Source organism: Vibrio sp. Isolate23 (genome assembly GCF_022398095.1).
Classification (GTDB): Bacteria; Pseudomonadota; Gammaproteobacteria; order Enterobacterales; family Vibrionaceae; genus Vibrio; species Vibrio coralliilyticus_A.
In genome coordinates, this window is sequence record NZ_JAKEUV010000001.1 from 806,966 (window position 1) to 864,636 (window position 57,671).

General features: G+C 45.0%; 55 protein-coding genes (2 of these 55 running past the window's edge). 40 read left to right on the forward strand and 15 right to left on the reverse strand.

Going from position 1 to position 57,671, the window contains the following annotated elements:
• Positions 1-127: the 5' portion of a LysR family transcriptional regulator gene (locus L1D31_RS03600; RefSeq protein ID WP_239835694.1), read on the reverse strand. Its footprint begins 794 nt before the window's first position; only the first 127 of its 921 coding nucleotides appear in the window; its start codon is at positions 125-127; its stop codon lies beyond the left edge, outside the window.
• A 109-nt stretch (positions 128-236) separates the two neighbouring features.
• Between L1D31_RS03600 and L1D31_RS03605 the strand changes: the two genes are divergently transcribed.
• From L1D31_RS03605 to L1D31_RS03630, 6 genes are all read left to right on the forward strand, one after another.
• The gene (locus tag L1D31_RS03605; protein ID WP_239835695.1) at positions 237-1,676 is read left to right on the forward strand and encodes an AbgT family transporter; all 1,440 of its coding nucleotides are present in this window, start codon (positions 237-239) and stop codon (positions 1,674-1,676) included.
• Between the two features lie 9 nt (positions 1,677-1,685).
• Positions 1,686-3,500 (forward strand): CocE/NonD family hydrolase, encoded by a 1,815-nt coding sequence (locus tag L1D31_RS03610; RefSeq protein WP_239835696.1) that lies wholly within the window; start codon positions 1,686-1,688, stop codon positions 3,498-3,500.
• A gap of 311 nt (positions 3,501-3,811) precedes the next feature.
• Positions 3,812-4,108, forward strand: a complete 297-nt coding sequence (locus tag L1D31_RS03615) for a cytochrome c (protein WP_239835697.1) — start codon at positions 3,812-3,814, stop codon at positions 4,106-4,108.
• Positions 4,109-4,112: 4 nt separating this feature from the next.
• Entirely contained in the window at positions 4,113-5,339 is a 1,227-nt protein-coding gene (locus L1D31_RS03620; protein ID WP_239835698.1) for a molybdopterin-dependent oxidoreductase, read from the forward strand.
• The gene (locus tag L1D31_RS03625) at positions 5,339-5,752 is read left to right on the forward strand and encodes a cytochrome C (protein ID WP_239835699.1); all 414 of its coding nucleotides are present in this window, start codon (positions 5,339-5,341) and stop codon (positions 5,750-5,752) included. The genes L1D31_RS03620 and L1D31_RS03625 overlap by 1 nt, the downstream gene beginning before the upstream one ends.
• On the forward strand, positions 5,749-6,219 hold the full coding sequence (locus L1D31_RS03630; RefSeq protein WP_239835700.1) for a cytochrome c: 471 nt from the start codon (positions 5,749-5,751) through the stop codon (positions 6,217-6,219). The genes L1D31_RS03625 and L1D31_RS03630 overlap by 4 nt, the downstream gene beginning before the upstream one ends.
• 69 nt (positions 6,220-6,288) lie before the next feature.
• Here L1D31_RS03630 and L1D31_RS03635 read toward each other — a convergent pair whose 3' ends face one another.
• Positions 6,289-6,771 carry a MarR family transcriptional regulator gene (locus tag L1D31_RS03635; RefSeq protein WP_239835701.1) on the reverse strand — a complete coding sequence of 161 codons (483 nt, stop codon included), beginning with the start codon at positions 6,769-6,771 and terminating at the stop codon, positions 6,289-6,291.
• A 119-nt stretch (positions 6,772-6,890) separates the two neighbouring features.
• Between L1D31_RS03635 and L1D31_RS03640 the strand changes: the two genes are divergently transcribed.
• On the forward strand, positions 6,891-7,790 hold the full coding sequence (locus L1D31_RS03640; RefSeq protein ID WP_239835702.1) for a DMT family transporter: 900 nt from the start codon (positions 6,891-6,893) through the stop codon (positions 7,788-7,790).
• 81 nt (positions 7,791-7,871) lie between these two features.
• Here the strand turns inward: L1D31_RS03640 and L1D31_RS03645 are convergent, their stop codons facing one another.
• Positions 7,872-8,603, reverse strand: a complete 732-nt coding sequence (locus L1D31_RS03645) for an SDR family oxidoreductase (protein ID WP_239835703.1) — start codon at positions 8,601-8,603, stop codon at positions 7,872-7,874.
• A gap of 38 nt (positions 8,604-8,641) precedes the next feature.
• The gene (locus L1D31_RS03650; RefSeq protein ID WP_239835704.1) at positions 8,642-9,547 is read right to left on the reverse strand and encodes a LysR family transcriptional regulator; all 906 of its coding nucleotides are present in this window, start codon (positions 9,545-9,547) and stop codon (positions 8,642-8,644) included.
• A gap of 83 nt (positions 9,548-9,630) precedes the next feature.
• On the opposite strand from L1D31_RS03650, the gene L1D31_RS03655 reads away from it, so the two are divergent.
• A complete protein-coding gene (locus L1D31_RS03655) occupies positions 9,631-9,867 on the forward strand; it encodes a DUF2798 domain-containing protein (protein ID WP_239835705.1) in 237 nt (78 codons plus the stop codon).
• A gap of 60 nt (positions 9,868-9,927) precedes the next feature.
• Here the strand turns inward: L1D31_RS03655 and L1D31_RS03660 are convergent, their stop codons facing one another.
• The 4 genes from L1D31_RS03660 to L1D31_RS03675 all read right to left on the reverse strand — a co-directional run bounded on the left by L1D31_RS03660 (position 9,928) and on the right by L1D31_RS03675 (position 12,663).
• Positions 9,928-11,157 carry a lysozyme inhibitor LprI family protein gene (locus L1D31_RS03660; protein WP_239835706.1) on the reverse strand — a complete coding sequence of 410 codons (1,230 nt, stop codon included), beginning with the start codon at positions 11,155-11,157 and terminating at the stop codon, positions 9,928-9,930.
• A 131-nt stretch (positions 11,158-11,288) separates the two neighbouring features.
• Entirely contained in the window at positions 11,289-12,005 is a 717-nt protein-coding gene (locus tag L1D31_RS03665) for a YebC/PmpR family DNA-binding transcriptional regulator (protein ID WP_008074122.1), read from the reverse strand.
• Between the two features lie 88 nt (positions 12,006-12,093).
• A complete protein-coding gene (locus L1D31_RS03670; protein WP_239835707.1) occupies positions 12,094-12,303 on the reverse strand; it encodes a DUF3283 family protein in 210 nt (69 codons plus the stop codon).
• A gap of 162 nt (positions 12,304-12,465) precedes the next feature.
• Positions 12,466-12,663 carry a hypothetical protein gene (locus L1D31_RS03675; protein WP_239835708.1) on the reverse strand — a complete coding sequence of 66 codons (198 nt, stop codon included), beginning with the start codon at positions 12,661-12,663 and terminating at the stop codon, positions 12,466-12,468.
• A gap of 440 nt (positions 12,664-13,103) precedes the next feature.
• Between L1D31_RS03675 and L1D31_RS03680 the strand changes: the two genes are divergently transcribed.
• On the forward strand, positions 13,104-13,580 hold the full coding sequence (locus L1D31_RS03680) for a transcriptional regulator (RefSeq protein WP_239835709.1): 477 nt from the start codon (positions 13,104-13,106) through the stop codon (positions 13,578-13,580).
• A 67-nt stretch (positions 13,581-13,647) separates the two neighbouring features.
• On the opposite strand, the gene L1D31_RS03685 is transcribed toward L1D31_RS03680, so the two are convergent.
• A complete protein-coding gene (locus L1D31_RS03685; protein WP_239835710.1) occupies positions 13,648-15,204 on the reverse strand; it encodes an alpha/beta fold hydrolase in 1,557 nt (518 codons plus the stop codon).
• A gap of 473 nt (positions 15,205-15,677) precedes the next feature.
• Positions 15,678-17,648: a replication initiator protein RctB domain-containing protein gene (locus L1D31_RS03690; RefSeq protein WP_239835711.1), complete on the reverse strand. Its 1,971-nt coding sequence runs from the start codon at positions 17,646-17,648 to the stop codon at positions 15,678-15,680.
• Positions 17,649-18,908: 1,260 nt separating this feature from the next.
• On the opposite strand from L1D31_RS03690, the gene L1D31_RS03695 reads away from it, so the two are divergent.
• The 16 genes from L1D31_RS03695 (at position 18,909) to L1D31_RS03770 (ending at position 37,492) form a co-directional block, all read left to right on the forward strand.
• Positions 18,909-20,126, forward strand: a complete 1,218-nt coding sequence (locus L1D31_RS03695; protein ID WP_239835712.1) for a ParA family protein — start codon at positions 18,909-18,911, stop codon at positions 20,124-20,126.
• A gap of 7 nt (positions 20,127-20,133) precedes the next feature.
• Positions 20,134-21,105 (forward strand): ParB/RepB/Spo0J family partition protein, encoded by a 972-nt coding sequence (locus L1D31_RS03700; protein ID WP_239835713.1) that lies wholly within the window; start codon positions 20,134-20,136, stop codon positions 21,103-21,105.
• 105 nt (positions 21,106-21,210) lie between these two features.
• Positions 21,211-23,205 carry a GNAT family N-acetyltransferase gene (locus L1D31_RS03705; protein ID WP_239835714.1) on the forward strand — a complete coding sequence of 665 codons (1,995 nt, stop codon included), beginning with the start codon at positions 21,211-21,213 and terminating at the stop codon, positions 23,203-23,205.
• 446 nt (positions 23,206-23,651) lie between these two features.
• Positions 23,652-23,945 carry an STAS domain-containing protein gene (locus tag L1D31_RS03710; protein WP_239835715.1) on the forward strand — a complete coding sequence of 98 codons (294 nt, stop codon included), beginning with the start codon at positions 23,652-23,654 and terminating at the stop codon, positions 23,943-23,945.
• On the forward strand, positions 23,938-24,297 hold the full coding sequence (locus tag L1D31_RS03715; protein ID WP_239835716.1) for a response regulator: 360 nt from the start codon (positions 23,938-23,940) through the stop codon (positions 24,295-24,297). Before L1D31_RS03710 ends, L1D31_RS03715 begins: the two co-directional genes overlap by 8 nt.
• Before the next feature lie 52 nt (positions 24,298-24,349).
• Positions 24,350-26,422, forward strand: coding sequence for a chemotaxis protein CheA (locus L1D31_RS03720; protein ID WP_239835717.1), 2,073 nt, complete (start codon positions 24,350-24,352; stop codon positions 26,420-26,422).
• A 9-nt stretch (positions 26,423-26,431) separates the two neighbouring features.
• The gene (locus L1D31_RS03725; RefSeq protein ID WP_239835718.1) at positions 26,432-26,983 is read left to right on the forward strand and encodes a chemotaxis protein CheW; all 552 of its coding nucleotides are present in this window, start codon (positions 26,432-26,434) and stop codon (positions 26,981-26,983) included.
• Positions 26,980-27,450, forward strand: coding sequence for a chemotaxis protein CheW (locus L1D31_RS03730; protein ID WP_239835719.1), 471 nt, complete (start codon positions 26,980-26,982; stop codon positions 27,448-27,450). Before L1D31_RS03725 ends, L1D31_RS03730 begins: the two co-directional genes overlap by 4 nt.
• A 34-nt stretch (positions 27,451-27,484) precedes the next feature.
• The gene (gene aer2, locus L1D31_RS03735) at positions 27,485-29,887 is read left to right on the forward strand and encodes an aerotaxis transducer Aer2 (protein WP_239835720.1); all 2,403 of its coding nucleotides are present in this window, start codon (positions 27,485-27,487) and stop codon (positions 29,885-29,887) included.
• Complete coding sequence (locus L1D31_RS03740) at positions 29,872-30,726, forward strand: protein-glutamate O-methyltransferase CheR (RefSeq protein ID WP_239835721.1); 855 nt, start codon at positions 29,872-29,874, stop codon at positions 30,724-30,726. Before aer2 ends, L1D31_RS03740 begins: the two co-directional genes overlap by 16 nt.
• 8 nt (positions 30,727-30,734) lie before the next feature.
• Positions 30,735-31,382, forward strand: a complete 648-nt coding sequence (locus L1D31_RS03745) for a chemotaxis protein CheD (RefSeq protein ID WP_239835722.1) — start codon at positions 30,735-30,737, stop codon at positions 31,380-31,382.
• Positions 31,379-32,425, forward strand: a complete 1,047-nt coding sequence (locus L1D31_RS03750) for a chemotaxis response regulator protein-glutamate methylesterase (protein ID WP_239835723.1) — start codon at positions 31,379-31,381, stop codon at positions 32,423-32,425. The genes L1D31_RS03745 and L1D31_RS03750 overlap by 4 nt, the downstream gene beginning before the upstream one ends.
• Before the next feature lie 25 nt (positions 32,426-32,450).
• The gene (locus tag L1D31_RS03755; RefSeq protein WP_239835724.1) at positions 32,451-33,620 is read left to right on the forward strand and encodes a methyl-accepting chemotaxis protein; all 1,170 of its coding nucleotides are present in this window, start codon (positions 32,451-32,453) and stop codon (positions 33,618-33,620) included.
• Between the two features lie 59 nt (positions 33,621-33,679).
• Positions 33,680-33,979 (forward strand): STAS domain-containing protein, encoded by a 300-nt coding sequence (locus tag L1D31_RS03760; protein ID WP_239835725.1) that lies wholly within the window; start codon positions 33,680-33,682, stop codon positions 33,977-33,979.
• Positions 33,980-33,996: 17 nt separating this feature from the next.
• Positions 33,997-35,694, forward strand: coding sequence for a fused response regulator/phosphatase (locus tag L1D31_RS03765; RefSeq protein ID WP_239835726.1), 1,698 nt, complete (start codon positions 33,997-33,999; stop codon positions 35,692-35,694).
• Between the two features lie 124 nt (positions 35,695-35,818).
• Positions 35,819-37,492, forward strand: coding sequence for a FapA family protein (locus L1D31_RS03770; protein WP_239835727.1), 1,674 nt, complete (start codon positions 35,819-35,821; stop codon positions 37,490-37,492).
• An 84-nt stretch (positions 37,493-37,576) separates the two neighbouring features.
• Here the strand turns inward: L1D31_RS03770 and L1D31_RS03775 are convergent, their stop codons facing one another.
• Together L1D31_RS03775 and L1D31_RS03780 are read right to left on the reverse strand one after the other, a co-directional pair.
• Positions 37,577-38,779, reverse strand: coding sequence for a multidrug effflux MFS transporter (locus L1D31_RS03775; RefSeq protein ID WP_239835728.1), 1,203 nt, complete (start codon positions 38,777-38,779; stop codon positions 37,577-37,579).
• Positions 38,772-39,419 (reverse strand): recombinase family protein, encoded by a 648-nt coding sequence (locus L1D31_RS03780; RefSeq protein ID WP_239835729.1) that lies wholly within the window; start codon positions 39,417-39,419, stop codon positions 38,772-38,774. The genes L1D31_RS03775 and L1D31_RS03780 overlap by 8 nt, the downstream gene beginning before the upstream one ends.
• 214 nt (positions 39,420-39,633) lie before the next feature.
• Between L1D31_RS03780 and L1D31_RS03785 the strand changes: the two genes are divergently transcribed.
• The 8 genes from L1D31_RS03785 to ugpC all read left to right on the forward strand — a co-directional run bounded on the left by L1D31_RS03785 (position 39,634) and on the right by ugpC (position 47,520).
• Positions 39,634-39,978, forward strand: a complete 345-nt coding sequence (locus tag L1D31_RS03785; RefSeq protein WP_171747429.1) for a multidrug efflux SMR transporter — start codon at positions 39,634-39,636, stop codon at positions 39,976-39,978.
• A gap of 74 nt (positions 39,979-40,052) precedes the next feature.
• Positions 40,053-40,937, forward strand: a complete 885-nt coding sequence (locus L1D31_RS03790; protein ID WP_239835730.1) for a LysR substrate-binding domain-containing protein — start codon at positions 40,053-40,055, stop codon at positions 40,935-40,937.
• A 106-nt stretch (positions 40,938-41,043) separates the two neighbouring features.
• Complete coding sequence (locus tag L1D31_RS03795; RefSeq protein WP_239835731.1) at positions 41,044-41,928, forward strand: sugar ABC transporter permease; 885 nt, start codon at positions 41,044-41,046, stop codon at positions 41,926-41,928.
• 10 nt (positions 41,929-41,938) lie between these two features.
• Positions 41,939-42,886, forward strand: a complete 948-nt coding sequence (locus L1D31_RS03800; protein WP_239835732.1) for a carbohydrate ABC transporter permease — start codon at positions 41,939-41,941, stop codon at positions 42,884-42,886.
• A gap of 6 nt (positions 42,887-42,892) precedes the next feature.
• Positions 42,893-44,173, forward strand: a complete 1,281-nt coding sequence (locus L1D31_RS03805) for an extracellular solute-binding protein (RefSeq protein WP_239835733.1) — start codon at positions 42,893-42,895, stop codon at positions 44,171-44,173.
• Between the two features lie 64 nt (positions 44,174-44,237).
• Positions 44,238-45,659 carry a CehA/McbA family metallohydrolase gene (locus tag L1D31_RS03810; protein ID WP_239835734.1) on the forward strand — a complete coding sequence of 474 codons (1,422 nt, stop codon included), beginning with the start codon at positions 44,238-44,240 and terminating at the stop codon, positions 45,657-45,659.
• Complete coding sequence (locus tag L1D31_RS03815) at positions 45,649-46,383, forward strand: HAD family hydrolase (protein WP_239836368.1); 735 nt, start codon at positions 45,649-45,651, stop codon at positions 46,381-46,383. The genes L1D31_RS03810 and L1D31_RS03815 overlap by 11 nt, the downstream gene beginning before the upstream one ends.
• Before the next feature lie 9 nt (positions 46,384-46,392).
• The gene (ugpC, locus tag L1D31_RS03820) at positions 46,393-47,520 is read left to right on the forward strand and encodes a sn-glycerol-3-phosphate ABC transporter ATP-binding protein UgpC (RefSeq protein WP_239835735.1); all 1,128 of its coding nucleotides are present in this window, start codon (positions 46,393-46,395) and stop codon (positions 47,518-47,520) included.
• Positions 47,521-47,582: 62 nt separating this feature from the next.
• On the opposite strand, the gene L1D31_RS03825 is transcribed toward ugpC, so the two are convergent.
• Positions 47,583-48,008 carry a universal stress protein gene (locus L1D31_RS03825; RefSeq protein ID WP_239835736.1) on the reverse strand — a complete coding sequence of 142 codons (426 nt, stop codon included), beginning with the start codon at positions 48,006-48,008 and terminating at the stop codon, positions 47,583-47,585.
• Positions 48,009-48,220: 212 nt separating this feature from the next.
• Here L1D31_RS03825 and ascB point away from each other — a divergent pair, with 212 nt between their 5' ends.
• The 6 genes from ascB (at position 48,221) to L1D31_RS03855 (ending at position 55,316) form a co-directional block, all read left to right on the forward strand.
• Complete coding sequence (gene ascB, locus L1D31_RS03830) at positions 48,221-49,612, forward strand: 6-phospho-beta-glucosidase (protein ID WP_239836369.1); 1,392 nt, start codon at positions 48,221-48,223, stop codon at positions 49,610-49,612.
• Between the two features lie 180 nt (positions 49,613-49,792).
• On the forward strand, positions 49,793-50,527 hold the full coding sequence (locus tag L1D31_RS03835) for an IclR family transcriptional regulator (RefSeq protein ID WP_239835737.1): 735 nt from the start codon (positions 49,793-49,795) through the stop codon (positions 50,525-50,527).
• Between the two features lie 7 nt (positions 50,528-50,534).
• A complete protein-coding gene (locus L1D31_RS03840; RefSeq protein WP_239835738.1) occupies positions 50,535-51,362 on the forward strand; it encodes an arginase family protein in 828 nt (275 codons plus the stop codon).
• 637 nt (positions 51,363-51,999) lie between these two features.
• Positions 52,000-53,877: a PhoX family phosphatase gene (locus L1D31_RS03845; protein ID WP_239835739.1), complete on the forward strand. Its 1,878-nt coding sequence runs from the start codon at positions 52,000-52,002 to the stop codon at positions 53,875-53,877.
• Between the two features lie 396 nt (positions 53,878-54,273).
• Positions 54,274-54,432, forward strand: coding sequence for a hypothetical protein (locus tag L1D31_RS03850; protein WP_239836401.1), 159 nt, complete (start codon positions 54,274-54,276; stop codon positions 54,430-54,432).
• 365 nt (positions 54,433-54,797) lie between these two features.
• Entirely contained in the window at positions 54,798-55,316 is a 519-nt protein-coding gene (locus L1D31_RS03855) for a VCBS domain-containing protein (RefSeq protein ID WP_239835740.1), read from the forward strand.
• On the opposite strand, the gene L1D31_RS03860 is transcribed toward L1D31_RS03855, so the two are convergent.
• Together L1D31_RS03860 and L1D31_RS03865 are read right to left on the reverse strand one after the other, a co-directional pair.
• A complete protein-coding gene (locus L1D31_RS03860; protein WP_239835741.1) occupies positions 55,313-56,206 on the reverse strand; it encodes a LysR family transcriptional regulator in 894 nt (297 codons plus the stop codon). The two genes, L1D31_RS03855 and L1D31_RS03860, sit on opposite strands and share 4 nt — an antisense overlap.
• A 105-nt stretch (positions 56,207-56,311) precedes the next feature.
• Positions 56,312-57,142, reverse strand: a complete 831-nt coding sequence (locus L1D31_RS03865; protein WP_239835742.1) for an HDOD domain-containing protein — start codon at positions 57,140-57,142, stop codon at positions 56,312-56,314.
• 215 nt (positions 57,143-57,357) lie between these two features.
• Here L1D31_RS03865 and L1D31_RS03870 point away from each other — a divergent pair, with 215 nt between their 5' ends.
• Positions 57,358-57,671, forward strand: partial view of a lactoylglutathione lyase family protein gene (locus tag L1D31_RS03870; RefSeq protein ID WP_239835743.1) — the 5' portion only. It continues 190 nt past the right edge of the window; only the first 314 of its 504 coding nucleotides appear in the window; its start codon is at positions 57,358-57,360; its stop codon lies beyond the right edge, outside the window.

Here is a 57,671-nt window from a genome sequence, read left to right on the forward strand (position 1 = left end):
TTTCCAGCTGAGCCAACATTCGACTCACACCAGATTGAGATAAGTTCAACTGCTCTGCCGCCAGACTGGTTGTCCCAGCTTGGCTGATGGCTTTAAGCGCCCGAAGTTGTTTCGCCGTTATATTCATCTGGTTCCATTTAAACAAGTCACTTTAGTCATACACATATGACCATTTGTCATTGAATTGAAAACCCTAACACAAAAAAATATGTTGCAGAAATGTTGTAGGATAGAATGTGACGAAATGGAGATTTAAAGTGAGTGAAGCGATATCACCAGCTCAACAAAATGTTACTGAACAACCAAAGAAGAAAGGTAACTTAAACCCTGTAATCATCCTGCTGTCTGTCGTTGTGGTAGCAGTACTGATGACCTATTTTTTCGATTCCGGACAGTTTGAACGTAACGGCAAACTGATCATTCCCGGCACCTACCAAGTGCTGGAAAAAGACGTCTCCCCACTCAACCTGATTGGTATTTACCCTCAAGAAGGCGAAGCTCAAGCCGTCAGTTTGCTTGATGCGTTAGTCAGTATTCCTCAAGCCATTACCAAACAAGCAGGTATGATTTTCATGGTGCTGTTTATCGGCGGCATGTTTGGCGTACTCGACAAAGTGGGCGCCATTGAAACAGGCCTTGAGCGCACGCTGTCTGCCACCCGCGGTAACGTCTACTTATTGGTGCCCATCCTAATGGTGGTATTTTCCATGGGCAGTACCTTCATGGGTATGGCGAAGGAGTTCTTGCTCGTGATACCTATGGTCGTCGCCATGGCAACAAGACTGGGGCTGTCAAAAATTATCGGTCTGGCGATTGTCACCATTCCGGTTAAAGTCGGTTACTTAGCATCGATCACTAACCCTTATGCCCTATCCGTCGCTCAGCCACTGGTTGATGTGCCGATATTCAGCGGTATGGGGATGCGTATTTTCGTTTACGTGGTACTGATGATCATCGGTGTGGCGTACGTGCTGCATAGTATTCGCAAAGAAGCGCGCACAACGGAAATCGTCGCACAATGGGACAACAAACCTCTGCCAATTCGCCATACGCTTGTACTAACGGTTCTTGGACTGGGCATCGCCTTTCTGGTCTATGCTTCGCAAACTTGGAAGTGGAAATACAATGAGTTATCTGCGTATTACATCTCGCTTGGCGTGATTTTCGCTGTCATCGGTGGCTTGTCAGCTAATGACACCATCAACGCTTTCATCAGCGGTATGAAAAAGGTTCTCATCGCAGGTGTATTGATCGGGCTCGCCACCTCTGTCGCCATTGTCCTTGCGCAAGGTAAAGTGCTTGATACCATCATCTACCACTTAGCCGGAGTCATCGGTGAAGGCCAACCAACGCTGGCCGCTTATGGCATGTTCTTCTCTCAACTGCTCATTGATGTGGCGATTCCATCCACCTCTGGGCAAGCCGCCGTCACTATGCCAATCCTTGGCCCACTCGGGCAGCTTTCTGGTGTCGACCCACATACCACAGTACTGGCCTTCCTGATGGGTAACGGGGCGACAAACATCATTACACCGACTTCCAGCGGGCTGCTGATCTTCCTTGCCACTGCACAAGTCGGATGGGGACAATGGGCAAGATACATCTTCCCATTCTTCCTCATCACCATTGCGTGTGCTCTGGTATTCCTATCCATCAGCCTACACGTTTACGCCTAAGGACATCTCATGAAAGCAGTAACCGATGTCAAAATCCGTACGCGAGACGGAGAAACACTCGCGACCGATATTTACTTTCCAACCAACAGTGAAGGCCCATGGCCCGTGGTAATGGAGCGAACGCCTTACGAAAAAACGGCGCCTTCTCGTTCTGAAGTCACGTTGCAAGGGCATAAGGTCTCCCGTGAAGAAATGGCGCAGGCATTCGTTGATAAAGGTTTTGTGTGTGTCTTTCAGGACTGTCGCGGACGTTATCAGTCAAGCGGCACCTTTACCAAGTACATCAACGAAGCGGAAGATGGCTACGATACGTGCGCATGGCTAGTTGAGCAGTCTTGGTGCAATGGAAAAATAGGTACCATGGGGCTGTCTTACGCCGCCCACACTCAGCTGGCACTGGCGTGTCTCAATCCTCCGGGGCTGGCGAGTATGGTGCTGGACTCAGGCGGCTTTTCCAATGCCTATCAATGCGGTATTCGTCAGGGCGGAGCGTTTGAGCTCAAGCAGGCGACATGGGCCTATCGCCAGGCACTGGTGAGCCCCAAGGCCGAGCAAGATCCTGTGGTGAAAAAAGCGCTGGAGCAGGAAGACATTCGCGAATGGTTTAAGTACTTGCCGTGGAAAGCTGGCCAGTCGCCACTACGCCATGTGCCTGAGTATGAAGCGTATCTACTTGAGCAGTGGAAACAGGGCAGTTTCAGTGATTTCTGGAAAAAGTCCGGCATCTACGCGCATGATAGCTATCAGAACATTGCAGATATTCCGGTGTTGTTGATGTCGAGCTGGTACGACGTATACGTTAAGAGTACGCTGGAAAACTACACGGTACTGAGTGAAAAGAATCGCTCCCAGACAGCACTGATCATGGGCCCGTGGCTTCATGGAGACCGAAATACCACGCATAGCGGTGATGTAGAGTTCGGTCAGGACGCCTCATTTGACGACAACATTGACAGCAACTGGCTGGATTTTCGCGTGAAGTGGTTCCAGCGCTGGCTGCTCAATGATGACCGTCATACGTTTGCAAACGTGCAGGTGTTCCAAATGGGCGGCGGTTCAGGTGAAAAAAGCGAACTGGGCAGGCTCAAGCACGGAGGGCACTGGTTAAGCAGTGATCGCTGGCCAATGAAAAATACCGAAGCTCAGAACTGGTATCTGCACCGACAGGGCCTGCTGACCCAGCAAGCACCGGTCACAGACGATCACATCAGCTACCTGGCCGATCCGAGTAACCCAGTCCCCACTGTTGGCGGTGCATTAACCTCGGGTAAGCCGGTGTTTGAAGGTGGTGCGTACGATCAACGTGAAGATGCTCGCTTTTACGGAGCCAAAGGCAATAACCTTCCCCTTGCAGCACGTTCGGATGTGTTGGTGTTTGAAACCGAACCACTCACTGAAGATTTGGTTGTGTCAGGAAAAGTATCGGCGAAACTGTTTATTGAATCCGACGCGCCGGATACGGATTTCACCATCAAACTAGTGGATGTTTATCCGCCAAGCGAAGACTACCCGCAAGGCTTCGCGATGAACATCTCCGATGGCATCTTTCGTTGTCGCTACCACAAGAGCTGGCAGCAGCCAGAGCAGCTTTGCCGTGGCATGATTTACGAAATTGAGGTTGAAGCGTTTGCCACTCAGAATTGCTTCGCGCAAGGGCACAAACTGCGATTAGACATTGCCAGCAGCAATTTCCCTAAGTTTGACGTCAACCCAAATAGCGGCGAACCCGAAGGTGAGGCGTATACCAAACAAGTGGCCAAAAACACCATTCACTGTAGCCACAGCTATCCATCCATGTTGACCTTGGAGATACTCCCTAGCTAGAAAATAAAGCCCCTATTTTAGTAGGGGCTCTCTTCGTGCTTTCGGCAACTCTTACCCATGGTCGAAACACGCTGATTTCAGTTTCTAAATGCATTTCAGATGCTTACCACCATCAGCAAAATTCATCTTTGACCGCTTAAAATACTCATTATCTATCAGTAAGTTACTAGATATTGATTTCGTTACTGGGTTAAATATTAGTTAACCTAGGTTAAATTTATTTTAATTTTATTGATCGCAAAAACTCGTTCTAATGCGCGTGATTTTTAATCAGCTAGCCTGCTTTATCAGCCTAAAGCTAAGGAGACGTTTTGCGAAAGTCCATTCTTGCCCTGCTCTTTTGTTCGCTGCCTGTCTTTGGGGCCGCCGACGATTACCAAAAACTCGCAAACATGTGTATCGCTTGCCACGGCAGTGACAACAATACTGCGTTTCCTTCTATCCCTAACCTGAAATGGCAGAACAAACTTTACCTGACCAAACAGCTCTCCGACTTCAAAAACGGTCAGCGTCAGGATGCCACCATGACTAAAGTCGCCCAGTTACTGTCTGAAGAGGATATCGAAAAGCTGGCCGATTACTTTTACACCCTGAACCATCAAGAGTAACCCCATGAGTTTAGATAGAAGACAATTTCTCAAGGCGGCCCTTTCCGCCACCGCCGTATCTGCGTTACCTGTATCTTGGGTGTTTGCTGCTAATCGACCGGAAAACGTTGCAGCTTTGGATATCAGCGCACTGACGTGGGCCAAAGCGGAAAACCTGCCGGATTACTACACGGTACTCAACACAAATCCGCTCAATGCTTATCCGCCAGAAAGCATGCTCGCGCCTCCTGTCACACCAGCAGGAGTGCCTTTTGTACGTTGGAATGGCCAAATGCCGGACTTTTCTCAAATCGACCCAGAGACCTGGACATTTGAAGTGAAGGGAGAGTCGGTCAAGCAAAGTAAGACATACACCATTGCTGAGCTCAAATCTAAGTTCAAACATCACACCCAAAGTCTGGTATTGGAGTGCGGCGGTAACAGCCGCAATAACTTCTACCCAAGCACTAAGGGTAACCAGTGGAACAACGCTGGCGTGTACTGCGCAGAATGGACAGGCGTACTGCTTAGTGATGTGCTCAAAGACTGTGGCATCAAAGATGATGCGGTCTACACAGGCAGCCACGGCTTTGACAAGCACTTAAGCGGCAAAGGAGAAGCTATCTCACGTGGCGTACCGATCAAAGCCGCGATGAACGACAACGCACTGATCGCGTGGGCCATGAACGGCGAGCCGATTCCTTATTTGCATGGTTACCCGCTACGCGTCGTCTTTGCGGGCCGGCCTGCTTCCGTCTCACAAAAGTGTGCCACAGGGATCAGCGTTCGTAATCAAATCCACGACGGCCACAAAATGGCTGCCCCAGCGTATCAGGTGCCAAAATACCCGATTGCTCCCGGAGAGAAGGTCGATAACAAAGACTTTCGTATTATCGAAGAGATGATCGTCAAATCACTGATCACCTCACCTAAAAGCGGCACTGAGTTTGCTCTGGGTAAAACCGTCACTGTCAGCGGCCATGCCTGGGCAGGTATGAGGAGCGTGGAGAAGCTTCAGGTGAGTTATGACTATGGCACGACATGGCATGACGCTAAACTGGAGAAACCCGTCAACAAAGGCGCATGGCAACAATGGCAAGCCGATTTAGAACTGCCAATGGCGGGCTACTATGAGATCTGGGCTAAAGCAACCGACAGCGAAGGCGACAGCCAGCCCGTCGTCCAGCCGCAATGGAACCCTAAAGGTTACCTGTTCAACGGCTGTCATCGTATTGCCATCAGGGTATCGTGATGAAAAGAGCTACAGGAAAATCTCGTGCTATGTTTATCGCTTCACTACTGGCGTTCTCTGCACTCAGTGTGCAAGCTGAAGACGAAGCCAAGCTGACACCGGAGCAGAAATACGGTGTCGACAAAGCTTCTGGGCTGATCATGGCGCCGGGGTGGGAATTGGTGAATGGCCAATGTAACGCCTGTCACACGAGTCTTATTGTGGCTCAGAACAGCGGTGATAAGGAGCAATGGCGAGAAACGATTCAGTGGATGGTGGACACGCAAGGGCTGTGGGATCTGTCAGACACTTGGGATCCGATACTCAACTACCTCAGCACCTACTATCAGGATCAGGGCATCGATATGAACAAGTATCGCCGTAAGCCGATTGAGGATGCTTTGATACCGCCAATGCGAGGGGAAACACAATGACACGCTCAATGTTTCACGCGCTTTGCCTGACAGGTGTATCTGCGCTCTGTATCGCAATACTGTCTGCTTGTTCAGAGGAGCCAGCAGATCCGATACAACCATTAGACACACTGTCAGTTGAGAAACCATCTAATACTGAGCAGCCATCTAAAGCTATCATCGATATCGCGGCGGGAGAGAGCTTGGTGACCAACCTCTGTAGCCAGTGCCATGGCGACAAAATCATCCCTTTCGTCCAGTCATACCCGAACATAAAGGGGCAAAAGGCAAATTATATCCTTAAGCAGCTACGCGAGTTCAAAACAGATAAGCGTCAGGATCTGTATATGCAGTCGATGGTCAAATCTTTGTCCGATCAGGACATGCAGAACGTCGTCGCCTTCTATAGCACGTTAGAGCCGCTCGATCTTTACGATAAAAGCAAAGATTACCGTCAGGCGGATAAAGAAAGCTCTGACAGCCAATAAGATAAGTAAAGTTGGTAAGACTGACCCGATGGGCGCCAACTGTAGCGCCCATCGGGTCATGATTTGAGGTTATTCGAACTGAGTCTGCCAACCTTTGAGGATCTGATTAATCTGGTGCTTCTGGTTAGAGTTCATGCCTTTCACCAGTTTTTGCTGCACTTCAGCATGCTCTTCAATGATTTTATCAATCAAGGTAAAACCTTCATCTGTGAGCTGCACAGTAACACTACGGCGGTCTTCTTTACTGTGCTCTCGCATAATAAGGTTTTTAGACTCTAATTTATCCAGTCGATTGGTCATCGCACCAGAAGTCAGCATCATAGAATCAATTAATTCAGAAGGGGTTAAACGGAATGGTGAGCCACTACGACGCAAGGTCGCAAGTACATCGAATTCACCCAGCTTTAAGTCATAGCGCTTATGTAATTGCGTGACTTCCGTTTCCATATATTTGGCAATTCTAAGTAGCCTACCCATGATGGCCATCGGCTCAGTATCTAATTCGGGCTTTTCCTTTGCCCATTGATCGACCACTCTATCTATAGCGTCCATGAACAGATTTCTCCACTAACAAAATGACGTGTCGAAGTATCTTAACATAAAGATACTTTACAAACAGAACTTTTAGGCGTACATTCACGCAAAATATCTTAATGTAAAGATAAATAATTATGAATATATTACTGGCAATGATCCCCGCCTTCTTTTGGGGAACAACATATGCGGTAACACAGTTCACTTTGTCCGATTGGCCTCCTCTGCTTTTGGGAGCAATTCGAGCACTGCCTGCCGGACTGCTGTTACTGATGATTAAGCCGTCCCTACCGAAAAAAGGGGACTGGCAAATTTTATTCAGCCTTGGATTGATCAACATTGCGACCTTCTTTGGCTTAATATTTGTGATGGCATTGACTCTGCCTTCAGCAATTTCGGGTGTCGGTATGGTATCGGTACCTGTGTTTGCCATGGTGTATCATTGGGTGGTTAATAAACACCGTCCTAACTACATACAAGCCGTCTGTGGCGCCGCACTGATTGGCCTTGCATGGATGCTGTTCTCTCCGGGCTCTATCAGCCTCAATCCGATTGGGCTGGGGGCTATGCTGGCTGCCATCATGTGTATTGTTGCGGGTAGCTCTCTGACGAAATCACTAGGTAATCGCATGCACTGGTGGACTGTATTGACGTGGCAACTGATTCTCGGTGGCACGATTTTGTCAGTCGCGGCAGGATTCCAAGCCTTCATCGATCCGGTTCAATACAGCAACGCACTAGAGAACTTCTCACTGCGCAATAGCTTAGGTTTATTGTGGGTGGTCGGTCTCAACACAGCGTTGGGATATGGCATGTATGTATGGCTTCTGCAGCGCATGACAGTGGTGGATTTTACATTTGGTGGCATCGCCAACCCAATCGCAGGCATCGTAACCGGCCTGATATTGCTTGGTGAGTCATTCACGCCTTTCCAATACAGTTTAATGATTGGCATGATTGTGATGTCTCTTCTTCCTCAAGCGATCTTGGCACTACGACAGAACAAGCCATCACCCACCCAATGTAAATCGAGTTGAGTGGTAAAAAACAAACGCCATGACATCAACATGGCGTTTCACTTTACAATGTAAACACCAACGTGGATCAACAAGGCTCTCCTACTTTCCACCCGCTATATCGATAAACGAACCGGTCACAAACGATGCTTCTTCGGACAATAGCCAGGCTATCGATTGAGCCACCTCTAATGCCGTTCCTCCTCTTCCAAGCGGAATTTGCGAAGCGAGTCGGTCTACGCGTCCAGGTTCGCCGCCATCCGCATGCATTTCAGTATAAATGCAACCAGGTCGAACCCCATTCACTCGAATATTGCGCTCTGCTAGCTCAAGAGACAGCCCTTTGGTTAACGAATCCATCGCGCCTTTAGAAGCTGCGTAGTCTACATATTCAAACGGGGCTCCGGTTCTTGACGCTGCCGAAGAGACGTTGACAATAGCCCCATCGGCATCAAGCTGATTGATAAACGACTTACAGCACAAAAAACAGCTTATGACATTGGCATCCATTACCTTCTTGAATCGTTCTAGGTCAATCTCGCTCAAGGTTGATTGAGTAAACAGAATTCCTGCATTGTTCACCAAATGAGTGACCGTGCCATAGCGCAGGGTAACTTGGGAAAACATAGCTTCAACTTGCTCTTGGTCTGAGACATCAGCCTGAATAGCGAACGCATTTCCGCCTGTGGAAGTAATCTGCTCAACCACTTCATAAGCGCGCTGGTGGTTTCTAAGGTAATTGACAGCGACGGCATAGCCTTGGCTCGCAAGTAGCTTGGCGGTTTCTGCTCCAATCCCTCTTCCCGCTCCTGTAACGATGACTACTTTATCCATTTGATTTCCTTTACTCTTCAATTTCAATTGAGGTGACTTTACAGTGTAAAATCCGTTGGCTCTTGCATCTTCTCTACGCCAGCCATTAAACGCTCTACCAACAAACTCAGCGCTTTAGGCTGATAGCGCCTTTGCTTATAAACCAAGTAGGCTTGTCTAACACTGCGTTGATACTGAGGCAGCACTCTAACTAAGTTCATCCCTTTATGCACATGTCTGAAAGGCAACGACGCCACGCCTAAACCTTTCTCTACAGCGCCACATACCGCCAAAATATCATTCACGATCAGCTTAGGTTTCACGCTCATCACATCGATTAAGCGGTCTTGGTCGTAAACCGAGATATCCAATGCGTGATCCACACTGATCCAGTCCAGTTTACTGAGTTGTTGTAAATCTTCCACATTACCCACTTTTTCTATGTATTCGGGGCTAGCAAAGAAAGCATGTCGTGCTTTAAACAAAGGTCTGGCAATCATGTCGTTCATATCTGCCAAATCGAATGTAATCAGTAAATCTCTATCTGTTTGTGGTACCGCTTGCTCTTGACTAAGGACTAAATCGAGCGAAACCAGTGGATAATCAACCAAAAACTGTTCAACGACATCACCGACAAAAGCACGATAAAAATTATGTGGTATCGCGAGTTTTATCTTACCTGAGACTTGTTGAGTATCAGAGACAATTTGTCCAAAGCCAGACTCAATAGACTCCATACCACTCTGCAACAACTCAAACGCCTGTAAGCCACTTTGCGTAGCAACTAGCTCCCTGCCTTTCTTCTCAAGCAATCGTATATTCAGACGTTGCTCTAAGGTTGAAAGCCGGCGGGACATGGTGGAAACCGGCAGCTGAAGTTTCCTAGAAGCAGCAAGCAAAGAGCCTTCTTCGACAACGCAACAAAACAGATAGAGATCATCAACATTTCCAAATATGGAATCCATACTTCTAAACCTGCTTATTTTTTTCACTTATGGATAGTTATATCCTTTAAAGCATCAAAACAACAATAACAAGAGGAGAATTTATGAGCCGCAAACATTTTTGGATTTCCACCCTGCTTTCGTCTTTAACCATGGCCATCATTATGTCGGGATTAATTTCTGGCTATAAATTGGGTTTTAGTCACGAGTGGCCAGCAATTTGGTTAGATAGCTTTCTTCTGGCATGGCCGGCAGCGCTAACACTTAACTTGACGGTCTTACCGCAAATTAGAAAGTTGTCTAACTGGTTAGCTGGCACAAACGCTGTCTCGCAGGCTTAAAAGCGTTTAAAGAAACAAAAAAGGGGACCTCACGTCCCCTTGTCATATTTGTTGGTGCCATTATGGCGTGATAATACCTTGCAACTCTAGCTCTCTTTGAGCCGTTATCCAGTTGAGGCATTGCTCTTTTAACCTTGGCTCGACTGACTCAATCAGGCGACATGTCGCATCGCGATGTTTAATCCACTGCCTTTGCACTTCTCTTACATCATCAGCTTCTGGTTTTAGCATCGCATAATCTTCAGCTGGCAGTTTCAGCGCACTCATTAGCTTTTTGTATGACGCATTTAATTGGCTGTCTGTTTCACTGAGCGTCGTGTAAACTGCCTCTATATCACCTTGAATGGCTTTATCTAGCATTGAAAGGTAAAGATCCTTCTGCGATTGAATCGAGTCTATAATCCAAGCAGTACGCCCCGTACCACCATGCATTTCCTCTTGCTGCGCTTTGAGCGTGACAAAATCTTCCATCTCTTTATAGGCCAGATTCAACAGAGCTAGGCTCTCCCCTGACAGCTTTTGGCCTAATGAGGAAAGCTCACTCTGGCGACGTTTCTCCTGCTCTACGGCATCCCTATCAGCGCAATACCCTGCCCCCGCGCCACTGGTCACGTAATGACAAAGGTTAAAAGGCACCACATGATCATTTTTCCAATGCTTATAGTAATCGGTGACCGCAAATGAGATCTCTGCTGGCACATCACCACCACGCGTGATCAACCAAAACACAAGCTCCGGATCGGGTTTACCGAACTTTCCCCCCTCTTTTGAAGCTTGCTCAGCTAACTCCCATACATCGTAGAAGGGCCAATCTCCGTCTTCATCTTCTACTTGAAAAGTTTTAAAGAACGCATCAGGGTCACGCTCAGGGACTTCAGCAGCGTAAGTCAGTACTTGCACCTTTTCTTGTTCGTCATAGAGGGACAAACGAGGATTTTTCTGTTTGGCTTTATAGTAAGTCTCTAATGCGCTTTTAGGGTCAGACATTCTAATACTGCCTGCGCGGAAAAAGACCTTATCTAGATAGTATTTTAGTGCCTCTTGGTGACCATGCGCCGCAGCTTGCTGCAAATGATAGACACTCTCTTCATCTGGTAAAACGTATTGGTAAGCAAGTCTAAAGTGCGCTTCTGCACTGCCCTGCTCAGCCGCCTGAATAAACAAAGTCTGCGCTTGTTTTTTATCGCCTGCTTCATAGAGCTGCTGTGCTTTCGTCACGAGATCCAGCTCGGTTGAAGCAGCGGAAAAAGCCAAGCTACAACCTAATACAATAGGAATAAATTTGGTCATTATTGGTCCATCAATAACAAAGTGAGCAGAATGAATGCTCTTTCGAGTTTGGTATCAGCCCTATTTTTAACACGCGAAAACAAAAAAAGGGATCGAATCGATCCCTTTTTAGTTTATCTGATTTTTAGCGATTACAGCTCAGCGTTGTGGTAAACCTGCTGAACGTCATCACAGTCATCAAGAAGGTCTAAGAACTTCTGGAATTTCTCTGCATCTTCACCCGCAACTGGCGTGTGAGTTTGAGGTACGAAAGTGATCTCTTCTACATCAAGAGTCAGGTCTGGGAAGGCACCGTTTAGAGCAGTCTTAGTTTTGAAGAACTCAGTGTGAGGAGCGAAAACCGTAATCACGCCATCTTCAAGTTCAACGTCAGTCACGTCTACGTCTTCCATCATCAGCGTTTCTAGAATGATTTCATCATCATCGCCTTTGAACTGGAATACTGCTTGGTGATCAAACATGTGTGAAACAGAACCTTCAACACCAATTTTCGCACCTGTTTTAACGAAGCACTGGCGCACATCTTGGAAAGTACGGTTACCGTTGTCAGTTAGACAATCAACGATGACGCTTGTGCCACCAGGACCAAAGCCTTCGTAGCGCGCAGGAACGTAGTCTTCACCGCCACCACCATTTGCTTTATCGATCGCTTTGTCGATAACGTGTGCAGGAACTTGGTCTTTTTTCGCTTTTGCGATCAGGTGCTTAAGAGACAAGTTCATGTCTGGGTCTGCACCACCATTTTTCGCGCACATGTAAATTTCTTTACCGTATTTGGAATAAACTTTAATTTTTGCGCCCGCTGTTTTCGCCATAGAGGCTTTGCGCACTTCAAAACTTCTTCCCATCGGGATGTTCTCTCTAATTCAATTAAACGCGAAGGATTTTAGCAAAAAACGAGACCATTTCAATTTCTCGCTTTGCTGAGAAAAAGGGTCAGGCGACGCCCATTACTCGTTTGTATTTGGCTACAGATTCAAGAAATGCAGTTCGCTCTTCTTCATTTTGGATCTTGTTTGCCTGCTGATCTATCTCATCAGGACCTGCTTTTGCTTCACGCATTTTCCAAACGAAGAAAGACGCTTGCTTATCAAGCTCAATTTTATTTTTCTCATTGGCAGGGAGTGTCGATAGGTTAATAGACATACAAGGGTTCTGTATCTGTAAGAATATGGGGAGAAAATATAACACACTCGTAAGTTAAATGGGCACTCAAAGCACACACAGTGACTTAATTGAGATCAAAAAAAGAAAAATTAAGGGTGGCTATTTGAGCCACCCTTAAGTCAATTATTACTGTTATCACGACTAGTGTAATATGCCTAGATCCTTCGCTTCCTCAATAGTTAAGCCACTTTCGCGAATCTCTCTTAATGCTTCAATACGACGACGAGCTTCCGCTGACTTAACGCTTTTGGTTGGCTTTTGTGACTCAACTTCTTCCGTGAGATCCCACTTGTCTGTGATTTTAGTCATTTCATCATGGTCAATAGAATTAATGGACATTGTAACCTCCGAACAAACCATGCTAGGGACAGCTAATCTGTAGCAAAAGCTGACTGCCCTTGTTAAGAATTTTAGCTCCATAATGTGATTACGCTAATAGTTCGTACACAGTTAGTGTTTTTTGTATAAATAAACTTTGCGCATAGCTAACTGGCGAAGTACATTTAAGGGATTACCCTTAAGAATTTTAAGGCGATCAAGCTCTCATTTTTACTGGATAAACAATCGCTCTATCTTGATACTCATTAACTACAATTGCTCCTCAAACATGTTTATCAAGCCACGGCTTCAGCCCACCCAATAACACATCCTTTTGCCCTGCTACTTGGTTAATAACTCAACCATGAACCACACTATTGTCTAGAGGTTGATCTGCTTTGCAAGAAAATTGCAATTGAAAAGTTAGATCAAATAAGTTGAAGCACTTGAGCGAGGGCGATATGAATCAATTAGATACGTGGGTGAAGCAAATGGGACTCTGGTATCAATCTCGAAAGCATGATCAAGGAGAGCTTCTCGAGTCATTGATCCTATCACCACCAGAGCAAATTTGGGGACCACGCATCACACAACAACAAAGTAAAGCTATTGCGTGCTGGTTAGATGGTTGCTTGCGTATCTTTGAGCACGAGCGGTACACCTCCCCTAACAAGGCCTACCAATTCTTACAACTTGCCTACAGTAAGCTACAAAAAGTGGTTACTAACTCGGCCAGTGAACTGACATTGAAACATTGGTGTATGATGCAAATGCAACACCTAACAGTAATAGGTTTGGAGTTTTGTCGCCAACAAACTCATAGCCGTTGGCTAGAGACATCACATCAATGGGTAGATGCTCATGTGCAGTTTATGGCGGCACAAAGTTGGAATGAGTCACGGAACAATGATCAAGGAATATCGCTCATTCGACATTAAGATCCACCGATCATCAATGTACCCTCATACGCACTTAAATATGAGGGTATGAATCTAATTTATTGTATTAGTTATCAATATCTGCCACATACTTAAAACCATCAGTATCAAGGCATGTGCTATCTAAGCTAGACATATTGCTAGGCTCATTGATCGAACTGAGGATCAAGTTTTTCAGGCAAGGAGCCCAATCCTGTGCATCAGTTAAAATGCCATGATCGCCTTGATCGTAGGTCAAACTCAGCATATTCGAGAATTTCTTAGCAGGAACATCAGCCAATGCCGGTGGTGTAATACCATCATTCGCACCGTTGAGAATGAGTACAGGATAGCCCACTGTCTCCAAAGAAGCGTAAGAGTGACTTGAGACAGACTCAACATCAATGGCCTGGCAAGCTTCAAGAGTCAGCCCATAATGAGTGCTACTATCTACTGCATTCTGTACATCCGCTCCCCATTTTTCTCTACTTTCATGATGACCTGTGTAGTACTTCTGCTTAACGGGTTCTTCAGCACAAATATTTGCTAACCCCATTGCCGCAAATTGGCTTGGATTAGAAGGGTCATAAGCATTGGCTTTAAGAGCAATCAGTGCGTCTAGCCCCGATTCTATTTCGGCTGTAGTTAACTTCATCAATTCAACAGGGTTTAATTCACCAACACTAGGTTTACTATCATCACGACGCATACTTATCGTCGTCAAATAGCTGAGAAAAAAGTCATGGTACTTCTCATCAATTTCAGTCAACTTGGTATTTAAGTCAGACTTAAATGTGGCTTCATCACAATACCCTGTACTACGCGTGCACACTTCAAGAATTCTATCCAGTGCTTCATAGTTTGACCAAGGCATATCTTTAATGCCGTTCATTTCAATTGGAAAGACGCCATCTAACACCATCATCTGAATTGCATTGGAAATCTGATAGCCAGCTTTAATCTGTTTTTGTTCTTCACGAGCCATTGTCATGGCAAGACGTGTCCCATACGACACGCCATAAAGTTTCCAACCACCATCAATTTCTTGTAATTCAGATAGTTTCTTCTCAAGTAATAGCAAGTCCAACGCGTTATTGACATTCGTATACTGATTTAAGTCCACACCACTATTAACGTATTTATTCTTGCAATCTTTAATTTGCTCAGTAGTGCCTGAGTCTTCAAAATAGCAGCTCAAAGACGGAGTAGAATACCCAGTACCACGTTGATCAACAAAGTAGATATCATGGTTGGCGGATAAAACGGAAAGGTCATCATTACTGTATTGAGCCCACTCAATAGACGCGCCTCCTGGCCCGCCGTTGAGGTGCAAAAATGCGCCTTTTTTAGGACCTTGAGCAAGAGTTTTAGCAACAGCGACCTTAATTTTTTTGCCATCTGGCTGTGAATAGTTCTCAGGCACTTCCAAAAGCCAGCAACTATCAACCGTATCAGGAGGTGTATAGTACGTATCGAGCAACTGTAACTGGCTACATTGGATAGCTTGTAAAGATACCGAGGAAGTCGATAGCGCCGATAAATTCTGGAAAGTATCACTACTCACATTTTGATTACTTTCTCCCCCCTCACCCCCACAGCCTGCGATCACTGTAGTGATAGTGAGTAATGCTAACTTTCTTTTCATTGACGATGATTACCCTACTCAAAAAATAGGCAAGGAAAGTACTACGGTTTGTTTCAATAAAACACGAAAAGATCCTATCCCATAATTGCGCGTTTTAACGCAGTGATAGAAAGAAGGGTCTGGGAAATGACATACTGAACAATGATCAAGAGCCCCCTTGATCATGCTTTCAATACTTGAAGAAATTTAGACAAAAAAAAGCGAGTTCAAAAGAACTCGCAAACAATTCAGAATGAATGTAACAATATGAGCCAATCTATCAGGGATAATCCAAATCCCTTATTCATCAGAAAGGACAAAAGGTTGTCTATTCGTGATAAATAATATCCAACGCCCCGGTGAGCAATGTCAGTTCACTGTCAGGGGAATGTAGTAGGTTTGTCTATTCACACTAGGTATGTAACACAGGGAAATAATATCAAAAAGCCAGCAAGCACATGCTGGCAATTCATTATGTGTACGAGTATTTAGGGTTATACCGCCACTTCATCAAGTACTCTAAACACACCTTCATCAAGGTGCCCTTCATGAACTTGTTTACACACTTTGCGTCTCACTGCAAGACCAGCAATTAGGCGTTCAATGGATAAGTGTTTATTTTCACTCTGCCCATTGTAAAGTTCAATCAACTTGCTTAGTGTTTCGTACGGAATGATTTCGTCTCCAACACGAAGGAAATCAAGCTTCTCTATGAGCTCCTGACACTCTTCCTGAATCGAGTTGTGTGAATGCCCTGTCATCGCAGCCAAAGCCATTATAGAGCGTTCTAGGGCCTCTGGAGAGGTATACTTGGATAAGGTAATGGTGATTTCGTCTGCATTGATCTCGACTAAATGCTTACGGATTTTAACTCTACGTCCCAATTTTCCTTTTGGAGAACGTTCTTTGCGCTGGATGGGTTCGAACTCGCCATCAATAATCTGCGACATTTCATCTAACTGCTGCTTAGTGACCATTTCATTACGCAGTGGGTTAGGCAACGTAGGGGCCATATTACGTTTACCTGCGTTGGTCGTGCGAGCACGCGAGTAACGAAGCACTTCTTCAGCATCACACTTGATGTCAAACTGGTAGTCTTTGAGCTTACCGCCTTCTACGATCGTGGAGATCGTTAGGTGATAACCCCATAGATTGACCTTAAACAGATCGTCCGTGCCCTCCCCTTCCGATAACTTTTTCAATTCGCGGATCAAATCCATCGAGAATCGGCGCCATTCAATATTACGCGCTAACTTCTGATTGAGTGTGCTAAGCAACATCACGTCGGTATGACGACGAGACATGCGGCTTCGGAAATAGCTATAGAGCTGGAAAACCAAAGTGTGCTGTTTCAAGATTTCTGGAGGGAAAAGGAAGAAATAGTCACGAGTCAACAACTCTTCGTAGAAAGAAGGTTCCCATACCAATATATATAAGTTGGGTTTAATACGAATTTCGCCGTCAGCTCCCTCTGTCGGTGCTTCTTCCGATGCCGTGATAGTGCGGGCCAAAAAGCGAAAACGATCACTCTTGAAACCCTCAGGCATATTTTCACTCAACCAACGGCCTGTCAGCTCATGTAATTGAAAGTCGGTAAATTCGATTCGATCAATGCTGTCACGGATCGAATCACGAGCCGGTCCACTGTCTTTCTTACCCCGTAAAGACAAGATATCAGTAATGTACAGTGGGGTTTTATTAGGGGTTTGTTTTGCGTCCAGCTGGTACTGATGTTGGTGATGATCATGATATTGAACTGTCAAAGTGAATAGCGCGAACAGCGTCATAAGATCATCGACGGTCATGATGTTCTTCGAAGAACGTGTTTCGATCACAGCTTTGGTGCCAGAGATCAAAACCATACTCTTTTGATATTGTTTACGAGTACGAGGAGGCGCTAAAGCTTGATCAATAATACCCGCCCAGTTAGTCGGTGAAACCACAAACTGGTCTGCTTCATCTTTCATCGCTGGTGGTGTATTTAGGCCATGCTCATTCAATAACCGTTTATTGACGTGTGTCTGTGCCAGAGCTTTAGATCGTTTTTGTTTCTCGCTTTGCTTTACCGACTCTGTCATCAAGCTGGTGGCTCCAAGAACAGAGATCAACTGATTTGGGTTTACAAAGCGGTGCAACATGGTTTTCCCGGCGAGGCCTTCTTCAAAACGGACCGGAATTTGCTGAAATAGGCCAATATTTACAGCTGCACGCAAACGCTGTTGAATTGCGGCTCGAGTCAGTTGACCATCTGTCGCCTCAATCAGTTCTGTAGTAGATACTAAACCATCTATACTACTAAAACCTTGTAATGAAATTAGATTCAAAAGCTCAACGATGCTTTTAGTCACGCCTTTGAAATGCTGATATTGCTCGATCCAATTTACGGCGGCTTCGGACACTTCAAACATATGTCCATCTTTATGACTCCTAGGAGCTTTGATCAATACTTTTTCTTCTGAGCTCATTTATTATGATCCGTGTCACGTTAGCCGTAATATTGCTATGGTTCCGAAAGGATAAAGAAAAAAGCCTTATAAATAAAGAGAAAACTTGTTGTTTTGAATAACTGATCTTTCTGATTTAAATGATCTTTATTGATTATATGATCTAATGATCTGAACCAAGTCATGATTGCAAGTTCATGTTATTAAAAAACTTTTTTTATCCACATCTGAAAGCATGATCATGATATGTACGAAAGCATGATCATAAAAAAGAGGAAAGCATGATCAGATACTTACAGAACCATGATCATTAGTCTAGCGAATGCATGATCATTACTACGTCTGAAGCATGATCATCATAGACTCACACTTTATCCACAGTGAAAAGCGATTTGCTGTAAGTAATGAGCCCTGTTTAGTGTGTACTTTTGGTTTTAATAACGAAACGATGATCAAGGTGTAGGAAAAAAATGACCTAATACGATTAAAATTGTTGGTTTATTCATCAACTTGAAATCCATCTGACATCTTTCCTTTCCACTGGCATTACTTTGATTGATTAGCCTATCGAACGAAAGCATGATCATGTAGGAACACCGGCTTAGAATATTATGACTTTTGTCCCTCGATTTGTACTCTTGATTTGCTTTATTGACTCAATGCCTTAGTTGGTCTGCATTCTTCCGTAATTTCTCTCCTTTTTTACATGCTTCCGAAGCATAGAATTACTTGATCATTGATCCGAGTAAGGATCTTTTGAAAGTGAGCTCGTTAAGCTTTTAACGAAGCACTATTTTTCCTTGATCATGCTTCTTTGAAGATGATTTCTCCCTGAAAGCATGATCAAAGTAAACACCTTGATCATCTTTTCGATTCCTAGCGTATTTCTTAGCAAAAGTTATTTCCAAGCTTTCTGATTAAGGTCTGTCCTATTGTATGGAATATAGGCGCTGAATTAAGGGCTCACGAATTGAAATGACACAGACCGTAAACTATGGGCAGATATCAATCGTTCCGAGTCAATTTCTCATTTTTTTGGAGATGTCTCCTTTACATTGTAAATAAGTGACGTTGTAATACTTTAAATCTAATGTATTTTAGAGGGTGACATGCGCAAAATTAGCAAGACGAATAATGATGAATTAATTGCAAATTCATTTAATTGATAAAAAATTCTCTTATTAATGTGATTGTCGTCTGTGAATGTACGTTCACCTTTTTGTTGTTTTTGGTTTGTTATGCTGTACAATTGGTTTCAGTCACTAATAATGGAACTTGGCAATGAAAAGAGAACAGACAATTGAAAGTCTCATTCAACTGGCTGAGCAAACTGCTCAGGTTCAGGCCGATCGAATTGAGATTGTTTTAGAAGAGCGCAGCGATGAGCATTTCCCGCCAATGTCGAAAGCTTTGATGGAGACTCGTTCTGGTCTGACTCGTCGTAAGCTGGATGATGCGATTAGTAAACTTGAAGAAGCGGGTCACCAGTTTACTAAGAATAATGCAAACCACTATTCGATCTCACTGCAAGAAGCTCATATGTTAATGGATGCTGCTGGAGTTGCAAAGTTCCATGAGCGCAAGAAGAATAATGACAATAAACCATGGATTATCAATGTTCAAAACCAAAAAGGGGGAACAGGAAAATCCATGACGGCGGTACATTTAGCCGCTTGTTTAGCATTAAATCTTGATAAACGTTACCGTATTTGTTTGATTGACTTGGATCCTCAAGGCTCTCTGCGTTTATTCCTTAATCCACAAATCAGTCTGACTGACCACGATAACATTTACTCAGCTGTAGATGTTATGCTCGACAATGTGCCTGAAGGTGTGAAAGTCGACAAAGAGTTTCTACATAAAAATGTCTTGTTACCAACTCAATACCCAAACTTGAAAACAGTATCGGCATTCCCTGAAGATGCAATGTTTAATGCTGAGGCTTGGCAAAACTTATCGAAAAATCAATCACTTGATATCGTAAAGCTACTAAAAGAGAAGCTCATCGACCAAATTGCTGATGATTTCGATATCATCATGATTGATACTGGTCCACACGTTGATCCATTGGTGTGGAATGCGATGTATGCTTCGAATGCGTTGCTGATCCCATGTGCGGCGAAACGCTTAGACTGGGCATCAACGGTTAACTTCTTCCAGCATTTGCCGACAGTATATGAGATGTTCCCAGACGATTGGCAGGGGCTTGAGTTCGTGCGCTTGATGCCTACTATGTTTGAAGATGACAACAAGAAGCAGGTCGCTGTATTGACGGAAATGAACTATTTGTTGGGTGATCAGGTGACAATGGCCACGATTCCGCGTAGCCGTGCATTTGAAACCTGTGCTGATACCTACAGTACTGTTTTTGATTTGACGACAGGTGATTTTGAAGGTGGTAAAAAGACATTAGCCACAGCGCAAGATGCGGTACAAAAGAGTGCTTTAGAGCTTGAGCGTGTCCTTCATAGCAACTGGTCATCACTCAATCAGGGGTAATTAGACTATGGCAATTAAGACTTCAGATTTAAACGCAAGACTGTTTGGTAAAACGAACAAGCGCCATGTGGCGACCCCGCAGGAAGCACAGAAAGCAGCGAAAGAGCAGGCTCAGGTGATTGAATTGTCCGTTGCGGGCGAAGAGATGGTGACCTTTGAGCTATTGCGCATTCCCGCTAGCCAAGTTGCTGATGAAACCGTAGTGTTTGCTGAAAACGCACGCGAACAGTCGTTCTTGAATGAACATGCTCTATCGGATGTTCTTGCAACGCTAAAAGAGCGTGGGCAGCAGTATCCAGCAGTGGGTCGCAAACGTGAAGATGGCAAGATCGAAGTGCTCGATGGTAGTCGTCGTCGCATGTCTTGTATTCTAGCTGAAAAAGACTTCCTGATTTACGTTGCCGAAAACATCAATAGCGGTCATGCCAAGTTCCTGTCTGATGTTGCAAACGCGCATAAGCCTCTATCTCTGTACGAAAAAGGTAAAGAGATGAAAGCGAAACTGGAAAGTGGTGAAGCTGAAGATCAGAAAGCTTTGGCGAAGATGTTCCAATGCAGCGAAGCTTTGGTCAGCGGAGCATTGAAAGCGGCGGATTTGCCTTTAACTCTGCTTCAGGCCTACCCCAATGTTGCAGACTTAGGTCGTCCTACCATCGTGAAGTTACATAAACAATTTAACGCGCTGAGTGATGAAAATCGAGCTAAGCTTCTGGATAAATGCCAGTCAACTGACGGTTTTGTTTGGCAATGCAGCCAAGCTCAAGGCGTGGCACGCATCACCAAAGATGTGTCTGAAACGATCGAACAATGGATTGAAGAGTTTTCTCCAAGTAAACGTTCGACAACCCGTAAGGTTGAGCTGATCAAGGGAAGAGTCAGTTATAGTCGTAAAGGGGCTGATTTAGCGCTCAATCTAAAGAAAGTGGACAACGCCACTATGCAGGAAATTCTCGACTTTGTTTCGTCTAAGTTGAAGTAATCAGAATCAGTAGATGAAAGCCGCGATGAGCGGCTTTTTTTCTATCTCTCATTTATCGCTCTGAATTGTTATAATTCGCTTATCTCCCGAAATCTGACACCGGTCATGCACAATTATTTCTCTCAGTTGGTTCACTCTGCTAGTCAGGCAAATCATAGGTTTGGCGTTGTACTTAATGGTGACTTGCCATGGCAAGACAATGCCTTGTCCATCATTAAAGACTTGTACGCTAACTCGAGTATTTTTCATCTTGGCGGAGAAAGTTGTGATGATAATATCTATAGTGTTCCTTACAAGTATGGTCAGCGTTTACTTGGTCAAGAATGTTCATTGTTGATTTGCGATTTCTCTTCTGGCTTTGATGCTAATTCTTTTAGTGCAGCACTAGGCTGCGTCAAAGGTGGAGGTATAGTTGTGATTCTGCCTTCGACCTCCAACCCTTTATCGCTATCCATGCAATGGTTAAGTGTTGCATTGAGGCGTCTAATTAATATCGATCAAACTCGGCCATTACCTCCACCTCCTTTAGTTGATAGTTTTGACTCAGAGCCTTTTTCTCAGCAAAAACTTGCTGTGGAGAAGATTCGTAAAGTGGTAGAAGGCCATCGTAAACGACCTTTGGTCATGACTGCTGACCGAGGAAGAGGGAAGAGTAGTGCGTTGGGGATTGCAGCTGCTGAACTGATGCAATCCCGTGATATTCGTATCTTGGTCACGGCACCAAGCTTGGCTACTGTCGTACCTGTGTTTGAACATGCTCGACGTCTGTTACCTGATGCGTTGCACAAAAAAGGCCTGGTTCGCTTTAATGCCGCTTCACTCGAATTCATCGCTCCTGATGAGCTACTCAGACAGGGGCCAGAGTGTGATTTCCTCTTAGTCGATGAAGCATCGGCAATTCCAATTCCTATGTTGCAGAAGATGGTTGAGCGCCATCATCGCTGCGTATTTTCGACGACAGTTCATGGTTATGAGGGCTGTGGTCGAGGATTCACGCTCAAGTTTCAGCATTGGCTAAAGCAGAAAAGAGCTGGTTCTGTGTTTTACCATCTAGAACAGCCTATTCGTTGGAATGCGAATGACCCTTTGGAAAGTTGGCTGTTTGACACTTTTCTCCTCAATACGGAAATCGCGCCAGTTAATGCTGCCTCGACAGCGCGCATAACGCTCCAAAAGCTCGATAAAAAGCAACTCCTAAATAACTCTGATTTGCTGCGTACTTGTTTTGCCTTGTTAGTTAACGCGCACTATCAAACATCACCTAATGATTTAATGCTGTTATTGGAAGATGAGTCCATTGCACTTTTTGCTGCGTTTAGTCATCAGGATTGCCTTGGCTGCATACTCACCATTACTGAAGGGGGATTAGAGCAATCATTGATTGACTCCATTCAACAAGGTGTTCGTCGACCTAAAGGGCACCTAGTGCCTGTTATATTGGCCGCACAACTTGGCTTGAGTGATGCTGCTCGGCAGATGAGTTTACGTATTATGCGTATAGCGACTCACCCAAATTACCAGGGCCAAGGGATCGGTTCCGCTATGTTGGAGCAGTTTTCTCTGCACTGTGATAAGGCATTTATCTCCACCAGCTTTGGTGCGACTAAAGAATTACTTCATTTTTGGCGCAAGAATGGCTTCTCTCCAGTCAGGCTTGGTGTTCAGCGTGATCAAGCGAGTGGATGCCATTCTGTGCTTATGATAAAGGGCAGCCCTGATTGGATGGAAAGTGCAGAGCGTCATTTTGAGCTTTCGATGCCTTACCTATTAGGCAATGTGTTCAATGACATTGAAACTGACATTGTACGTAATCTATTGCGTAAAGAAGATGCTTCCGTTGAGATTGGTGAGTTTTTTACGCTAATTCGTCGTTATTGTGAAGGTGGAGTTGGGTACGAGAGCGTTGCCTCTTTTATCGCCTCATGGCTATTATCTTCCCCAGCCGCGCTACAAAATAGTTCAGATTTGATGATTCGTAAATTGATACAGCAACGTAGTTGGCAAATGTGCTGTGAAGAGTTTGAGTTGAGTGGTAGAAAGCAAACGGAACTCCAGTTAAGAGCCGATATTCAATCGTTGCTTGATTCAACCTTAGTGTAGTGTGCGATAATTTACACTGTAAAAATAATTGATGTCACCTTCCTGCTTGCCGTGATTAATCATCTTATTCATTCATCCTCTTATTATTCCTTTTTGAGTTTTTTGTGTTCATAAAGCTGAAACCTCTTCGCTATGAATGTGCTATTTACAGTGTAAACATTCGATACTTGAGTTCAGTTAATGATGACAAACTTAAATAATGCTTTTGATTTGCATAAAAAATGCTATTGACCTGAAAAAAGTATGGAATTTTTTTTGGGTGAGTATTTCAGCTTTAAGTGTTTAAAAAACAAAGTATTGAAATTTTATCAAATGATGAAGATATGATTTTGGATTCATAAAATGTCAGGGTTTGTTTGCTAAATATCTATTCCTTCCTACACTCAAAATTAAGCGAAAAGCTTCCATAACGGCTAGGAAACTATAAGAAAAGTGTAGGTTGAAACATGGAATGTTTACTTCCTGAGTCTCTAGACATTTCGACGGTACTAGATGCTACGACTCAATATCAAGAATGGCTTGCCACTCATGAGGCTATCCATCTCGGCGCAGATAAAGTTGCCAGAGTGGATGCCGCTGGCATACAGCTCCTCTCTTCTCTTTTTATTTCCGCAAAGAAGAATCAACGAACGATCCAATTGCTAAAACCGAGCGATGTCCTTCTCGAGGGAATTGATACGCTAGGTTTGCAAGAGGTGTTTGAGTTAAACCTAAAGTCGGAGAGTAATCCAAATGACTAAGATTCTTGCAGTAGATGATTCGGTCTCCATTCGTCAGATGGTGAGTCACACATTACGTGATGCTGGCTACGATGTGGAAACCGCGAATGATGGACGAGAAGCACTAAACAAGGTTGCTAGTAATAAGTTTGATGTGGTGATTTCGGATGTCAATATGCCCAATATGGGGGGCTTTGAGCTGGTCAAAGCATTAAGAGATAAACCACAGTACAAATTTACTCCCATTTTAATGCTTACGACAGAAACCAGCACTGAGAAAAAACAGCAAGGAAAATTAGTCGGTGCAACGGGTTGGCTGGTCAAGCCGTTTAATCCTGAAACATTACTTAAAACGCTAAAACGCGTTATTTAAGACACAAATAAAACAATAATTCACTTACAACGTCGTCTGGCAGGAAAAGCTTATGGCTTTAGATATGGAACAATTGCGCAAGATGTTTTACGAAGAATGTCGTGAAAATCTTGAAGTGTTGGAAAATGTACTGCTCAATCTGGATGTTACGTCTCTCGAGCAGGAGTCGATTAATACTATATTTCGTGCCGCTCACTCCATTAAAGGTGGTGCAGCTACGTTCAACTTGTTCGATATCAGTGAATTTACCCATTCTGTAGAAGCTTATCTCGATTTAGTTCGGAATAATGAACGAGAACTCACCGCAGAAACCGTGGATTTACTCCTCAAAAGTGGCGATTGCATTCAAAGCATGCTGGAAGGACACGAGCTTGGTAGGGCCGTAGATACTGAGCTGCAAAAAGAAGTCAGCGCGCAACTCCAAAGATTATTGGGTGCAGAGGCGATCAATTCAGAGCCCGAATCTGGCAGCTTAATGTCCTCGTTGGAGAATAATGACGAAGCTTTATCTGATGCTTCTGGAAATGCAGGTAACTGGCTTGTAACTTTCGAACCTCACCCAGAAATGTTCTTCAGTGGCAACGATCCCCTCAGAATCTTACGTGAACTCAAAGATCTTCACCCTTCGTGCGTTATTACCGTAAATACTGATTTCTTACCTGAGATCGAGGCGATAGAAGCTGAATTGTGTTACCTGCGATGGCAAGCTAGCCTTGATGCAGCGGTTGAAGAGGAGAATATCCGAGAAATATTTGAATGGGTTGAAGACGAGTGTGAACTAGGGATTGAACTTGTCTCTCAATCTCCAGATTCTGTTGAAAGCTCACCAGAAGAAGAAATTATGGCTCAACAAGCAGCACCGCCATCACTGGCGACAACAGAGCCAAAGTCACCCAAAGTCGCCAAATCCGAAACCAGTGTGAGCTCTATTCGAGTGGATATCGATAAGGTCGATGGCCTGATCAACTTAGTGGGAGAGCTTGTTATTACTCAATCTATGCTTACCGAAATTGGCAACGACTTTACGATTGATAAGCTAGAAAAACTCAAAGTCGGCTTAGCGCAGTTACTGCAAAATAGTAAAGATCTTCAGGAGAATGTTCTTAATATACGAATGTTACCTATGAGCTTTGCGTTTAGTCGTTTTCCACGACTTGTTCGCGACTTATCTAACCGTCTTGAAAAACAGGTCGATTTACAAATTCAGGGCGAACAGACTGAATTGGATAAAACCGTATTGGAACGCATTGTGGATCCTCTCGTGCACTTAGTCCGAAATGGTATCGACCATGGTATCGAACAACCTCAAACTCGCTTAGAACGCGGCAAACCTGAACAAGGTGTCATTAAACTCAATGCTTACCATCAAGGTGGCGCCATAGTGATAGAAATTAAGGATGATGGTGCTGGACTTGATTGTGACAAGTTGTGGAACAAAGCGACAGAGAAAGGCGTATTAGCGTCAGATGCTCGCCGAGAAGACATCAGCGACAAACAGATCATGAATCTGATCTTTGCTCCCGGTTTTTCTACAGCAGAGGAAGTGTCAGATATTTCTGGACGTGGTGTGGGTATGGACGTGGTCAGGCGAAACATTGAAGAACTGGGAGGGCACATTGAAGTTGAATCTGAGCTGGGTGTTGGTAGCTGCTTTACGATCAACCTCCCTTTAACTCTGGCCATACTGGATGGCCAACTGGTCAAAGTTGGTGGGGAAGTGTATGTGATCCCGTTATTAACCATAGTGGAGTCCATCCAGATTGATACAAGTTGTATCAAGTTAGCTTCTGGAGGCATTGAGTTGTATCGACTGCGTGAGGAAAACATTCCTATATTACGCTTACAAGAAGAGTTAGAAATGGGGAAAAGCGGCGCTTTAGATGAACGAATTCTGTGCTTTGTTGAAGCTGCCGGCAATCGAGTTGGGCTTTTGCTTGATGAGTTGCTTGATCAACAGCAAGTGGTGATTAAAAGCCTTGAGTCCAACTACAGTAAAGTTTCTGGGATATCCGGTGCGACCATTCTCGGTGATGGCTCTGTGTCATTGATTCTCGATATTCAGGGGTTGATTACGAACTTTCTCAAACGTACCTCGGATTCAGCCCACAGCGGCTTAGCAGCGTAGGGAGGATGGATGGAAACAGCTCTAGTGACAGGAAGTACCACCGACTCGCGACAGGTTATTGAAGCGCAAACTCAGGCTATTCTTGAACAAGTGAGTGAAGAAGGTGTGTCGCAAAGTGCCGATTTTTTAAGTTTTAAACTCGAAAATGAGTTATATGGCGTTGAAATAAAGGATGTAGAAGAAATTCGTGTCTGGGAGCGACCGACGCCAATACCACGTGCGCCTCAATATGTGAAAGGGGTGATTAATCTAAGGGGCATGATAGTACCTGTGATTGACTTACGCTGCCGATTTGAGATTGGTACATGTGAATATTTACCTACGACCGTTGTGATTGTGCTTCGTCTACGGGCCGAAGAAAGTGAGCGACTGATGGGGCTTGTCGTTGATGCTGTCAGCGATGTAGTCAGTCAGGGACAAAATGAGCTCTACCCAAGCGTTGGGGAGTCTCTAGTTACCCCTTACCTACAAGGTTTGATGAATGTGGGTGATCAGGTGATGTCTTTGCTGAACACGGAAGAGCTTCTCAATATCGACCGAATTTTGAGGAGAGAGACATGATCATGCCACAAGAGTTTTTGAGTTTTGTTCTCGGCGATGACGAATACGGTGTGCCTATTCTTGATGTCCGAGAAGTTCGTGGTTGGAGCTCTATTCGGGAAATTCCGAACTCTCCAGAGTATATGCTCGGGGTGCTGGAAATTCGTGGGGAGTACGTGCCTATTGTTGATTTACGCGCGCGTTTTGGATTACCGCCTGCTGAAATAAGTACTACCACGGTTGTTATTGTGCTCAATGATGCTGAGATGCATCCATTAGGCATCATCGTTGATGGCGTTTCAGAAGTCTATTCATTGCTGGATGAACAAATAAAGCCGGCGCCACACGTATCGCATTCAGTTGACCATAGCTATATCAGAGGCATTGCTTCTGTAGAAAATGGCCATCTGATTTTAATAAAACTTGAAGCTCTGTTCGACGTGGCAGAGTTAGCAGTACCTGACCGAGCTGAAGAGAGTTGGGCCTAGCAAATCAGACAAAGCAACCAGTGAGAGGTGACTCATGGCATTTTGGAATCGGAAACCACAGCCTGATGCAGCGGAACAATTTTCCGCCTCTGCTCAGGATAGCCTAATGGAAGAATATGAGCCTGTAAGTGAGCAAGGGTTATCGAAGGATCAGCTCTTTTCTGCATTGAATGCAGCGCAAACAGCCTTGATGATGATTGACCGAGACTTCAATATCACTTACGTCAACCAAAAGTCTCTCGAACTTTTGAAAAAACATGAAGCTCTGTTTCAATCGCTGTGGCCCAACTTTCGAGCTGATGAAGAGTTTCTAATGGGGTTTTGCATCGACGGATTTCATGCCAACCCGGCGCATCAACGCCATATGCTGTCCAACCCCTCCAATCTGCCATATACCACAACGATTACAGTAAAAGACGTCAAAATTGAGCTTAACGTGGGAGCCATCATTGATGGAAAAGGGCAATATGTCGGTAATACATTGGAATGGTCTGATGTGACAGCAGAACTTGCTCAACAAAATGATATCGCAAGGTTGCAGGCGGCGGTTGATCAAGCTCAAACAGCGATGGTGATGATTGATCGTGACTTTCAAATCACATATGTCAACCAAGAGACAGTCCAATTATTTAGTAAGCATGAAGCGACCTTACGTACGGTTTGGTCGGGATTTACAGCTTCAGAAGAGTGGCTAATGGGTAGGTGCATAGATGAGTTCCACAAAAATCCTGCTCATCAGAGACAGTTATTATCGACGCCGAATAACTTACCTTACAAAACGGATATTGACATTGCCGATATAAAAATTGAGCTCAACGTTGCCGCAATCACCGATGCAAAAGGTAACTATATAGGTAACACGTTGGAATGGTGTGATGTCACTGAAGAGAGAGCGAAAGAGCAGGAAGTCGGACGTTTAGCATCAGCGGTCAAAGGTATGACGACCAACCTGATGATGGCGGATAAAGAAGGCATTATCCAATATATTAATCCTGCCTTATCCAGTTTATTGAAATCGCGAGAAAGTGACTTACAAAAAGCCCTGCCAGGCTTTGATGCGAGTCACCTTGTAGGGAAAAACATCGACGTCTTCCATAAGAACCCAAGCCATCAGCGCAATATCATCAACAATCCTGAACGTCTTCCTTTTAGTTCTAATATCGCTGTTGGTGGGCTTGAGTTTAATCTTACTTGCATTGCGATGCATGATACTAAGGGCAATTATATTGGACCAGCTCTGCAATGGGAGGACATTACCGAGCAACAAGATGGCCAGCGTCAGGTTGAGGCTTTGATCCAACGTGCCATCTCTGGTGAGCTTAATGAACGTATTGATACATCAGTCTACAGTGGGTTTATGAAAGAGCTAGGTGATGGTATCAATAATTTGCTGGATACCATGGTAGAACCTATTGGTCAGTGTATTGATGTTATGAGTCGCGTCGCAGACGGCGATCTCAATACCAACATGTCCGATAACAAAGGGGAGTTCGGCAGGCTTTCTGATGCGGTAAACACTTCGATCATTAACCTTCGCAATATGGTTGAAAAAATCACCCATTCTTCGGCTCGGGTGGCCACTGCTTCTACTGAGATCGCAGAGGGGAACAATGACTTGAGTCAGCGCGTCGAAGCTCAAGCCTCAAACCTAGAAGAGACCGCGGCAAGCATGGAACAGATGACGGCAACTGTACGCCAGAATGCTGACAACGCTAAAGGAGCCAATACACTAGCGGAGGATGCGACCAAGAAAGCCAGCAAAGGTGGGGAAGTGGTTGGTCAGGCCGTGTCGGCTATGTCCGAAATTAACACCGCGAGTAAGAAAATTGCCGATATTATTGGTGTAATTGATGAAATTGCCTTCCAGACTAACCTATTAGCTCTGAATGCAGCGGTAGAAGCCGCAAGAGCGGGTGAGCAAGGGCGCGGCTTTGCGGTTGTAGCAGGCGAAGTTCGTAACTTGGCTCAACGAAGTGCCGCAGCTGCCAAAGAAATTAAAGGGCTGATTAAAGACAGCGTAGAAAAAGTCGATGAGGGTTCACGACTTGTTGATGAGTCCGGCGAAACTTTGAATGAAATTGTCGATGCCGTCGAGAAAGTCACAGAGCTGATTGCTCAGATTGCTTCGTCTAGCTTAGAGCAGTCGACGGGGATTGATGAGATAAATCGCGCCATCACGACGATGGATGAAATGACACAGCAGAACGCTTCCTTAGTTGAAGAAACTTCGGCAGCAAGTCAGTCCTTGAAAGATGAAGGCAAACAGCTGCTTCATCTAATGAACTTCTTCGCGACTGATGATAACGTCGCGACATTTGACTCCAGAAGGACGGCAGACTCTGGGCAAAGTAGTAATGTTAGGGAGATAAGAACACCGCGTGTCGCAAACTCAGGATTTAAAGCCAGTGAGGAAGGGGACGAATGGGAAGAGTTCTAAGCCGAGACGAGGGGGCGCTACCGAGTGAAGAATTTGAACTGACGGATAGAGATTTCAAGTTTATCCAGTGGTTCATGCATAAACACGCCGGTATCTACTTTTCTGATCGAAAACGAACTATGGTGTACGGCCGCATAAGCCGCCAGCTTAGGCGGCTTGGCCTGACGCGATTCTCTGAATATAAGCTGCTGATAGAGCAAGACAATAAAGAGCGCGTTAGGTTTATCAACAGTCTCACCACTAATAAGACGCAGTTTTTCCGCGAATATCATCACTTCGAGTTTCTCGAAAAAATTTTGTTAGAAGAGTGGCAGCAGCAAGGTCTCGATAGAGTGAACATCTGGTCGGCAGGGTGTTCAACTGGAGAGGAGCCCTACAGTTTTGTGTCTTCTTTGTATTGTGCAAACGCATTCAATCGTTTTCAGCAAGTTGAAATTTCTGCGACAGATCTCGATACCAAAGTGTTGTCTCATGCGAAGCAGGGCATTTATAGCGAAGAGGCGATCTCTACCATTCCGGCTAAGTATCTACAGCGCTGTTTTTTTAAAGGAAGGGGGGCTCAGGAAGGAAAAATCAAAATTGCCAATGGCCTGCAGAGGCACGTTCAATTTGAGCAGTTAAACCTGCTAGATGGATGGGGTTGGCAACGGCCTTTTGATTTGATTTCTTGCCGTAATGTCATGATTTATTTTGATAAACCTACCCAAGAGAAATTGATTCGACGCTTTCACCAACAGCTTAAACCTAATGGTATTTTATTTCTTGGCCATTCGGAAAGTGTCGGCTCGTGTAGCAATATCTTCCGTCACTTAGGCAAAACCATCTATGTGAAACAGTAGGGGGAATTATGATTGGGCTAAAAGATTCGAAACCAAAATATGAAAATAGCCATTTCAATCGCTTTTATCACCCTCAAAAAGAGAGGCATATGATTAAGGTATTTCCTGGAGGAGTCTATTGGACACAAGAAGATGAATTGATTGCAACGGGGTTAGGCTCATGCATCGCGGCTTGTATTTGGGATGACTCTGCTGCTGTTGGAGGGATGAATCACTTTCTGCTGCCGTTTCACAATCTCTCAGAAATCAACTCGTGGAGTCCAGATGAAGTTGTGTCTACCGCTTCTCGATATGGCAACCATGCGATGGAAATGTTAATTAACGCATTGATTGCCTATGGGGCAACGCGCTCATCTCTCAAAGTTAAGCTGTTTGGCGGGGCTCAGATGCTGGGACATCATTCTATGATTGGAGAGAAGAACATCGCATTCATTTTAAATTACGTAAAGCAGGAGAACCTAGATGTTATTGCCCAAGATCTCGGTGGGCTAGAGCCCCGAAAGATTATTTTTAACCCCTTAACAGGTCAGGCTTGGCTCAAGCGAATCCCTTATACCGAGGTTCATCATCTTCAGCAAGAAGAAGACAAGTATGCCAGTCAATTGGATAAAGAAAGCCATCGCCCTCATGACGACGATGTGGAGTTGTTTTCATGAAAAAAATCAAGGTGTTGATCGTTGATGATTCCCCAGTGTTTAGAGCATTGCTTGAACAGATCATTAACTCGGATCCTGAACTTGAAGTAGTTGCGATGGCCGGAGACCCTTATCAAGCTCGTGACTTAATCAAGGTTCATAACCCAGATGTACTAACCTTAGATATAGAAATGCCCAAAATGAATGGCGTGCAGTTTCTCAAGAATTTGATGCGCTTACGCCCTATGCCAGTGGTGATGATATCAACCTTGACGCAACATGGTGCGGAACCAACATTGACGGCTCTAGAGCTCGGGGCTGTTGATTACTTTCCTAAACCTTCGGTTCATAACACGGGTGAGATGGTCACCTATAAAGATCTGGTTAATGACAAAATAAAAATGGCGGCAGGGGCGAATGTGCTCCAAGACAAAGCGAGGCTTATGCCTTCGAAGCTTGTGAATGCCCATAGTGGAAAAACCAAGTTTGAGTTAGTCGCCATTGGCGCGTCAACGGGGGGAACTGAAGCTATCGGGTTGGTTTTGTCAGCCTTACCCGCAGGATTACCACCAATTGTGATCACGCAGCATATTAGCGCTATGTTTAGCGCGTCTTTTGCACAACGGCTAAATGACAACAGCAATATTCAAGTCAAGGAGCTGGCTGTGAGTAAAGCACCACTAGTTAATGGTTGTGCGTATGTGGCGCCTGGAGATAAGCACTTAGTGGTGGTCAAGCAAGGTGTGCACCTGTATTGCCAGCTTGATGATAGACCCACGGTTAACAGGCACAAGCCTTCAGTTGATGTCATGTTTGATGCCGTGGCAGAGACGGTCGGGAGTAATGCGATTGGTATCATTTTGACAGGGATGGGGCAGGATGGAGCAAAAGGTTTGCTGAGAATGAGGCAAGCAGGAGCAGTGACCATTGCTCAGGATCAAGCCTCTTCTGTTGTTTGGGGAATGCCCAGAGTCGCTGTTGAGCTTAATGCTGCGCAAAAAGTATTAGGCTTGAAACAAATACCTCAACAGATTTGTGACTGTTTAAAGCAAGCGATTGAGTGATGAGAAACAACGTCAGGAAAGAACTATGAGCAAAATAATAAGGGCACCAAAATATCGATATGGCATTGCGATTAGTACGCAGGTCATATTGCTGTCTATTGGAATGACCCTTTCTTCCTCGAGCGCACATGTCGCTGTCATGGTACTGGCTGCTGCGGTTCCATGGTTTGTGATTCCTCGCCGAGAAGCGCAGAACAATGAAGATAAGCCGTCTATTCAACAGACTAAACCGGTCCAAAATACCAAAACGGCCGCTAAGGATATTAGTGAGCTTCTCGGTAAAATCTCATTGCAGCTTAATGAACCACTTGATCACCAGCATAGCGTTGTGGATGAGTCCGTTGAAACGTTGAATGAAAGCTTTTTTGAGGTGCAAAAGCTTGCGGAAGGACAGAATGAGATAGCTGAGGCGCTCGTCAGCAATATGGTTGGGAATAAGCAAGGGGATTACGACATTGCGCAAGTCCTGCCTAAAACTGAAGGCATTATTCGCCAATTTGTCGATACGCTAATCAATGTGTCAGAAAAGAGCATCTCTGCGGTGCACAGTATCCATGATATGTCCGAAAAGTTGGACTCGGTTTTCAAATTATTAGCGCAAGTTAGAGGGTTATCTGAACAAACCAACTTACTTGCACTGAACGCAGCCATAGAAGCGGCAAGGGCGGGGGAAGCGGGGAGAGGGTTTGCTGTCGTCGCTCAAGAAGTGAGAAATCTGTCTGTTAAAGCCGAGGAGCTTAATAGCCAGATTGAGAAAGAGATTAACATTGCTCAGAACACGGTCGAGGAAGCGAATAAGACGGTTGGTGAAATGGCATCCATCGACATGACAGAGGCTATCGAATCTAAAGATAAGGTCGATGATATGTTGAAGGGAGTGCAAAGAGCGAATGAGTCTGTTGAGCAAGAAGTGCAAAAAATTAAATCCATTGGTGTCACCCTTCACCGCCGTGTAGGAGATGGTGTCCGAGCTCTTCAGTTTACCGATATTATTGTTCAGCAAGGCGATTATGCCAAGATGAGTGTCGGGTTCCTTGAGCAAATGGCCCATCTCTTTGTGGAATACGCCAATGGGAAAATTAGCGGTGAAGAATTTAACCTAGCGGTTTATGAGCTAAAGAACAGCCTTGAGAATAGAGGGGCGCCTGCCGCTTCCCAAGAAAGTATTGAAGAAGGTGAAGTTGAACTTTTTTAAGCAAGTGAGTTTGAGTGTGCATGAGCCAGTAAGGCTCTTGTCGTAAACAAGGAGATACTATGTCAGTAGAATCGGAAGTCGATGTGAATGCTAAGCACGTTACCATCCTGATTGAGGGCGCTTTTGGTTTTAACTTAGTACAGGAGTTTCGTCGCTGTTATTCAGATAAACGAGATTTTCAATTTACTATCGATCTGCGCAAAGTCGACTATATCGACAGCGCCGGGCTAGGGATGCTGCTTAATATGCATAACTATCTCGAACAGGATGATGGGATGATCCGTATTACTAATACGCTACCACAGGTACGAAAGATACTGACAATTTCTCGTTTTGATAAAAAATTTGCTATTGAATAGCGGTTAAGGAGGGTCGTATGCATGTCATGATAGTTGACGACCACGCGACAAATCGAGAATTATGTCGGTTCATGCTTGGTGAGATGGCTGAGGAAGTCACAACATTTGAAAATGGCGAAGGTGTGGTTGAGGCGATGCAGGAGATGTCATCGCTTCCCGACGTTATTTTGCTTGATGTAATGATGCCAGTCAAAGATGGGTTTACTACTGCTCAGGAAATCCGAGATGCATTTCCAAATTTACATATCCCTATTATTTTTCTGACCGTTTTAGATGACCACGACTCGTTTGAGCGTTGCCTGACCTTGGGTGAAGACTTTATCCCTAAACCTGTCGAAAGAAGTGTGCTTGTTGCTAAAGTGCAGGCGCATTATCGAACCGTGAAGATGCACAATGAGGTTAAGGAGCAAAGGGATGAGTTGAGTAAATTCCATGAACAGGTACGCTATGACTATGCCATCGCTGAGTCCATTTTCTCCAATTTGATGGATGAAATGAGCGCCCAAGTGAAAAGCATCTATGGCGTCAACTACATTTCTACACCCTCTACGATTTTTAACGGGGACCTGATTGTTGTCGCCAATCGCCCGCATGGTGGCGTTTACGTCATGATCGCCGATGCAACCGGGCATGGTTTACCTGCCGCGATATCAGCAATACCTGCTACGAGAGCATTTTTTTCAATGGCATCAAAAGGTTTATCGTTAGGGGAGATTGTGCGAGAACTTAACGATGTACTGGTGCGCTTTCTTCCTATGGGAATGATGCTTGCCGCGAGTGTGTTTGAGGTCAGAGCTAATGGATTTGAAGTCTCTTGGTGGGGGGGCGGTCTTCCTGACGGTTACATTCTTGATAAAGATGGCTCAATTGTCCGCAAGTTGGTGTCTAGGCATATGCCGCTGGGGGTGCTCGAAGCTCATGAATTTGAAACAGACCTTATTCATTTAAAAATGGAGCCTGATCAGAAAATCGTCTGTTATACCGATGGTGTTATTGAGGCAGGAAATGGTACTGGGGAGCAGTTTGGTCAAGAAAGGTTGGAAGAAGCGATCACCTCTGGGCGAGCTCTCATTCCTACCCTGTTTGAATCTGTGAGAAAATTTGCTAATCGCAATGTCGGTGATGATCTTTCTATTCTGGATATGGAATTCCCAATCTCTAACAGTAATGATCACGTTGTTAAGCAAAATAGCTTTTACCTGAGTAAAACACCGACTCAATCTAAAATGCAATTTCCTGCGTCAGTATTAAAGTCGGTAACGATCATGACGGAAGTTCGTCAGATATTAACAGGAGTAATGTCTGGACCTCATTTAGATTTGGTCTGTTCAGTTCTGTCTGAACTCTTTGCTAATGCGATAGAGCATGGTCTATTGCGACTTGATTCTAAGATTAAGGAGGAACCGGACGGATTTTTTACTTTTTATCAGATGCGTGAAGATAAATTGAAAGAGTTGCCTGAAGAACTGTGGGTTTCTTTGGCTATTGACTATAAGCCTGAGCAGAAGCAGTTGGTTATGAATCTAGAGCATAATGGTACTGGCTTCGATTATGAAGAAATAAATCGTGAACCAGATGAGAAAACACTCACTCATGGGAGAGGAATAGTTCTTGCTTCTGAATTATGTGACTCTTTAGAGTATTCAAAACAAGGGAAATGCGTGACAGCGGTGTATAGTTTAGATGCTCAACATCACTTCCCGAGCTCTGTTTAATGACATTTACACTGTAAACGGAGCCTAGAAGTGACCTACGCCCTACTTTGTCACAATTTTGATACTGTAATTCGTGAGGATTATATAAACTAAAGTTATAGGGATTTGACTAAGTAGGCTGTAAATGTGGGAAAAATTAGTCAACTTATCTGATGATAATCAACAGGTTATTGCAAAATTAAGACCAGATATGAACATTGACGGTCGTTTTGACAGTAAGGGTGTTGAAGAGGCATTAGAGCAGATAGGTGCCACGGACTTTTGCATATTAGAGGAAGAAATTACTCGGTTTATTAATTGTGCAAAGGAAGGTAAGAGTGAAGCTCAGGTAGGTTTTCCTATCGCTGAAGTCAGAGATGCAATGGTCGAAGTCGTACTCTCTGAGCATGACATGTTGGCCAGCATGGTTGTCACCGGTGCTTATCGAGGGTCACCACTTAAAGGCCCTCAGATCGTACACGCCTTAGCTCAAGCGCACGTCACGAAAGGAATCAATAAATTAGCCCTCAAAAAAGTGCTAATGATGAGCCATCAGCTAAAACCGGGAGAAACTTTTACACAACCTGTTGCAAAAGGTAAGGATCCTGTTCAAGGGCAAGACGCCAAATTTATTCCACTCGTAAAAGACGTCACCAAGCAAGTTCTCGCTCCTACACAAGATCAGAATGGTAAAGTAGATATGCTTGATCTTGGAGGAACCGTAACGGTCGAAGAAAAAGCTCGTTTGATGAAGCGCATTCCGGCCACAAAAGGTACACCTGGTGTCACAGTTCAAGGCAAACCTATTCCTCCCAAAGCTGGTAATGATGCAATGCTCAAAGCCGGCAAAGGCTCAGAAATCTCTCCGGATGACCCGAATGTGCTGATTGCTGCGGTGTCAGGAATGCCTGTGATTAAAGAGCGTACCGTCGAAGTTGAAGATGCGCTTTGTTTACCGACCATAGGTGTTGCTACGGGGCACATAAAATTCAAAGGCAATGTTGTTGTTACGGGTAATATCGAGTCTGACATGATGGTTCGAGCTACCGGTAATTTAACTGTGGGTGGATTTATAGAGTCTGCGGATGTTCAGGCGCAGGGCAATATTGATGTTGCCAAAGGCATTATTGGCCACAATGTTTCAGAAGATGAAGCCAAAAGCTGCCATGTAAAAGCGGGTGGCTCTATTACTGCAAACTATGCTCAATTCTCAGAGCTGCAAGCTGCGGAAAATATTAACCTGTCAGTACATTGCATGAATAACGAAATCCGTTGTGGCAAAGACCTAATGGTATCAGATGAGGCAGAGAAGCAAGGCACCTTAAGTGGGGGGCAAGCCAAGGTGGGTGGCAAAGTTACCTGTGTAAACCTTGGTGTCGAAGGTGATACACCGACTTATGTCAATGCCTTTGCTCGTTATCAAAATTTCAAAGAGCGCCAGCAAAAGTACAAAGAGCAATATAAGCTTGCTCAAGAGGCGACCATGGATGTGGTTCGCAAGGAGTTAGAGTTCAAGAAAACACCGAAATCTGAACGAAGTGATGAAGAAGAAGCCAACATCGAGAAACTCAAGGCAGAATCGAATGCTCGTTTAGAGAAAGTGAAAGCGGCGCGAGATAGACATGAACTAGAGTTTGAGCAAGCTCTTGAAGAGAATGTTGTTGATGTGAAAAGTAAAGTTTTTACTCACGTTACAGTTCAGTTTGGTGATGAAAAAGTCATCACTAAGCGAGTACATGGTGCGAGTACATTTTCTTTTAACCAGTATGAGATTCGTTGTGCTTACGCTATAGATGAAGAAGCGCTTGAGCAAGAATAAGTGCTTTTGCTTAGAATGACCCATTTATTATGGGTTGATATTGTTGACTAAAACGCCCGATGTCCCTCATTGGGCGTTTTGATTTTAAGCCAGTTGATCCTCATTTTGAGCTACGGCCTCCTGAGTGCTGAATCCACGCACGATGTTGCTCAGGGTAATGACAGCGAAGGCAATAATGACAAAACTCAAGTGCCATGCTTGATTCAAGCCCAATGTTACCAGCGCCATGCTGACGATAGATGAGATGATCATTTGACCGCCACCAGACATAGCGGCGGCGACCCCTGCTTGTTTTTTGTATGGCTGCATCACCATCGCTTGCGCACAGGGAAGGGCTATTGCATTGCCTAAGATCATCAGTAGCTGGCCAAGCATTAAATAGAGCGGCTCAAGCGGACAGAAGAAAAACCATAGTGCGGAAGCAAGGTGCAATACAGGTGTACACAGGAGCATTTTCTTACTGCCCGTCACGGGTCTTATCCGATTGCAGATACTGGTTCCCGTTAACATGCCTATCGCTGGAATTAACGCCCACATGGCATATTCATCGGATGTCATTCCAATCTGATCTTGCATGATAAAGGGCATCACGGAGACTGTGGTGATCATCAGGCTGAAGTTTAACCAGCCAATACTGGCGAAACTTATGAAATACCGAGAGGTGAGCAGTTCACGATATTGTCTCAGCATGCTGGTCGGTGAAAGCAATGGTTTAGTGTGACTTAATGTTTCGTCGAAAAATATCGCCAAAGTAGCCCAAGCAATCGCCACATAACCGAGTAATGAGACAAACACCATACTCCAGCCAAAATGGAAGTTGATGAAGCCTCCTAAAACTGGAGCGATCAAAGGCGTGATTGACGCTACCATAGCTATATAAGAAAGGGCGGTAGGCAACTGAGCGCCATTGTAGCGATCTCTGGTTGAAGCGCGTGCTAACACTGCACAGCAACCGGTTCCCAAACCTTGAAGTAGCCTTCCTAATACTATTCCAGCGAAGGAGTCGCTGAGTAAGAGGATGAGTATCAAGCCCGTTAGCGCGAGTAGTAGCCCTGCCAGCAACACCTTCTTGCGACCCAGTGAATCAGAAATGGGACCATATAGGAATTGTGAAGGCCCAAAGCCGAGTAAGTACACACTGACTAATAACTGAGCTTGGTCGAGAGAAATATTGAAGTCGCGAGCTATCCAAGGCAAGGATGGGAATACCAACCCCATACTTAATTGGCCGATACTGATGATCAAACAGGCGAGTAGAATGGTTCTTGGTTGGATTGTGTTACTCATCATTCTCTCCACAAGCAGGCTGGCCTTTTACACGACGTTTAAGACAGCCTTCGTCATCATGGCTCTGTAACTTGGCTTTGACTCTTTTTACTGTTGATAGGCTCACGCCACATTGTTCGGCAACGTTTTGCAGGGTTTCACCTTGCATCAAGAGTTCAGTGATTTGTCGGTGTTTCTGCTTATCAGCAGGGCGACCGCGGAATTTTTGTTTCCATAATTCAGGGTTTTCTTTGAGTTGTTTTCGCCCCATCTCTGCGGCAAATAAGCGGTGTTGAGTCTGTACTTGTCCGTAACCAGACAACAAGGAGAGTACGGTTTGGCCTTGTATTGTGTTTGGTTCAAGTCGTAATGGTTCACATACGGTTTGTACATTAACGCCCTTTTTATAAAGTCGTTCTACGACATGAAGCGCCTGACTAAAATCATGACCAAATACACTTAGCCACCAGACTACAACCGTATCATTCGCTTTTAATACATTGAAAAGTTTGACGAATTCAGGTCTTTCCATAGGTGGAATATACCCATATACCTTGTCCTGAAAATGTATAGCTTCAGGAGCGGCAGCTTGAATTTGCTCTAGCTGTTGCGAATAAGCTTGGTTTTTTGGAGAAAACCGAGAGTAAAGATACACAGTCATACAAAGAAATTTATGGTTTATTTGATGTTATGGTTCATAAATGTAGATTGGTTCATTAATTAATGCAACACCAAATGAGCTTTTTGTATGATTCGTGTTATTTTAATCTAAGCAATCTTAGGTACTTGGCTTATATTTTCTATTGAGTTTCGACACAGTAATGACATGCAAAATCATTATCCTGTGCTATTTACACTATAAATGTGGGTTAGATATGTTGTTATCCCTACCACCTGCGATGACCTTGATTATCGCCATTGTCCTTGAAGTCTTCGCCACCTCTTGGTTGCCTAAAACGCAGCAGTTCACGGCGTTATTGCCAACATTAGGCGTGTTAGTGGGTTATGGATTGGCGTTTTATCTGCTTTCGCTGACGGTGCAGAGCATGGCGTTAGGCGTGGCTTATGCGATCTGGTGTGGGGCGGGTATCGTTTTGGTCGCGGCCCTTTCTTGGCTGGTCTATGGGCAAAAGCTGGATGTGTATGCTTTGGTTGGTATCGGCTTTATCCTGTGTGGCACGGTGATCATTAACCTCTTCTCTACGTCAGTTAGTCATTAATCTGTCATCTTGGCGTCGAAAATCTGCAACCTGATTGAAGTAATTTTCAGTTTTTACTTCAATCAGGTACAGCCATGTTACCCCCATTACGTGCATTAGTGGCCTTTGAAGCGGTTGCCCGACTTGGCTCGATTGGTGCTGCGGCTCGGGAACTGTGTGTTACGCAGGCCGCTGTGAGCCAACAACTAAAAAGTCTTGAAGCGTTTCTCGACACGACGCTGTTTGAGCGAACGCAAAAGGGCGTCAGGTTGACGTCGTCTGCTCAGCATTATCAGCCCATCGTTTCTGGCTCATTGGCTCACCTTAAACTTCAGACTCAACTGTTGTTTGGTGAAAAGGAAACCGATGTCCTGAGCCTCAGAGTGAACCACACCTTTTGTCACAACTGGCTCCTATCGCGTTTACCGCATTTTTATAACAAATACCCTTTCATTCGCTTGGATATTCAGCTGGTCGACTGGCCTTCAACTACCCCTTGTCAGAACGTTGATATCGAATTGACCAATGGCAAGGTGGAGAGCGAAGACACCAGTGCAGAGCGACTGTTTCAGGAACACTGGCAACTGGTGTGCAGCCCTGAGTTCAAACGCAGCTATCAAACTCAGCTTGATGAGCGTGATTTTTCACAGCTTCCTGCTGTGCAGGTCAAGGGGTATCAGGAGAACTGGCTTCAGTGGCTTAGCCACAATCAGTTCGATGCGGTGTTGCCTAACGTTCAGCTCGAAATCAGCAACTCTCTGCATGCGTTGGAAGCGGTCAAGCATGGTGTTGGTGTGTTGTTAGTGCGGTCGCTGGCCGCGTCGGAGCTGTTAAAAAATGGAGAATTGGTGTTAGCGATGGAGGTCTCCATGCCTGCTGAGTCGGGCCATTATCTGATCACCAAAAACAGTCGTAATGCCAAGGTCAATTTCTTTTGTGATTGGCTGCATCATCAGATCAAAGACGATGGTTTGGCGTAAAGATTTTCTTATGAGTGTCCATAAAAAAAATGAGGGGCACTCCCACAGGCTTGTCACATAGCACGCTTAGTTTATTGACACATTACGGAAGTACTAAGGTCAAACCATGAGTACAATCTCACAACAAATATCGAACCACCTCAAAGTGCTGCTGTTCACGGCACCATTGTTGATTCCATTGGTGGCTTTTTGGTTAGTGCCGTTCGGCTACTCAATCTATATCAGCTTTACAGATTGGGATTACATCTCGCCTGAATACGACTTCATCGGCCTGGAAAACTATCAGTATATGGTCGAGGATTTTGAGTTTACTCAGGCGTTACTCAACACGTTTTGGTTCTCTCTCTGTGTGGTTATTCCGACTGTGGTATTGGGGCTGGTGTTTGCTTTACTGCTGCATAAAAACTTTGCGGGCAGTCAGTTTTATCGTGCAGTGATCTTCTCACCCTGGATTACACCAACGGTAGCGGTGTCGATTGTCTGGTCTTGGGTGTTTGAGTCCAAATCCGGTCTGGCAAATCAAATACTGATGTCGATGGGCTTCGACAAGATTGCTTGGCTGGAGCAGGGCGATACTGCCATGGTCGCGGTGATTATTGTCACTATTTGGCAGGCCATCGGTTGGACCATGCTGTTTTACATCAGTGCGCTCAACAAAATCCCTAGTTCTCTCTATGAAGCGTCACTGATTGACGGTTGCAGCAGTCTGACTCGCTTTTTCAAAATCACGTTACCGCTAGTGTCACCGACCACTTTTTTCTTGTTGGTGGTTAACATCATCAATGCGGTCCAGGCGTTTGACCAGTTCCAGATCCTGACACAAGGCGGGCCTGGTGGTGAGACTCGAACACTACTTTATCTCTTCTATCAGCAAGCTTTTGAGCGTTATGAAATGGGGCCGGCGGCGGCGACATCATTGGTGATTTTCCTGATCACTGGACTACTGGCACTGGCAAATACCTACATTGGTAAACGCTGGGTTTACTACTGAGGATAGGATAATGACGACACAAGTTATGGATAGCGCGCCACGATTACGCCAGATAAATGAGCCGCTTCAGGCGGTGGCTGCTGACAAGTCAATACCGGCTGTTCAGGAAAAGGCCAGTAGGCGACTGGAAATACAAACACTGACTCCTATAGGTAAGCACTTGTTTCTCGCTGTATGCGGCACGTTAATGGTGTTCCCTTTTCTCTGGATGTTGTCTGGTTCTCTGAAATCGAACGATGAGATTTTTGCCAGCCCACTGAATTTGATTCCGGAGCAATTTCGCTGGGAGACCTTTATTGAGACGTTCCATAGTGCACCATTTGGGCTGTACATTTTCAACAGCTTCAGTGTCGCGCTTTTTACGACTTTGCTAGTGATCATCAATTCTGCGATGTTCGCTTATGCCTTGACTCAGCTGAAGTTCCGCTCAAAGACGGTGCTCTATTTTGTTGTGATGGGCTGTTACATGTTGCCGGGGGCGGTGACTTATATTCCATCTTACATCACGCTGGCGAAGCTGGGGCTACTTGACTCACATATGGGGCTGGTGGTGTCCAATGCAGCGTCTATTTTTGGCGTTTTCTACCTGCGTCAGGTCTTCATCAAAATCCATCCGTCACTGATCGAAGCGGCACGTATTGATGGTGCGGGTGAGTTGAAAATCTTATGGGCGATTTTGCTGCCTCAATGCAGAGCAGCGGTCGCCACCTTGTTCCTGATTACCTTTATCACGAACTACAACAGTTACATGTGGCCGAGTCTGGTGATCACTTCACAAGAGTTGAACCTGATTGCAACCGGGATTCGCCACTACTTCATCGCCGAAGGCAATTACGGTCTTAACTGGTCGCAAATTATGGCAGCCAGCACGATTGCCGTATTGCCTTTGTTGATTCTATTCGTCTTGTGTCAAAAGACGATTCTTTCAGGTATCGCCGATAACGGCGTAAAAGAGTAAATGGAAATGAAACTAAAAACTCTCGCACTAGTGTGTGTTGGCGCAGCGAGCGCTTCAATGGTCTCGGGTAGCGTTCTGGCAAAAACGGAAGTGAATTTCTGGTATTCCGGCGGTACAAAACCTCAGAAGCTGATGACTCAGCTGATTGAAGAGTTTAATGCCAGCCAAGATGAATATGTTATCAAGCCAGCATTGCAAGGAAACTACACCGAAACGTATCAGAAACTGCAGGCAGGTTTGGCTTCAAAAACCGCTCCGGAAGTGGTTCTGCTTGATTCAGTCCGAGCTGAGGCGATGTATGAGCGCGGCTTGAGTCGTGATCTTAAACCGTATATGGACGCAGAGTTCAACTTCTCGGATTTTGTCGGGGCGTTTAAAGATCAGGTGACGGCTGAAGATGGAACAGTGATTGGCTTACCAGCTTATGGTACGACTCAGGTGTTTTACTACAACAAGAAAGTGTTGGCAGACAATGGCTTTACAGAGAAAGACCTGAGCACCTGGCAGGGTGTGGCTAAAGTTGCTGAAAAAGTGACTCAGCGAGATGCGAAAGGCAACACGACTTTTTATGGTTGGGAACCGATGTGGGGTCAGGACAATATGATCGACGCCGCGTTCTCTAATGGCGCTAAGGTGATCAGCGATGATGGCAAAACAGTACTGATTGACTCAAAGCAATGGGTTGAAGTGTGGGACAGCTTCCGTAAATGGATTCACGAAGACCAAATCATGCGTATTCACCACGGTGGTCAGGGCTGGGAGTACTGGTACAAGACCATTGATGATGTCATGAAAGACAACGCCCTAGGTTACACAGGCTCATCGGGTGATCAGGGCGATCTTGATTTCACTAAACTTGCTGCAACCACGCAGCCTGGTTGGGGTTCTCACCCATCCGCACCTCAAGCTGGTGCTCTTGTCTATGTAATGCCGAAAGGGACCGACGAAAAGGCAGCACAAGGTGCGTTTGAGTTTATGGAATTTTATACCAATGCTAAGAACACAGCGAAGTGGTCTATGTTCACAGGTTACATCCCTGTACGTATGAGTGTAGAAAGCGTGCCTGAGTATCAGGCGTTCACCAAAGATAACCCACAAGCGCTGATTCCGTTAAAGCAGGCAAGCTTCGCCAGCCAGGATTTCCTAGACCCAACCAATGGCAAGATCATGGATGCGCTGAAAGTGGCCGCCGATCAGATTCAAATTCAGAACGTACCTGCTGAGAAAGCGCTGAAACAAGCGGCGAAGAAAGCGCAGCGTGCGCTGGACAGAGTCAACCGCTCTTAATCTTGATAAGGAGCCTGCTTGGGTAGGCTCCTCCATCCTACAGTGGACTTAATTGGTGAAACCGATGATAGAATTTCAAGGTGAACTGACCTTCGGCAGAGTGTCGTTGCCGTTTAGGGTTCCGCATGGTGCTGAGGCCATTCAAATTACGGGCACGACCGTGACTAAAGGGTTCTTATACGCAGCAGCGTACGATAGTCATGGTCATTTTCGCGGCAAGGTATTGTTTGAAAAGGCTCATAAGTCACTGAATATCTGTGCAGAGCAGTCAGGGTTTGGCGCGATTGACGGTGAGTTGGTTGCTGGGGAGTGGTCTCTGGAGCTGTACAACCTTGAAGGTGAGTTTCGCTCTGAGCGGGCGATGCAGTATCAGGTGAATATCGCGTTTGATCAACCGGTTGATACTCTAGCTATAGACAGTGTCGCGACTGTAGGTTTGGATCATCAGATTTCTTTTGATTACAGCCGGTTATTGAGCTCAGAGTCTCGCTGGTATCGAGGTGATCTACATGCACATACTCAGTTATCGGATGGACACAACACCCTTGCGGCAGCCAAACAGATAGTCGAAGCGCAGGGCTTAGATTTCTTCTTTCTTACTGAACACAACATCTGCCAGCCAAGATTACCTTTGTCTGAGCAATGCCTGTTTATGCCTGCCCTTGAAGTGACTACAGACCTTGGGCACTTCAATGTTCATGGCCCACAATCTGCGCTGGATTTGCGTCATGTTGAGCATAGCAGCCAAAGTGTGATGGAAGCAGGATTGGCATTGGCCAACGCTTCTCATAGCTCTATCAGTGTTAACCACCCGATGATGAAGCCATGGCACTGGCAATATGCCTCACTTGAACTCGATAAAGTATCGACATTTGAGGTGTGTTGCGATCCGACTTGGTCAACATCACCTAAAGCGACAAACTCAGCGCTTAACGTATTGAACGAAATGTGGAATTGCGGCCATAGAATCAGCGCCATTGGCGGCAGTGATTCCCACCTAGAACCTCATGAGCGCAATCCGAAAGCGACGGAACCTTCACTCTACGGTGACCCGTCGACCTTTGTGTTTAGTCATGGGCTCAGTGGTGAAGGTATTCTCGCTGGGCTACGTAGTGGACATGTCTATTTAGAGCGTCGCTGCGGCTTATCTTTTGCTATCAACAACAGTGAATTATTACCTGGCTGCGATTCTAAAGGGCAGGCATTGTGCTACCAATTGGCTGTGGACGATGTTGAGCATACTTATTACGCCGAATGCGTTGTCGATGGCGTTGTTGTTGCCAAAATCACACTGCAAAGCACTGAGAAAATGCTGTTTGTAGAAGCCGGCTACTCTTGGTGTCGTATCGATATCCGCCGCGCTGAGAATGATGAATTTGAAGGTTGCATTAACGCCGTTTATGACGGCGACCAACCTATTTTTACTACGCCTCTGGTCAACACCTGGGGTGAACTTATGGAGCGATTTAATAGTGATGAAGTTTAAAGCACTATTGTTTGATAAAGATGGCACTCTGCTGGAGTTCCACAATATGTGGCTCAACGCTTCACGCAGTGCGTGCCAGACGGTAAAGGATTTCAGTGACACAAACCAGGGTCATCAAAACGTCACAGTTGCGGAGTTACTCTTAGCCATCGGCGTAGAGGGCGACTCAGTCGATAACCATGGTCTGTTGGCGTCTAATCCGGTGGAAGACACGGCCAAAGCTTGGTTCGAGATCCTACGCCCAGTCGTTTCTCTGGAAATGTTTACCCGTGTGACCAAAGAGGCGTTTAACCATCATGTCGCCAATCATCCTGAATGGATTGAAGCACTGCCCGGGGTAACAGAAAAACTGAATTCACTTAAACAGCAAGGCATGATTCTTGGCATTGCTACCGCAGATACCAAAGACTCAACACTTTACACTTTGCAGCAATCTGGTTTGAGCGAAATGTTTGATTATGTCGGTTACTCGGACGGTGACATTGAACCAAAGCCAGCCCCAGCACTGTTGAATGCTTTTTGTCAGCAATGCGGTGTTGAGCCACACGAAGTGATCATGTTTGGCGATACGGTGTCAGATATGGAGTTTGGCACTAATGCAGGGGCGAAGAAAATCGGTGTTCTGACTGGAACCGCATTGGAAAGCGAATTGACGCCTGTTGCGGATCTGGTGATTCCATCGGTAGCCCATTTTGACCCACACGCATTTAACGAGTTGATTTAAGGATAAGCTATGGCGGAAGTCACGCTTAAAGGGGTGGAAAAAATCTACCCCAATGGTTTCAAAGCGGTTCATGGTGTTGACCTGAACATTCGCGAAGGCGAATTTATGGTGTTCGTTGGCCCGTCTGGCTGTGCTAAGTCGACCACTTTAAGAATGATCGCTGGTCTGGAGGAGATTTCTCATGGTGATGTCTACATCGGTGACAAACGCGTCAACGATTTACCGCCGAAAGACCGTGGTATCTCAATGGTGTTTCAGAACTACGCGCTATACCCACATATGTCAGTGTATGAAAACATGGCATTCGGGCTTAAACAGCAAAAACTGGCAAAGTCGGAAATTGATCAGCGCATTTCTGAAGCGGCAAAAACGTTAGAGATTGAACATTTATTGCAAAACAAACCGGGTGAAATGTCGGGTGGTCAAAGGCAGCGTGTTGCACTTGGACGTGCGATGGTGCGCAAGCCCGATGTTTTTCTGTTTGATGAGCCGTTGTCGAATCTTGACGCCAAATTGCGAGTGTCAACCAGAGTAAGCATCGCTCAGCTGCATTCGGACCTCAAAGCGGAGGGGCAGAATGCAACCATGATTTATGTGACCCATGATCAGGTGGAAGCTATGACGCTTGGGGATCGCATTTGTGTGCTTAATCAGGGGGAAATCATGCAAGTGGATACCCCAATGAACTTATACCGCTATCCAGCCAACAAATTTGTGGCAGGTTTTATTGGCTCTCCGGCGATGAACATCATTAAAGCGCGTATTGAGGAAATTGATGGTGTCATCAATGTACTCGCAGAAAGCGGTACTCGATGGACGTTGCCAGAAAGTAAGCAAGACTTAGCAAGGCAAAAAATCGGCCAGTGGGTGTGGTTTGGTATTCGCCCAGAGCATATTCAACTGGCGAACCATGATGCGCCACTCTCAGATGTTAACACTCAGCACCACTCTATTAACGTTGTGGAATCGATGGGCAATGAACTATACCTCTATTTCCAAGTTGGCAGAGATAAATTGATTGCTCGTGTGCCGTTTGATGCAGATCGCATGGTGTTTAATGGTGAAGAGACGTTATTGAATTTTAATGTCTCTGAGTGTCATATTTTTGATATCGATACTGAGCAAGCCCTTGTGTAGCCGCACATAAAATGACAAAGCCATCCGTGAAGGATGGCTTTTTGGTTCTCTTACTCGTTGATTTAATCTGGAATTGGCACAACCAAAATGTCGACCGGAGATTTGTTGATCAGGTGCCTTGAATAAGAAATGATCTTGCTCCAGAAGTCCTGATGGTGGCCACATATCAGCAAATCAACGCCGTTTTCTGTAATGGTGTCATTAAGCTTATCGCCCAGATCGCCAGTCCCGACTAAAAAATGCTTCACAGGAAAATCTAGCTTGGCTTGGAACGCTCGCAACCATTCCATTGAGTGTTCATTGAGTGGTCTGACGCTGGCGTCGGCGTGAATGTCGACCAGCTCTGGATAGATTTCTCCATGGGTGCCATCAATGTGGATGAGCGATATCTCCGCGTCATGCTGCTTAGCCATAAATACCGCTCTTTCAATCAACACATTGCTCTCTTCAGAAAGCTCTAGCGCGACCAGAATATGTCGATATTTCATTACCATGTCCTCCTATTGAACTGACTCATTTCATCATAGAGCGAATTACCGAAAAATGTTGTCTAAGAGATCGCGGAAATGCGACAAATTGCATTAGTTGGCGCGTGTTGATAGTCAGTAAAACTAGGAAATAATGCTGAGACACCTCAGCCTCATTTTGTTCCTAAAATGTGAGTTACACTCAGTTCAGGCTCGAAGTGAGAGAGAATATGATGACAACTTTTCCTAAGCATTTTCTGTGGGGCGGCGCGATTGCGGCGAATCAGGTGGAAGGCAGTTTTGATCTCGATGGCAAAGGGCTATCGACGTCTGACATGTTGCCCAGTGGGATTCTCAGTCCGCACCAGACGCGTCAGCAACGCACTGATGGTATCAAAGATCTGGCGATAGATTTTTACCAGCGTTACCCAGAAGACATCGCTCTGTTTAATGAAATGGGGTTCAACTGTTTGCGTTTGTCCATTGCTTGGACGCGTATATTCCCGAATGGTGACGAATCAGAGCCTAATGAAGCGGGATTGGCGTATTACGATCGTATCTTCGACGAACTAGCGAAACATGACATTACGCCTTTTGTCACCTTGTCTCATTACGAGATGCCTTATGCGTTGGTAGAAAACTATGGTGGTTGGGCAAGCCGTAAGCTGATTGGGTTCTTTGAACGCTATGCTCGTAGCGTGTTTGAGCGCTATCAGAACAAGGTTAAACTGTGGCTGACGTTTAATGAGATCAACATGTCCCTACACGCGCCGTTTACCGGTGTGGGATTGGCTGAAGAGGCCTGTGATCAGGCCATTTATCAGGCAATACATCATCAGCTTGTCGCTAATGCAAAAGCGGTGAAACTATGTCATGAGATTATTCCAGATGCCAAGATAGGTAACATGTTGCTTGGTGCGCTCAATTATCCGTACACCTGCAATCCTGACGATGTCATCGCGGCGATGCAGGAAAATAACAAATGGCTGTTTTTTGGTGATGTCCAGACTCGTGGTCGTTACCCAGGTTACATGCTTCGCTATTTCCGTGAAAAAGGGATTGAGATTGACATGCAGCCAAGTGATGTAGAGGAACTGGCGAGCGCCAGCGTTGACTTCATTTCATTCAGCTATTATGCGAGTGGCTGTGCTAGTGCGGATCCCAAGCAGAAAGAGGTCGGTAACATTGTCGACAGCGTGCCAAATCCGTATTTAGAGAAAAGTCAGTGGGGTTGGCTGATTGATCCTAAAGGGCTACGCATCTTGCTTAACTTTCTTTATGACCGCTATCAGAAGCCGTTATTCATTGTTGAAAATGGGCTGGGGGCACGCGATGAAATCAACGCCAATGGGAAGATAGAAGATGATTATCGCATTGCCTATCTCAATGATCATTTAGTTCAGGCCAGAGAAGCCGTATTGGATGGGGTGGAATTAATGGGCTTCACCAGTTGGGGGCCGATTGATTTGGTTGCCAACTCCACTGCACAAATGAGTAAGCGTTACGGCTACATTTATGTTGATCGCCATGACGATGGTAGTGGCACATTAGAGCGTAAACGCAAGAAAAGCTTTTTCTGGTATCAGGACGTTATTCGAACTCACGGAGCATCGCTAAAATCTTGAAGTAAAGGAGCCATTTGGCTCCTTTACTGTATCCATTGGTGCAGCAATGAGTGAGCTGAAAGATACTAAGTAGTGGTCTGTTTCCCATTAAATGAGAATGATAGGTTTGATTTATTTATAAATCCTCATTGAGTGAGAATATAATTTGCGCGTCAATCCAATAAGGCGGTAAAACCGAAAGTGAACACGATGAAGCAAAGCTCAGGGCAAGTGAATGAGAAGGTACTCCAACTTTTGATGCAGGTCGCCGTCAATGAACAGCCAGTCACAGCGAAAGTGTTAAGTGAGCAGCTGGGGACGCCAATAAGCAGTTTATATCGTCATCTGAAATTGCTCAGAGAATGGAATTTGATTGAAGAAAGTGCAAGTGACAAAACCTTGATCATAGGTCCGGCAGCATTGATGCTGATGAGGAGCTATGAGAGTAAGCAGCATAACCTTGATTCGGTCGATTCAGTATTGAATCGCTTACAAAAACAGACTCAAGAAATGGCGGCTTACATGGTGCCAGTTGGCTATCGCGCGTTATGTGTGAGCCGTAAGGAAAGTATGCAAGCATTACGATGCAGTTATGTGGAAGGGCAGAGTCAGCCGTTGCTTAAAGGTGCATCGTCCAAAGTGATGCTTGCATATATGCCTGCACCAAGATGCGAGAAGATTCTACGTCATTTTGGTGAGTACCATCGCTTTGAGCAATGGCAATTGGAGTTAGATCAAATTCGCCATCAAGGTTATGCCCTCAGCACATCAGAGATTGATGCTGGTGTATCCGGTATTAGCGCACCAGTCATGAAAGGCTCTAAGCTGGTGGGGGCGGTGTCCGTAATGGCGCCTGCTCATCGTGTCCAACAGAATCAGCAAAGAATTATTTTGCATGTTCTACAGGCAGCGAGGGCTTTGCCCCCAGAGAGGTAAATTGTGTATGTTTGGGCTATTTCGTCGTCATCAAAGTATTCCTGCGTTAATCGCTCCACAGTGTTTAACGTTAGCCAGTGTCAGTGAATACCTTAAGCCCATGTCAAAAATCGACTTTGAAATGGCCGATCAAAACTTAGAAGAGATGTTTGAGTGGATGTGTCAGGAAAGTGGTTATCCATGGCAACATGGCGGTCATTTCAATTTACAGGGAGCCGTTGATGATTATGTATTATGGTTAAGTCAGGTGATGGATAGCCAATGCTTACCTGTTGTATTGAGTAACAATAGCGAGACTCTACTCTATTCATTGCCTTTGCTTCAATCGACCGAAAAGAGTTTTGGGATTATCCATATTGGCCGAGACTTTGAGCTTAATCCGGACTTGGGTGTACAAAGAGGCTCGGTATACCACTTTGCTTTATCTCGCTATGCGCAATGTCGAGTGTTCTTTTTGGGAATTGCTGAACAAAGCCACAACGATAAAGTATGCGAATACGCTGAAGATCTGGGATGTGATTGGTTAACACTCCCTGAGTGTAGTTTCGGTCACCGGTTTCAGGTTAAGCAGCAAATTGCCAGTTTTCTTTCCCATTGTGATGATCTCATTATTTGCTTGGATCTTGATTGTCTTTATCCGCCATCACACTTAGATACAGGCCATACTTTCGAAGTGACCATGGTTAATCGAATCCTGCGCCAAGTACTCATTTCTTCTCAGGTGCGTTGTATTCATCTGACTGGGTATAAAGATAAACACCTCTATTCCAAAGAAACACAAAGTATATTACGCCAACTGGCGGATTTATATCCATCAAGTCCTTTAGTGGCGTAATTGGGTCGAATACTAAATGTGAACTGCCAGCTGTGAGCATAGATAGTGTGTGCGTAATGTTGCTTAAGACGCCATATTATCCAATAGGTAAGAGCGGTGGTTCGTAATGTTTATGTCATGATCTATGTGTTGATAGACAAATTTTACGATAAATAGACTTGTAGGGTTGAGAAATTCAAAAGCTGGCAATGAATTGCCAACTTAGTCGTTGATACCTGTTAGAGCAGGTTGAAAGGATGCAGGTTACTTCTTGTTTGTGTCTTTATTGGCGTCTTTCCAATATTGGATTCTGACACGGTGAAGTTGTGCTTTTCTCATTTTCTTCATGATATTCCCTCACTTTTTAATGACTTGCTCGTCATTGAGCATATGTGAATCAAGTTCCTCATGAACAAGATTTAATGTAGCGACCAAATCAAGATAACGCCAGGTTCTAGATCACATTTTTTTGCATATTCATTACGCCTTACTTGTAAAAAGTGAAGGTAGGTTCACTTTCATGGGAGTGCAATGTAATTCGAACTAAACTGTAATATCGTCTTTATTTAATAGAAACAATACCTTAACGAGATTGTCATTTTTACTGTCTATTATCGCTCGCTATTAATAAAAAACATACTCGAGCAAGGAGTCAGCAATGTGGAATCGCGATGAGCAAGATTCTCAATTTAGCCAAATGATCGAGGCGGGCTTATCTCGTCGCCGTTTCTTGGCTGGTACCGCAGCAGTAGGTGCAGGCGCGTTTCTGTCACTTAACCCTATCACTAAGGCATTCGCCGCAGACAAGAAAAGTACGTTACTAAATTTTGACGCTGTTCCGGCCTCTACATCCGATGCGATTATTGTGCCAAAAGGCTATAAAGCAACGCCTTTGTTATCTTGGGGTGACCCGATATTTGCTGATGCGCCTGAATTCGATCCGAGCGGTAAGCAAGACTCTAAGGCTCAGCTCAGCCAGTTTGGTGATAACACCGATGGTATGAGCTTGTTCCCGATCACTAAGGATCGTGCGGTAATCGCAGTTAATAATGAGTACACCAATTATGAGTACTTATTTGATCATGGCGGCAAGGCGATGACCGCAGATGATGTATTGAAAGCACAAGCAGCTCATGGCGTGACTGTGTTTGAAATCGTCAAGTCGGGTGGTGAATGGAAACTGGACAAAAATGGTAAGCGCAATCGTCGCATCACAGCGGTAACAGAAATGCAGCTGACAGGCCCAGCTGCAGGTCACGATTTGATGAAGACTAAGCTTGATCCAACTGGTATGAAGCCTTTGGGTACGTTCAACAACTGTGCCAATGGCCAGACTCCTTGGGGGACTTACCTGACTTGTGAAGAAAACTTTAATGGCTACTTTGGTACCAGCAGTGATGCTGACTTATCGGATGATCATGCACGCTATGGCATTGTTGCAGAGAAGAGCAAATATCAATGGCATGACACTGATGAGCGTTTTGACTTGGCCAAGCATCCGAATGAACCTCATCGTTTTGGCTGGGTGGTTGAAATTGACCCGCATGATCCAACATCAACACCGCTTAAACGTACTGCTCTAGGTCGATTTAAGCACGAAAATGCGGCGCTGGTTATCAATGACGATGGGCATGTAGTCGTCTATTTAGGTGACGACGAGCGTGGTGAGCACCTTTACAAGTTTGTTTCGAAGAACAAATACCAGCCTGGCAATGACAAAGCAAACCGCAATCTACTCGAAGAAGGCACGCTGTATGTGGCTAAATTCGAGATGGATGATGCTGAGCTAAAAGGCAAAGGTCAGTGGCTAGAACTGACGTATGGTAAGAATGGTTTGACCAAAGAGAACGGTTTCCATGACCAAGCGGAAGTCGTGACGTTTGCCCGTCGAGCAGCGACTCGGGTTGGGGCGACTACCATGGATCGTCCAGAGTGGGTTGCGGTGCATCCAGACAACCAACATGTTTTCTGCACGTTGACCAACAATAAAAACCGTGGCGTCAAGGAAGGTCAACCTGTGGGTGGTCCAAACCCACGTAAAGAAAACCATTACGGGCAGATTGTTCGCTGGGTGCCACAGAATGGCGACCACACCAGTGAAGGGTTCGAGTGGGATCTTTATCTGATTGCAGGAAACCCAACTGTGCATAAAGGTAACCTATACGCAGGTAGTGAGAACATCAATGAAAATAATATGTTCAACAGCCCTGATGGTATTGGTTTTGATAAGGCGGGTCGTTTGTGGATCCAAACCGATGGTAACTACTCAAACAAGGGAGACTTTGCAGGTCAAGGGAACAACCAGATGCTGTGTGGTGATCCAATGACTGGTGAGGTGCGTCGCTTCTTAACGGGGCCAGTCGCTTGTGAAATCACTGGTTTGACTTTCTCCGAAGACTACAAAACGATGTTTGTCGGTGTTCAGCACCCGGGTGAGAAAGGGGCACCTTCGCACTTCCCTGCGGGTGGTAATAGCAAACCACGTTCAACCATTGTTGCGATCACTCGTGAAGATGGTGGCGTGATCGGCGCATAAAATTAAACATTCCCATTGGGGATATTTGCACTACTCAAGGGGGCTGTTTGCCCCTTTTTTGATCCTCTAAGAATACCAAGTGGGATAAATATGCGTAAGTAAGCATAAAAATTGTGATCCTTTGGCTGTTAACCACTAAATGTAGTTGCTCCGAGTATACGGTATAACTATAGTGAAAGAGTGCCCACATAATTTAAAGGTGTAGAGACCCGAGTAAGCTCTCAGAGTTAATACGAAAAACTGAACGAATACGAGACACAAGGCTCAGTGAAATGCCGCTGAGAGTGAATCGAAAACGCCAAAGAATAAAGTATTTACAAAGGCCTTATAGCTGTCCAAGCTTTTCGAAGCTGCACCTGAGTTATCGGTACATGTGTTGATAACCAAGGAGGAGGTTTGGCTATGATCGTTTTGAGTTTAGTGGCTCTGGGTATCGTTGTTTTCTTTGCCTGCTGGATATGCCAGCACGGTTTGCCGTTTTTGGGTATGCAGCTAGATGAAACGGATCAGCTTCTCCTTGCAGAAGCCGCGGGAAAAGATGTATTAGAAGCATAAATTGCATTGGTATTGGGTAGAGGAAAGGAGCCGCTTGTATAACGGCTCCTTTTTTGTCTCTACCGATTCAATTCTGCCCCTATTTATCACGTTTGAGTTAAGTCACTGTGTGGTGAATAGAATGATTAAATGTCCTATTGGCAAATTGAAAATAGAGCCTGAAGCTTGTTGTGTTTTGCTTCTCATATTGAAAATCTATATGCGGTTGTCTTTTTCTCATTTTTATCATAATGAATTATATGCACTTTTGTGCGTATTTGTTTTTCGATCTTTTTGGCGCACAGCTTGCATTAGTGACTGTACCTCACTTGATAAAAAATGTGTTCGTTTTTGACAAGTGCAATTAGAGGAAATAGGAGAAGGTTATGGCTCACTCAATCAACTCACACCATCCTGAAAGCGCTGTTAATCGTACAGAAACCTACGCTTTGTCTACCGATGTCAATCCTTCTGCAAGTCTACGTTTATTACGTTCTACGCCGATTTCACTATTGCGAAGCCATACTGAAGGAATAAGAGAAAGAGCCAGTCAAATGCTCAGTAAGGAGACAAGCAAGGCTATAGAATGGGAATTGTCACCATTATTGATAGATTCGGGACGACTTCTTATTTCAGGCAGCCACCGACGCCAGACGCGATTTGACCCCAATAGTATCGTTGCAGCAAAGGGAACGCTAGGTTCTTTAAGCATTGATAAAGATGGGTTCTGGGATTATTCGGTTTATAACATCAAAATGCAGTTTCTTCAGCATGGTGAGCGTAAGATTGAAAGCTTCTCACTATATTCGGAGTCTGGTGATCCCATTACTATTAGCCTCACATTGATTGGTGTAGAGGGCGGGGCAGTGATTGAAGAGCTAGCGACTGAAGTGACCGTTGGTTAATTGCGATGAAAGTGAGAAGAGATCTCTTTCATTATGGTCGTAAAACGCTGCGGTAACTGGCGGTGTTTTTTAGTCAGACAAAACAAAGTTTCTACAACCTCACTCTGTGACTGATAAATAGCAATATCGTCTTTGCCTGAAAATGAATCGAGGGCACTTTTCGGCAAAACGGTAAATCCCAGTCCATTGGCAACTGGTAACAATATCTGATTCAACTGATTGATATACCCAGTGGCGGGAATGTCATCAATGTTGATATTCTCTAAGCACGGCTCCCCACATCCGGCGAAATACAGTGAGAGGTAATGGATAGCGTCGGGATGCTGAATCAAACCAATCGATTTCAAAGCATCAGCGGTTAACTTCTTTGATGACATACTGGCAGGTAGCATCAGACAAAGAGGTTCGACTCCTAATGTCTCTGCTTCGAATCGAGAATCGGAAGGTATATGCGTTACTATCCCAATGTCACTTTCTCCAGATAGTACATCTGCCAAAATTTTATGATGTGGAGCTGCCTCTATCCTTGGTACTAGGTTTGGGTGTTTACATTGTAAATTAAGTAAATGTGGATAGAGGTGTAGCGCAAGAGCTCCTGAACAGGAAAGGAAAACGTTGCCTGAATACGGGTCTTCTATATTGAGTGAATGGAGAAGTTCAGCCTGTTGATGTTCGATTTTTAGGGCATAGCGGTAGACAGATTGCCCGGCTTCTGTAATTTCAAATGTTTTGTTATGTCTGGTGATGAGAGCATGACCGCATGCTTGCTCTAGCTTTTTTATGTGCTGGCTGACGCCAGGTTGAGTCATAAATAGCTTTTCTGCAGTTTTTGTAAAGTGGCCGGTATCGATTAACGTTTGAAAGGTTTTCAGCCACAATGGGTTCAGCATAGTCATCTTTTAATAACAAAAAATTATTTTTGATAGTCTATGTGATAACGTGATGTTTGGATAGTCTGAGCAAAATGGCGAGGCTTGTAACCTCGCCATTTGACATTAGGCTGCATTGAGCTGAGTCGCGAGATCTCGGCCGTTGCCGCGGAATTTATCGACAGTTGGCGCGAAGGCTGCAGAAATATGCAGTAAGCGAGAGTCAGGGTGCTCAGCCAGATAGCGTGCTTTTGCATCATCGCTGTCTAGTTTATCCCAATCACGGTGGATCGAGCGAGCAAAGTGCAGGGTGGTGGCCATTTTAGGTGACAGTTCTGCATCTCTAGGATCATGATAATTAGCGATAGCATCCACCATGGGTTCTGGGAACTTCCAAGTCTTTGCCAACTTAGCGCCCAGTGTTGGTGCAGTAATATCCAGTACTTCTTCCTGGACTGCAATCGCGTCTTCTCCTGCCTCTGCACGTTCATGGATCTTGACTGCAGCATCAGGTACTAAAGTATGAATCATCAGTTCTCCAATGTTATGGAGAATACCTGTGGTAAATACTTCGTTGGAATCCATACCCGTTTCGTCGGCAATCTTGCTGGCAATGACCGAAACTTCGAAGGTGTCTTCCCAGTATTGGTTCATATCCAGTGTTTTGAGCTTAGGAAACGCACCAGAAAGTACGGAAGCCACTACCAGAGTTCTTACTGGACCAGTACCAACACGAAGCAAAGCTTCGTTAACGGAAGAGACCGTTTTATTGCCACCGAAATGGGCAGAGTTCGCCATGCGAAGTAATCGAGCACTCAATACCTGATCGGTAGCGATCTTTCTCGAGAGCTCGCCAAAATCAACCTCGTCCTGATTCACCATATCAAGCAGTTCTTGCAGTACTTTCTGGATCCTTGGTAACTCGTTAAGACGAGAAATTAAAGCCTCTTGACTCATTGGCACTCTCCTTTTTTTACTTATGAGTTTTCTTACTATAGAACAGTAAATTAGTTTCATACAAAGTTGGAAACGAAGAAGTTCTGAAAATATTTTAATAACAAAAAATTATTAAAATAAGAATAATTGATAATTTTTAATTGATTTAAGTGTGACCTAATATGGACTCAACGAAACGGGAGAGTTCTCAATGCATGAGTAAAGAAGAGGTCTACATGTCTACTCCATATCCACGTAATTTTTCTCATATCGGTATTTCAGTACCTGACTTAGAAGCAGCAGTTAAATTTTATACGGAAGTACTTGGTTGGTACCTGATCATGGAACCTACCGAAATCGTTGAAGACGATTCTGCTATCGGTGAAATGTGTACTGACGTATTTGGTGCCGGTTGGGAGCGTTTCCGTATTGCTCACCTTTCAACGGGTGATCGTATCGGGGTTGAGCTGTTTGAGTTTAGGAATCAGGAAAACCCACAAGACAATTTCGAATATTGGAAAACAGGTATTTTCCACTTCTGTGTTCAGGA

Bases quoted from the DNA above. Each gene is read 5' to 3' on its own strand.
- L1D31_RS03645 (WP_239835703.1), bottom strand. From the start codon at position 8,603: ATGGATAAAGTAGTCATCGTTACAGGAGCGGGAAGAGGGATTGGAGCA.
- L1D31_RS03685 (WP_239835710.1), bottom strand. From the start codon at position 15,204: ATGAAAAGAAAGTTAGCATTACTCACTATCACTACAGTGATCGCAGGC.
- L1D31_RS03790 (WP_239835730.1), top strand. From the start codon at position 40,053: ATGTTACCCCCATTACGTGCATTAGTGGCCTTTGAAGCGGTTGCCCGA.
- L1D31_RS03635 (WP_239835701.1), bottom strand. From the start codon at position 6,771: ATGGACGCTATAGATAGAGTGGTCGATCAATGGGCAAAGGAAAAGCCC.
- L1D31_RS03650 (WP_239835704.1), bottom strand. From the start codon at position 9,547: ATGGATTCCATATTTGGAAATGTTGATGATCTCTATCTGTTTTGTTGC.
- L1D31_RS03795 (WP_239835731.1), top strand. From the start codon at position 41,044: ATGAGTACAATCTCACAACAAATATCGAACCACCTCAAAGTGCTGCTG.
- L1D31_RS03745 (WP_239835722.1), top strand. From the start codon at position 30,735: ATGATTGGGCTAAAAGATTCGAAACCAAAATATGAAAATAGCCATTTC.
- L1D31_RS03665 (WP_008074122.1), bottom strand. From the start codon at position 12,005: ATGGGAAGAAGTTTTGAAGTGCGCAAAGCCTCTATGGCGAAAACAGCG.
- L1D31_RS03640 (WP_239835702.1), top strand. From the start codon at position 6,891: ATGAATATATTACTGGCAATGATCCCCGCCTTCTTTTGGGGAACAACA.
- L1D31_RS03720 (WP_239835717.1), top strand. From the start codon at position 24,350: ATGGCTTTAGATATGGAACAATTGCGCAAGATGTTTTACGAAGAATGT.
- L1D31_RS03655 (WP_239835705.1), top strand. From the start codon at position 9,631: ATGAGCCGCAAACATTTTTGGATTTCCACCCTGCTTTCGTCTTTAACC.
- L1D31_RS03785 (WP_171747429.1), top strand. From the start codon at position 39,634: ATGTTGTTATCCCTACCACCTGCGATGACCTTGATTATCGCCATTGTC.
- L1D31_RS03695 (WP_239835712.1), top strand. From the start codon at position 18,909: ATGAAAAGAGAACAGACAATTGAAAGTCTCATTCAACTGGCTGAGCAA.
- L1D31_RS03710 (WP_239835715.1), top strand. From the start codon at position 23,652: ATGGAATGTTTACTTCCTGAGTCTCTAGACATTTCGACGGTACTAGAT.
- L1D31_RS03670 (WP_239835707.1), bottom strand. From the start codon at position 12,303: ATGTCTATTAACCTATCGACACTCCCTGCCAATGAGAAAAATAAAATT.
- L1D31_RS03755 (WP_239835724.1), top strand. From the start codon at position 32,451: ATGAGCAAAATAATAAGGGCACCAAAATATCGATATGGCATTGCGATT.
- L1D31_RS03725 (WP_239835718.1), top strand. From the start codon at position 26,432: ATGGAAACAGCTCTAGTGACAGGAAGTACCACCGACTCGCGACAGGTT.
- L1D31_RS03815 (WP_239836368.1), top strand. From the start codon at position 45,649: ATGAAGTTTAAAGCACTATTGTTTGATAAAGATGGCACTCTGCTGGAG.
- L1D31_RS03700 (WP_239835713.1), top strand. From the start codon at position 20,134: ATGGCAATTAAGACTTCAGATTTAAACGCAAGACTGTTTGGTAAAACG.
- L1D31_RS03740 (WP_239835721.1), top strand. From the start codon at position 29,872: ATGGGAAGAGTTCTAAGCCGAGACGAGGGGGCGCTACCGAGTGAAGAA.
- L1D31_RS03800 (WP_239835732.1), top strand. From the start codon at position 41,939: ATGACGACACAAGTTATGGATAGCGCGCCACGATTACGCCAGATAAAT.
- ascB (WP_239836369.1), top strand. From the start codon at position 48,221: ATGACAACTTTTCCTAAGCATTTTCTGTGGGGCGGCGCGATTGCGGCG.
- L1D31_RS03865 (WP_239835742.1), bottom strand. From the start codon at position 57,142: ATGAGTCAAGAGGCTTTAATTTCTCGTCTTAACGAGTTACCAAGGATC.
- L1D31_RS03630 (WP_239835700.1), top strand. From the start codon at position 5,749: ATGACACGCTCAATGTTTCACGCGCTTTGCCTGACAGGTGTATCTGCG.
- ugpC (WP_239835735.1), top strand. From the start codon at position 46,393: ATGGCGGAAGTCACGCTTAAAGGGGTGGAAAAAATCTACCCCAATGGT.
- L1D31_RS03770 (WP_239835727.1), top strand. From the start codon at position 35,819: ATGTGGGAAAAATTAGTCAACTTATCTGATGATAATCAACAGGTTATT.
- L1D31_RS03715 (WP_239835716.1), top strand. From the start codon at position 23,938: ATGACTAAGATTCTTGCAGTAGATGATTCGGTCTCCATTCGTCAGATG.
- L1D31_RS03680 (WP_239835709.1), top strand. From the start codon at position 13,104: ATGAATCAATTAGATACGTGGGTGAAGCAAATGGGACTCTGGTATCAA.
- L1D31_RS03855 (WP_239835740.1), top strand. From the start codon at position 54,798: ATGGCTCACTCAATCAACTCACACCATCCTGAAAGCGCTGTTAATCGT.
- L1D31_RS03705 (WP_239835714.1), top strand. From the start codon at position 21,211: ATGCACAATTATTTCTCTCAGTTGGTTCACTCTGCTAGTCAGGCAAAT.
- L1D31_RS03730 (WP_239835719.1), top strand. From the start codon at position 26,980: ATGATCATGCCACAAGAGTTTTTGAGTTTTGTTCTCGGCGATGACGAA.
- L1D31_RS03860 (WP_239835741.1), bottom strand. From the start codon at position 56,206: ATGCTGAACCCATTGTGGCTGAAAACCTTTCAAACGTTAATCGATACC.
- L1D31_RS03825 (WP_239835736.1), bottom strand. From the start codon at position 48,008: ATGAAATATCGACATATTCTGGTCGCGCTAGAGCTTTCTGAAGAGAGC.
- L1D31_RS03805 (WP_239835733.1), top strand. From the start codon at position 42,893: ATGAAACTAAAAACTCTCGCACTAGTGTGTGTTGGCGCAGCGAGCGCT.
- L1D31_RS03620 (WP_239835698.1), top strand. From the start codon at position 4,113: ATGAGTTTAGATAGAAGACAATTTCTCAAGGCGGCCCTTTCCGCCACC.
- L1D31_RS03690 (WP_239835711.1), bottom strand. From the start codon at position 17,648: ATGAGCTCAGAAGAAAAAGTATTGATCAAAGCTCCTAGGAGTCATAAA.
- L1D31_RS03660 (WP_239835706.1), bottom strand. From the start codon at position 11,157: ATGACCAAATTTATTCCTATTGTATTAGGTTGTAGCTTGGCTTTTTCC.
- L1D31_RS03765 (WP_239835726.1), top strand. From the start codon at position 33,997: ATGCATGTCATGATAGTTGACGACCACGCGACAAATCGAGAATTATGT.
- L1D31_RS03750 (WP_239835723.1), top strand. From the start codon at position 31,379: ATGAAAAAAATCAAGGTGTTGATCGTTGATGATTCCCCAGTGTTTAGA.
- L1D31_RS03780 (WP_239835729.1), bottom strand. From the start codon at position 39,419: ATGACTGTGTATCTTTACTCTCGGTTTTCTCCAAAAAACCAAGCTTAT.
- L1D31_RS03625 (WP_239835699.1), top strand. From the start codon at position 5,339: ATGAAAAGAGCTACAGGAAAATCTCGTGCTATGTTTATCGCTTCACTA.
- L1D31_RS03675 (WP_239835708.1), bottom strand. From the start codon at position 12,663: ATGTCCATTAATTCTATTGACCATGATGAAATGACTAAAATCACAGAC.
- L1D31_RS03775 (WP_239835728.1), bottom strand. From the start codon at position 38,779: ATGAGTAACACAATCCAACCAAGAACCATTCTACTCGCCTGTTTGATC.
- L1D31_RS03840 (WP_239835738.1), top strand. From the start codon at position 50,535: ATGTTTGGGCTATTTCGTCGTCATCAAAGTATTCCTGCGTTAATCGCT.
- L1D31_RS03845 (WP_239835739.1), top strand. From the start codon at position 52,000: ATGTGGAATCGCGATGAGCAAGATTCTCAATTTAGCCAAATGATCGAG.
- L1D31_RS03760 (WP_239835725.1), top strand. From the start codon at position 33,680: ATGTCAGTAGAATCGGAAGTCGATGTGAATGCTAAGCACGTTACCATC.
- L1D31_RS03810 (WP_239835734.1), top strand. From the start codon at position 44,238: ATGATAGAATTTCAAGGTGAACTGACCTTCGGCAGAGTGTCGTTGCCG.
- aer2 (WP_239835720.1), top strand. From the start codon at position 27,485: ATGGCATTTTGGAATCGGAAACCACAGCCTGATGCAGCGGAACAATTT.
- L1D31_RS03610 (WP_239835696.1), top strand. From the start codon at position 1,686: ATGAAAGCAGTAACCGATGTCAAAATCCGTACGCGAGACGGAGAAACA.